General features: G+C 73.2%; 36 protein-coding genes and 3 tRNA genes (1 of these 39 only partly in view). 15 read left to right on the top strand and 24 right to left on the bottom strand.

The window, feature by feature from the left end; translation table 11 throughout:
* Positions 1-39: 39 nt before the first annotated feature.
* Positions 40-588 (bottom strand): GNAT family N-acetyltransferase, encoded by a 549-nt coding sequence (locus FHU40_RS25460; protein WP_183592107.1) that lies wholly within the window; start codon positions 586-588, stop codon positions 40-42.
* Positions 589-630: 42 nt separating this feature from the next.
* Between FHU40_RS25460 and FHU40_RS25455 the strand changes: the two genes are divergently transcribed.
* Positions 631-1,305 (top strand): PaaI family thioesterase, encoded by a 675-nt coding sequence (locus FHU40_RS25455; RefSeq protein ID WP_215525470.1) that lies wholly within the window; start codon positions 631-633, stop codon positions 1,303-1,305.
* A gap of 3 nt (positions 1,306-1,308) precedes the next feature.
* Here FHU40_RS25455 and FHU40_RS25450 read toward each other — a convergent pair whose 3' ends face one another.
* Positions 1,309-2,811, bottom strand: a complete 1,503-nt coding sequence (locus tag FHU40_RS25450) for an NAD(P)/FAD-dependent oxidoreductase (RefSeq protein WP_183592108.1) — start codon at positions 2,809-2,811, stop codon at positions 1,309-1,311.
* A 317-nt stretch (positions 2,812-3,128) separates the two neighbouring features.
* On the opposite strand from FHU40_RS25450, the gene FHU40_RS25445 reads away from it, so the two are divergent.
* Positions 3,129-4,010: an ATP-binding protein gene (locus tag FHU40_RS25445; protein ID WP_252274796.1), complete on the top strand. Its 882-nt coding sequence runs from the start codon at positions 3,129-3,131 to the stop codon at positions 4,008-4,010.
* A gap of 25 nt (positions 4,011-4,035) precedes the next feature.
* On the opposite strand, the gene FHU40_RS25440 is transcribed toward FHU40_RS25445, so the two are convergent.
* The 5 genes from FHU40_RS25440 to FHU40_RS25420 all read right to left on the bottom strand — a co-directional run bounded on the left by FHU40_RS25440 (position 4,036) and on the right by FHU40_RS25420 (position 5,813).
* Positions 4,036-4,392: a metallopeptidase family protein gene (locus FHU40_RS25440; protein ID WP_183592110.1), complete on the bottom strand. Its 357-nt coding sequence runs from the start codon at positions 4,390-4,392 to the stop codon at positions 4,036-4,038.
* A gap of 208 nt (positions 4,393-4,600) precedes the next feature.
* Positions 4,601-5,032: a PIN domain-containing protein gene (locus FHU40_RS25435; RefSeq protein ID WP_183592111.1), complete on the bottom strand. Its 432-nt coding sequence runs from the start codon at positions 5,030-5,032 to the stop codon at positions 4,601-4,603.
* Entirely contained in the window at positions 5,029-5,250 is a 222-nt protein-coding gene (locus FHU40_RS25430) for a hypothetical protein (protein WP_183592112.1), read from the bottom strand. The genes FHU40_RS25435 and FHU40_RS25430 overlap by 4 nt, the downstream gene beginning before the upstream one ends.
* Positions 5,251-5,570: 320 nt before the next feature.
* Positions 5,571-5,647 (bottom strand) — tRNA-Asp (locus FHU40_RS25425).
* A gap of 93 nt (positions 5,648-5,740) precedes the next feature.
* Positions 5,741-5,813 (bottom strand) — tRNA-Glu (locus FHU40_RS25420).
* Between the two features lie 112 nt (positions 5,814-5,925).
* Here FHU40_RS25420 and FHU40_RS25415 point away from each other — a divergent pair.
* Positions 5,926-5,999 (top strand) — tRNA-Phe (locus FHU40_RS25415).
* A gap of 85 nt (positions 6,000-6,084) precedes the next feature.
* Here the strand turns inward: FHU40_RS25415 and FHU40_RS25410 are convergent.
* Positions 6,085-6,468 carry a hypothetical protein gene (locus FHU40_RS25410; protein ID WP_183592113.1) on the bottom strand — a complete coding sequence of 128 codons (384 nt, stop codon included), beginning with the start codon at positions 6,466-6,468 and terminating at the stop codon, positions 6,085-6,087.
* Between the two features lie 213 nt (positions 6,469-6,681).
* Here FHU40_RS25410 and FHU40_RS25405 point away from each other — a divergent pair, with 213 nt between their 5' ends.
* From FHU40_RS25405 to FHU40_RS25380, 6 genes are all read left to right on the top strand, one after another.
* A complete protein-coding gene (locus tag FHU40_RS25405; RefSeq protein ID WP_183595293.1) occupies positions 6,682-8,940 on the top strand; it encodes an eCIS core domain-containing protein in 2,259 nt (752 codons plus the stop codon).
* Between the two features lie 4 nt (positions 8,941-8,944).
* The gene (locus tag FHU40_RS25400; RefSeq protein ID WP_183595292.1) at positions 8,945-10,864 is read left to right on the top strand and encodes an AAA family ATPase; all 1,920 of its coding nucleotides are present in this window, start codon (positions 8,945-8,947) and stop codon (positions 10,862-10,864) included.
* 149 nt (positions 10,865-11,013) lie between these two features.
* A complete protein-coding gene (locus FHU40_RS29790) occupies positions 11,014-13,074 on the top strand; it encodes an ATP-binding protein (protein WP_183595291.1) in 2,061 nt (686 codons plus the stop codon).
* Positions 13,071-16,280 carry a response regulator gene (locus FHU40_RS25390; protein WP_183595290.1) on the top strand — a complete coding sequence of 1,070 codons (3,210 nt, stop codon included), beginning with the start codon at positions 13,071-13,073 and terminating at the stop codon, positions 16,278-16,280. Before FHU40_RS29790 ends, FHU40_RS25390 begins: the two co-directional genes overlap by 4 nt.
* Before the next feature lie 22 nt (positions 16,281-16,302).
* Positions 16,303-17,574 carry a hypothetical protein gene (locus FHU40_RS25385; RefSeq protein WP_183595289.1) on the top strand — a complete coding sequence of 424 codons (1,272 nt, stop codon included), beginning with the start codon at positions 16,303-16,305 and terminating at the stop codon, positions 17,572-17,574.
* A 77-nt stretch (positions 17,575-17,651) separates the two neighbouring features.
* Positions 17,652-18,803 carry a Glu/Leu/Phe/Val family dehydrogenase gene (locus FHU40_RS25380; RefSeq protein WP_183595288.1) on the top strand — a complete coding sequence of 384 codons (1,152 nt, stop codon included), beginning with the start codon at positions 17,652-17,654 and terminating at the stop codon, positions 18,801-18,803.
* A 488-nt stretch (positions 18,804-19,291) separates the two neighbouring features.
* Here the strand turns inward: FHU40_RS25380 and FHU40_RS25375 are convergent, their stop codons facing one another.
* From FHU40_RS25375 to purF, 3 genes are all read right to left on the bottom strand, one after another.
* Entirely contained in the window at positions 19,292-19,480 is a 189-nt protein-coding gene (locus FHU40_RS25375; protein ID WP_183595287.1) for a DUF3073 domain-containing protein, read from the bottom strand.
* A gap of 140 nt (positions 19,481-19,620) precedes the next feature.
* Complete coding sequence (gene purM, locus FHU40_RS25370) at positions 19,621-20,691, bottom strand: phosphoribosylformylglycinamidine cyclo-ligase (protein ID WP_183595286.1); 1,071 nt, start codon at positions 20,689-20,691, stop codon at positions 19,621-19,623.
* A gap of 39 nt (positions 20,692-20,730) precedes the next feature.
* The gene (gene purF / locus FHU40_RS25365; protein ID WP_183595285.1) at positions 20,731-22,275 is read right to left on the bottom strand and encodes an amidophosphoribosyltransferase; all 1,545 of its coding nucleotides are present in this window, start codon (positions 22,273-22,275) and stop codon (positions 20,731-20,733) included.
* A gap of 119 nt (positions 22,276-22,394) precedes the next feature.
* Here purF and FHU40_RS25360 point away from each other — a divergent pair, with 119 nt between their 5' ends.
* Positions 22,395-24,176 carry a sensor histidine kinase gene (locus FHU40_RS25360; protein WP_183595284.1) on the top strand — a complete coding sequence of 594 codons (1,782 nt, stop codon included), beginning with the start codon at positions 22,395-22,397 and terminating at the stop codon, positions 24,174-24,176.
* Positions 24,177-24,208: 32 nt separating this feature from the next.
* Positions 24,209-25,996 carry a GAF domain-containing sensor histidine kinase gene (locus FHU40_RS25355; RefSeq protein WP_183595283.1) on the top strand — a complete coding sequence of 596 codons (1,788 nt, stop codon included), beginning with the start codon at positions 24,209-24,211 and terminating at the stop codon, positions 25,994-25,996.
* On the opposite strand, the gene FHU40_RS25350 is transcribed toward FHU40_RS25355, so the two are convergent.
* The 3 genes from FHU40_RS25350 to FHU40_RS25340 all read right to left on the bottom strand — a co-directional run bounded on the left by FHU40_RS25350 (position 25,977) and on the right by FHU40_RS25340 (position 28,360).
* The gene (locus FHU40_RS25350; RefSeq protein ID WP_183595282.1) at positions 25,977-27,314 is read right to left on the bottom strand and encodes a dipeptidase; all 1,338 of its coding nucleotides are present in this window, start codon (positions 27,312-27,314) and stop codon (positions 25,977-25,979) included. The two genes, FHU40_RS25355 and FHU40_RS25350, sit on opposite strands and share 20 nt — an antisense overlap.
* Before the next feature lie 96 nt (positions 27,315-27,410).
* Positions 27,411-27,770: a sterol carrier family protein gene (locus tag FHU40_RS25345; protein WP_183595281.1), complete on the bottom strand. Its 360-nt coding sequence runs from the start codon at positions 27,768-27,770 to the stop codon at positions 27,411-27,413.
* Entirely contained in the window at positions 27,770-28,360 is a 591-nt protein-coding gene (locus tag FHU40_RS25340) for a helix-turn-helix domain-containing protein (protein ID WP_183595280.1), read from the bottom strand. The genes FHU40_RS25345 and FHU40_RS25340 overlap by 1 nt, the downstream gene beginning before the upstream one ends.
* Positions 28,361-28,429: 69 nt before the next feature.
* Here FHU40_RS25340 and FHU40_RS25335 point away from each other — a divergent pair, with 69 nt between their 5' ends.
* A complete protein-coding gene (locus FHU40_RS25335; RefSeq protein ID WP_183595279.1) occupies positions 28,430-29,743 on the top strand; it encodes an MFS transporter in 1,314 nt (437 codons plus the stop codon).
* Positions 29,744-29,885: 142 nt separating this feature from the next.
* Here the strand turns inward: FHU40_RS25335 and FHU40_RS25330 are convergent, their stop codons facing one another.
* Both FHU40_RS25330 and FHU40_RS25325 read right to left on the bottom strand, forming a co-directional pair.
* Positions 29,886-30,884, bottom strand: coding sequence for a helix-turn-helix transcriptional regulator (locus FHU40_RS25330; RefSeq protein WP_221200278.1), 999 nt, complete (start codon positions 30,882-30,884; stop codon positions 29,886-29,888).
* 118 nt (positions 30,885-31,002) lie between these two features.
* Positions 31,003-31,416 carry a DUF6916 family protein gene (locus FHU40_RS25325; protein ID WP_183595278.1) on the bottom strand — a complete coding sequence of 138 codons (414 nt, stop codon included), beginning with the start codon at positions 31,414-31,416 and terminating at the stop codon, positions 31,003-31,005.
* Positions 31,417-31,455: 39 nt separating this feature from the next.
* On the opposite strand from FHU40_RS25325, the gene FHU40_RS25320 reads away from it, so the two are divergent.
* A complete protein-coding gene (locus tag FHU40_RS25320; protein WP_183595277.1) occupies positions 31,456-31,767 on the top strand; it encodes a DUF6916 family protein in 312 nt (103 codons plus the stop codon).
* Positions 31,768-31,781: 14 nt separating this feature from the next.
* Here FHU40_RS25320 and FHU40_RS25315 read toward each other — a convergent pair whose 3' ends face one another.
* From FHU40_RS25315 to FHU40_RS25290, 6 genes are all read right to left on the bottom strand, one after another.
* A complete protein-coding gene (locus tag FHU40_RS25315; RefSeq protein ID WP_183595276.1) occupies positions 31,782-32,270 on the bottom strand; it encodes a GNAT family N-acetyltransferase in 489 nt (162 codons plus the stop codon).
* Between the two features lie 2 nt (positions 32,271-32,272).
* Complete coding sequence (locus FHU40_RS25310; protein ID WP_183595275.1) at positions 32,273-32,794, bottom strand: phage tail protein; 522 nt, start codon at positions 32,792-32,794, stop codon at positions 32,273-32,275.
* 8 nt (positions 32,795-32,802) lie between these two features.
* Entirely contained in the window at positions 32,803-33,309 is a 507-nt protein-coding gene (locus FHU40_RS25305; protein WP_183595274.1) for a phage tail protein, read from the bottom strand.
* A gap of 9 nt (positions 33,310-33,318) precedes the next feature.
* Positions 33,319-33,819 carry a phage tail protein gene (locus tag FHU40_RS25300; RefSeq protein ID WP_183595273.1) on the bottom strand — a complete coding sequence of 167 codons (501 nt, stop codon included), beginning with the start codon at positions 33,817-33,819 and terminating at the stop codon, positions 33,319-33,321.
* 20 nt (positions 33,820-33,839) lie between these two features.
* The gene (locus tag FHU40_RS25295; protein WP_183595272.1) at positions 33,840-39,836 is read right to left on the bottom strand and encodes an Ig-like domain-containing protein; all 5,997 of its coding nucleotides are present in this window, start codon (positions 39,834-39,836) and stop codon (positions 33,840-33,842) included.
* Positions 39,837-40,029: 193 nt separating this feature from the next.
* Positions 40,030-40,665, bottom strand: coding sequence for an SAM-dependent methyltransferase (locus FHU40_RS25290; RefSeq protein ID WP_183595271.1), 636 nt, complete (start codon positions 40,663-40,665; stop codon positions 40,030-40,032).
* Between the two features lie 43 nt (positions 40,666-40,708).
* Between FHU40_RS25290 and FHU40_RS25285 the strand changes: the two genes are divergently transcribed.
* Complete coding sequence (locus tag FHU40_RS25285) at positions 40,709-41,338, top strand: hypothetical protein (RefSeq protein ID WP_183595270.1); 630 nt, start codon at positions 40,709-40,711, stop codon at positions 41,336-41,338.
* On the opposite strand, the gene FHU40_RS25280 is transcribed toward FHU40_RS25285, so the two are convergent.
* Together FHU40_RS25280 and purL are read right to left on the bottom strand one after the other, a co-directional pair.
* Complete coding sequence (locus tag FHU40_RS25280; protein ID WP_252274799.1) at positions 41,315-41,986, bottom strand: alpha/beta hydrolase family protein; 672 nt, start codon at positions 41,984-41,986, stop codon at positions 41,315-41,317. The genes FHU40_RS25285 and FHU40_RS25280 overlap by 24 nt on opposite strands.
* Positions 41,983-44,223, bottom strand: a complete 2,241-nt coding sequence (gene purL, locus FHU40_RS25275; protein WP_183595269.1) for a phosphoribosylformylglycinamidine synthase subunit PurL — start codon at positions 44,221-44,223, stop codon at positions 41,983-41,985. Before purL ends, FHU40_RS25280 begins: the two co-directional genes overlap by 4 nt.
* 173 nt (positions 44,224-44,396) lie before the next feature.
* On the opposite strand from purL, the gene FHU40_RS25270 reads away from it, so the two are divergent.
* A protein-coding gene (locus FHU40_RS25270) for a N,N-dimethylformamidase beta subunit family domain-containing protein (protein WP_183595268.1) crosses the window boundary here: on the top strand, positions 44,397-46,446 show its 5' portion. It continues 4,556 nt past the right edge of the window; 2,050 of the gene's 6,606 nt are visible here — the first part of the coding sequence; the start codon lies at positions 44,397-44,399; its stop codon lies off the right edge, out of view.

The following is a 46,446-nucleotide window of genomic DNA, read 5'->3' as shown; positions in this document are numbered from 1 at the left end:
GACCCGAGACGCCGGCGGTTCACTCCATTTCGGACCGGATCAGGAGCGGGTCAGCCCGGTGTCGATCCAGTAGCGGCGCTTGCCGTTGCGGGTGTCCTCGTAGACCCCGCCGCCGCGCTCGATCGTGCCCCGCGAGCCCACGTTGTCGTCGTCGCAGGTGACGAGGACGCGGTCGATTCCGAGGTCGGCGGCCCGGTGGACGGCCAGGGCGAGGGCGCGGGACGCGTGGCCCTGCCGACGGCGTGAGGGGCGTACGCCGTACCCGATGTGGCCGCCCTCCTCGAGCAGCCAGGCGTTCAGGGTGTGCCGCAGCGCCAGGAAGCCGACGACCTCACGGTCGGGCCCGTCGCGGTCGGTGATCCAGAAGTAGGTGCAGTGCACCTTGTCGTCGGGCAGCGGCGTGGCCGGGTCGGCCTGCGCGACGAGGTGCTCGACGACGGCGCGACAGCCGTCCTCGGTGACGTCGAGCGTCTCGAACTCCCACAGCCCCGCACCGTGGACGTGCTGCTCGCCCGCCCGATGGAACTCGCCGATCGCCTCCGCCCAGGAGGCGGCGAGGGCGACGTCGGGAAGGTCCAGGGAGGTCATGGCTCCGATTCCATCAAATGGAACGTGTTCTAGGATCGAGCGGTGGGTGGATTCCAGCAGGACGAGATGACCCCGGAGCAGATCGAGCACGAGGTGGGGCTCTACGGGCCGTTCACCGAGGTCGTGCGGGAGCTCGTCGACGCGACGATCCGCACCGAGGTCGACGACGACGAGATCCGGGCGGTGCAGGCCGAGCTCGAGGACATCGTGGCGCGGCTGCGGCGCTCCCAGCTCGACGGCCCGTACGGCGTGCGCTTCAACGCGACCGGCCACGGTCGGCCGTGGGGCAACTCGGTCGTGGGACTGCGCAACGCAATCGCCCCGCCGCTGGCCATCGAGCGCGAGAGCACCGGCCGGGTGCGGTGCGAGTTCCACCTCGGCGCGGCGTACGAGGGCCCGCCGAGCCTGGTGCACGGCGGCGTGTCCGCGCTGATCCTCGACCAGATGCTCGGCGAGGCGGCCGGCGCCGGGGGTCGCCCCGGGATGACCGCGACACTCACCCTGCACTACCGGCGGGCGACGCCCCTGGGCGACCTGCGGGCGGAGGCGTGGATCGAGCGCACCGAGGGCATCAAGACCTGGGCGCACGGCCGGATCGAGGACGCCGAGGGCGTCACCGTCGAGGCGGAGGGCCTGTTCATCCTGCCGCGCTGGGCGCGCGAGCTGGCGTTCCCGACCGGGGACGCCGCGGAGACGCCCCCGTCGTACGCCGAGTAGCGGTCAGCCGACCTGGTGCTCGACGCGGACGCCGCGCACGCCGGAGTCGGTGAGCCGGGCCTCCTCGGCCGCTCGCTCCTCGAGCTCCGCGCGACGCGTGGTCTCGAGAAGCGCCCGGGCCGCGTCGTACGCCCCGGGGTCGGAGACCAGGTCGGCGGCGCCGTGCTTGAGCCGCCCCAGCGCGCTGCGCGCGAAGATCTGCTGCTCGGTGGTGGTGCGCTCGGACCGGCCGCGGCCGATGAACGAGACGAACCAGTGCAGCAGCGCGGTCAGGCGGTTCTTGAAGCCGGTGATGTAGATCAGGTGCAGCGCCAGCCACATCAGCCAGGCGATCAGTCCGGTGAACCGGAACCGGCCGATCAGCGCCACCGCGCGGAACCGGCTGATGATCGCCATTGAGCCCTTGTCGAAGTACGTGAACGGACCCAGCGAGGGCTTGGACCGCAGTCGGCGGTCGATCTCCTTGGCGGCGTACTTGGCGCCCTGGATCGCCACCTGCGCGACGCCCGGCAGGTTGTCGAGCGCGATCATGTCGCCGACCACGAAGACCTCGGGGTGTCCGGGGAGTGTGAGGTCGGGGTTGACGGCGATCCGGCCGGCCCGGTCCAGCGGCGCGCCGGTCTGCTCCGACAGCGTGCGGCCGAGCGGGTTCGCGGCGACGCCCGCGGCCCAGATCTTGGTGACGCTGTCGATGCGCTCGACGCGACCGTCCTTGAACTGCATCGCGATGCCGCGCTCGTCGACGTCGGTCACCATCGCGCCGAGCACGACCTCGACGCCGAGCTTCTCCAGCTCGGACCTGGTCTTCTCGCCGAGCTTCCTGCCGAACGGCGGCAGCACCTGCGGCGCGGCGTCGACCAGGATCACCCGTGCGTGCCGCGAGTTGATCGCTCGGAAGTCCTTCTTGAGGGTGCGGTGCGCGAGCTCGGCGATCTGCCCGGCCATCTCGACGCCGGTCGGTCCGGCGCCGACGACGACGAAGGTCAGCAGGTGGTCAACGTTCTCGCCGCGGCTGGCGCCGATCTCGGCCAGCTCGAAGGCGCCGAAGATCCGCCCGCGCAGCTCGAGCGCGTCGTCGATGCTCTTCATGCCCGGTGCGAACTCGGCGAAGCGGTCGTTGCCGAAGTAGGACTGGCCGGCGCCGGCGGCGACGATCAGCGAGTCGTACGGCGTGATCGTCGAGCGGCCCAGGACTGTCGAGGTCACGGTGTGGGCGGCGAGGTCGATCGCGCTGACCTCGCCGAGCAGCACCTGCGCGTTGCGCTGGCCGGCGAGGATCTCGCGCGTCGGCGGGGCGATCTCGCCCTGGGACAGGATGCCGGTGGCGACCTGGTAGAGCAGCGGCTGGAAGAGGTGGTGGGTGGTCTTCGCGACCATCGTCACCTCGACATCCGCGTGCCGCAGCGCCTTGGTGCCGAACAGCCCACCGAACCCGGAGCCGATGACCACCACCCGGTGCTTGCCGCTCGGCTGCTCGACGACCTCGGTGCTCGGCTGCGTTGCCATCGTGAACCTCTCACTACCGCTGTGGACCGTGCTGTCAGAACACCCTCCGCCGTACCCATTGTTCCGGTCGCGGCCCGGATCGGGCCATTCCCGCCGGGTCTGGTCCGTCACAGCGACGGCCGACGACCAGTTCCGTGCCGACCAGATGTCTGGACCACCGGAATCGGCCCCACGGGCCAGGTTTCGGTGCGGATTCGCGGGGGTAGACGAGCCGTCAGCGGCACTGCCGTGATCAAGCATGCCCTCATGAGCCTCTCGTGGAGACGACCGTGCCTCTGAACAGGCCCGCCCTGTCCTTGGGTCCAGGGCCCCGCAGCGTGCAGGACGCACGCCGCTGGGTGGTCGGCACCTGCCACGAGATCGGCCGCGACGACCTGGCCGAGTGCGCCGAGCTCGGCGTCTCCGAGCTGGTGACCAACGCCCTGCTGCACGCCGAGCCGCAGCTGACCGTGCGGGTCCGGGGCACGCGCGAGCACCCGCGCGTGGAGGTCCAGGACGGGTCGGTGGAGCAGCCGGTCATGCCGACGGACGAGGTACGGGTCGAGGACGACGTGCTGCTCACGTTCGGCCGCGGCCTCGGCATCGTCGCCCGCTGCTCGACCGCGTGGGGGGTCGACCTCGAGGACGACGGGAAGACCGTCTGGTTCGCTCCGGCCACCCGGCCCGGTGGGGTGCCGGTCGCGGGCAGGATCACCGGCCACCAGCCCCCGACCAAGCCCGAGCCATCGCCCGACGAGATGCACATCGACATCGTCGGCGTACCCCTGCGGTCGTTCGTGCAGTTCCAGCGGCACTACCGCGAGCTGCGGCGGGAGGTGCGGCTGCTCGCGCTCGCGCACGAGTCCGACTACCCACTCGCCAAGGACCTCTCCGACCTCTTCGGCTCGCTCGAGCGCGACCTGCGCGAGGGCATCGGCGCCGAGCAGATCGAGCAGGCGCTCGCCTCGGGCGCGGCCGCCGCCGACCTGCATGTCGCGATGCCGCGCGAGACCGCGGCCACGATCGGCCGGTTCATCGAGCTGCTCGACCTCGCCGACGCCTTCTGCCGCGAGGAGCGCCTGCTCTCCCTCGCCCGGACGCCGGGTCAGCAGCGCTTCCAGCGCTGGTTCCTCAGCGAGTTCGTCCGGCAGGAGCGCGGCGAGGCGCCGCTGCCGTGGAAGAACGCGCCCTCGGCGCGCCCGCGCAGCAGCGCCTCGTGACCCGCGGCGTACGACGCGGGCCGGGTCACGCGTAGCCCAGGTCGTGCAGGCGGTCGTCGTCGATGCCGAAGTGATGCGCGACCTCGTGCACGACCGTGATCCGGACCTCGTCCTCGAGCTCCTCGACGCTCCCGCACATGTCGAGCAGCGGGTTGCGGAAGATGAAGATGCGGTCCGGCAGGCTCATCATCGGGTCGCCCCAGCGCTCGGTCAGCGCGATGCCGTCGTAGAGGCCGAGCAGGTCGTCGGGCTCGCCCTCGGGCGGCTCGGCCTCCACGAGCACCACGACGTTACGGACCAGCGCGGCGATCTCGTCCGGGATCCCGTCGAGGGCGCGGTCGACGAGCGCGTCGAAGTCCTCGGGCGACATCTCCACCGGCATGGCGCCATTGTGGCGGGTCGCACGAAGCGGGGCGGCCCCGGCGACGGCGCCCGGAAATGGACGATGCCCCGGACCAGGTGGTCCGGGGCATCCTCTCGCCATCTCGGCTGAGCGACCCCGACGGGACTCGAACCCACGGCCTCCGCCGTGACGGGGCCGGTCCCCGCCGATGGTTGCGCGGGTCAGCACGCATCTCGAGCCTTGGCTCTCAGGGCGAGAGTTCCGGCAGCAGCAGGAATGCCTCCACATGGCGAGGGCGGACGACTCGGAAGTGCCGGCGATCGAGCGTCGCGATCTCGGCGACACCGAACCGCTCGGCGAGCGCGATCACTGACGCATCCGCGGTACCGAGCGGGAGATCGTCGTAGCGAGCCACGAGCTCAGCGATGCGCGCGGTATCCGACCGGGTCAGGTTGACCAATTCGAAGCTCCCATTGGCAACCGAATCGAGGAAGGCGACCTCGGCGAAGGTTCCGACCTTGGCCTCCAACATGTAGCCGACCTCGGCCATGACGGTCTGCGGCAACAGCAGCCGTCGACCAGCCAGGCGAAGTCCGGTGAACAGCTCAACGCAGGCATGGTGGTCGGCGTCCCTGCGGTCGGCTGCGGCGAAGATCGGGCCTGTGTCGCAGATGATCACGACCGGCGGGCGCCGAATCCCTCAGCGAGTACCTCGTCGACACGTCGTGCGTTGTCCGTGCGGCCATCTCGAGATTCGCCGATGCCGAAGAACCTCGGCGGCCACTCTCCGACCGGCGTCGGTGAGACCAGGCGCCGGACGTCCGCGAGCACGAGCTCGACCTGATCGTCGGGCAGACCCTCGATCAGGTGGATGAGCTCGTCGCGGTGCGCGGTCATGGATTGAGTGTAGGCGGCGACGACCGCACCGGACGGAACCCTCCTCGATCGGCGACCAGCTCCGCACAGGCTTCGGCGCGACCTACTGCGCAATCTTCTGCGCGATTCGGCAAGGACGCCGGAGACGTAGGGCGGAGCCGGCAGTCGCCAGCCTGCCAGGGGAGGTGCTCGCAACCGGCGTTCTGCAGGTCGGCGGGCATCCGGGCCCGGCCAACCTCGGCCTCTCGCGCCGCTGCACCGAGATTCTGCACGGCTTCTGCAGGGCTTCTGCAGGCGAAAGGCCCTCTGACTGCGTTTCCGCTGATCAGAGGGCCTTTCAATGGCGACCCCGACGGGACTCGAACCCGCGGCCTCCGCCGTGACAGGGCGGCGCGCTAACCAACTGCGCTACGGGGCCAGGTGTGGTGCTGGTGCTTCATTGCTGGAGCCGTGGAACTCTAACCCACGAACCACCCAGCTTCCCAATCGGCGCCGGTGGCCGTGGCGCTCGCACCCCCAACCGGATTCGAACCGGCGCTACCGCCGTGAAAGGGCGGGGTCCTAGGCCGCTAGACGATGGGGGCCAGACGCACCCAGCAGCATAGGGCGGGACGGCACGTCGCACGAATCCCACCCGACCTTCGGACGCCCGGTTTTCGTCGGTCGGCGGACGCTCCTGTAGGGTGTGCGTCGCTCGGGCAGGTAGCTCAGTTGGTACGAGCGTCCGCCTGAAAAGTGGAAGGTCGGCGGTTCGACCCCGCCCCTGCCCACGAGCACGCAGGGCTCCGAACCTGCAGCGAGGGCCCCGCCGGTCTCCGGCGGGGCCCTCGTCACATTCGGCCCCGCCCCCGAGCGTCAGGCGATGCGCTCCCGAGGTACGGCGAGCCGCGGCACCCCGCCGAGGCCGGGCCGGTAGCGGACCCGCTCGGCGTACTGCTCCAGGGTGCGGTAGAGGGTCTGGTGGGCCGCCCACGGGAGCGGCTCGGCGCCGTCGTACCAGCTGTCGCCGAAGGAGATCCAGACCGGAGTCCAGTCGGCGGCGTGGTCCCAGGCGCCGCGGCGGGCCATCAGCAGCCGCCGCCGCTCCTGGAACGCCCGACGCGGGCCGTCGGCGCAGATCGGGGCGGTGGTGATGGGCCAGACCCGCAGGTCGAGGGTCATCAGGTGCACCTCGAGCTCGTGCAGCACCCCCGGGTCGACCAGCACGGTGGCGACGTTCTCGTGGGGCACGCGCTCCATGCAGGAACGTTCCCCGACGCTGCCGCCCCCGTCAACCACCCGGATCGGGCCGGGGCACCCTGGGGTCGGAGTGGCCCAGACCGACCAGCCCTTTTCACCCATTCGGATGTGAGGAGGGGCGTCCGCTCGCTAGCGTGGTCGCCGCCCCGAGCCCCCTGGAGGATCCCCGTGCGCCGAGCCACCTTCGCTGCGCAGCTGCCGGCAGGTCGAGCGATGTCCGCACTGCTCGACCGGAGCGAGCAGGCGGAGCCCGCTCCCCCGGTGCGTCGGTCGCTCGAGGTCGGGGCGGCCGACGACCGCGCCGAGCTGGAGGCCGACGCGGTCGCCGCCCAGGTGCTCGGCAGGCTCGCGGAGCGCCACGAGCACGCGCCCGGGTGCGGCCACGACGACGGCGTGCGCCGGGCGCCGGCCGCCGGCACGACGGGGACGATCGGGGCGGCGGGCGGAACGCTGGACGAGGGTGCCACCGGCGCGATCGAGTCCGCGCGCGGCGGCGGGTCCGCGCTGGACAGCGGCGTACGCCGCGAGATGGAGGCCGGCTTCGGCCACAGCCTCGGCGACGTGCGCATCCACACCGACGCCCGCGCCGACGAGCTGAGCCGGCAGATGTCCGCCCGCGCCTTCACGACCGGGCGCGACATCTTCTTCGCCCGCGGGGAGTACGACCCGACCTCGGCGGCCGGCCGGCACACGCTCGCGCACGAGCTCGCCCACACGGTGCAGGAGGGCGGCCCGGCCCGCCGCAAGCTGCGCGGCACGGCCGAGGCGTTGGAGCAACAGGGCGGCGGCATGACCTCCGGGAAGTTCCGGAAGGCGATCGGGCTCCTCACCAACTGGGACAAGATCGTCGCCGGCACGAAGGCCTACGAGCTGGAGGAGACCAAGCTCCTCGCCGGCGGCAAGAACCCCGACCCCATGGTCCTCATGAAGGCCAAGCCGGGCATGCTCAAGCTGCTCGCCAAGATCCAGTCGGCGGTCAAGGACTGGCGCAAGTCGAACGACAGCACCAAGGAGGACGCCAAGTTCGAGCGGTCCCGGTTCGGCGGTCTCAACAACGACATCGAGGAGAACCGCACCGAGGACGACCGCACCAAGTCCGGGCGCCGCCAGGCCGTGGCCCTGCTGGATCCGCGCGTCGGCCACGAGGTCTCGCTGCTCAGCGCGAAGGACGGTCAGGGGTGGCTGAGCTCCCTGGGGCTCAGCACGAACCAGGTCACCGGCACGGGTCGCCAGGACGGCGGCCAGGTCAACCAGGTCTCGGAGCTCCACTTCAAGACCGAGTCGGGCGAGATGTCCGGGTTCTTCAAGGAGGACAAGGGCTTCAACGCGAAGTCCGAGGGGCACGAGACCGAGGTCGGGATCCGGCAGGTCGACCCCAACTACGGCGCTCGGTCGATCGCGCTCTACCGCCTCGACCAGCTGTTCAACGCCGGCGTCACGGCACGCGCCGAGTTCGCCGTGCACAAGAACGGGGACGGCAAGAGCGTCCTCGGCACCGTGCTGGAGAGCTCGAAGGGCACGAAGGCCGTCGACGTGAAGTACCACGTCGCGGGCGACGAGAAGGATCCCGGATCGGTCGACCTCTACGACCCCGTGCTCCAGCGCGGCCTCAACAAGCTCCAGCTGCTCGACGCGATCTGCGGACAGCTCGACCGCCACATGGGCAACTACTTCGTCCAGGACGACGGCAAGGGCAATGTCACCGGCGTCACGGGCATCGACCTCGACATGGCGTTCGGCAGCAAGATGACCTCCGTCGACTACAAGGGCGCCCAGAACTACAAGGGGCTCCCCGAGTACATCGACAAGGAGATGGGCCAGAAGATCCTGCAGATCACGCCCGCCGACATCCGCGCCGCCCTGACTGGGCTGCTCTCCAAGCCCGAGATCGACGCGACGGTCAGCCGCTTCACCGAGGTGCAGAAGGCGGTCAAGCAGGCCGAGAAGGACGGCAAGCTGCAGGAGAGCTGGGACGCGAAGTCCGGCCAGCGCGGCCCGACGTACGACAAGAGCCGCCACGGGCAGAAGACCTATCACCAGTCGGCACGCGAGAACCGCCGCATCGCCCTCGACGTCGAGTGCGACGCCGCCTTGAAGCGCGCGCTCCTCGACGAGCTGCCGAACGGGCCGGACAGCTCCGACCGCGAGGTGCACCAGCTGCTGTCCGACGCACTGGAGATCGGCCTCTTCTGGGGCGGCAACTCCAACTCGTTCGCGGTCAAGGTGCTCGGCGCCCACATCTTCGACAACCACCTGCCGAACACCGTGGCCGACCGGCTCGCGCCGCTGCTCGTCCGCGAGCTCCTCGGAGGCATCGACCAGTCGGCGATCATCGTCGAGCTCCAGGAGGCGTTCGACGGCGGCTCCCGGTCGAAGCTCAAGTCCCGGACCACGGACCAGCTCAAGGCGGTGCTCGCCGCGAGGCAGACGCTGATCGCCAAGAAGCTCACCGCCGCCAGCGGACGAGGCTGACCGGGTGGCGCAGGCCTGGGAGCGCCTCGGCCGCCTGCTCGCGGAGCGGACGGCCCTGGTGGGCGGCCTGCAGGGGGAGAGCGACGGCGTGCTGCTGCCGGGCGAGCTCGACCGCCTCGCCGGTCGGCCCGAGCGGCAGGGACCGACCCGCGAGGAGGTGGCGGCGGCGTACGAGCCGCTGATCGCCGACGCGCGCAAGGACCTCCTCGCGGAGCTGGAGCAGGACACCGTGCTCGGGCGCATCGCGCGGTACGCCGGCCTGGCCGAGCCGGACGCCACGGTGCTCGCCCTCGCCGCCGCCGCCGAGCTCGACGAGGCGGTGGGGCAGCTCCTCGGTGGACCGCTCACCGTCGGCATGCTGCGCTCGATGCTCGGCGACGACGCGGTGACCGCGGTCGGTGACGACGCGCCCCTGCGCCGCGCCGCCCTGGTGCGGGTCGTCGGCGGCGGCCCGCTCGGCGGCAGCACCGTGCAGCTGGCCCGGCGGGTGGCATGGGCGCTGGTCGGCGACCTCTCCTTCGACCCCGACCTCCCGGCGGACCTCGAGGTCTCGGTGGCCCCGGCCGACCGGGCCGCGGGGGGCGAGCGGGTGCTGGTCAGCGGTCCCGACCGGGTACGCCGGGTCCAGGCCGCGACCGACCGGACCGCCGGGGTGGCCTTCCTGGTCGCCGTACCCCCGCCCGACGAGCGGGGCTGGGAGGCGTTGGTGGCCCAGGCGACGGTGGTGGGAGCCGGCCTGGTCCTCGACCTGCCGCCGCGCTCCGAGGAGCGCGGCGAGCCGATCGGCCCGCTCGCCCGGCGCTGGATCGACCGGGCCGGACACCTGCCGATCGCCGTCTGCGCGGCCGAGCCGGTGGCCCTGGAGTCACTCCCCCGGCAGCGCTGGACCGAGGTCGTCGCCGCCGGCCCGGAGGTCGACGCCGCCGAGTGGAGCGCGGTCTTCGGCGAGGCGGAGCTGCCGGCGCGGCGTCCGAGCGCCAGCCAGCTGCGGTCCCTCGAGCTGGTCGCCGACGCGGACACCGACCCGGTGCGCGCCCTGCGCCGGCTCGCCTCGGGGTCGCTGCTCCAGCACGCCCGGCGGGTCGAGCCCCGGGCGACGTGGTCGGACCTGGTGCTGCCGCCGCCGCAGGAGCGCCAGCTCCGCGCCCTGGTCGACCGCTACCGGCACCGGGCGCGCGTGCATGACGAGTGGCACCTGCCGCTCTACCCCTCACCGGGCGTCGTGGCGCTCTTCTCCGGCCACTCCGGCACCGGCAAGACCACCAGCGCCGAGGTGATCGCGCACGAGCTCGGCGTCGACCTCTTCCGCGTCGACCTGTCCGCGCTGGTGAGCAAGTACATCGGCGAGACCGAGAAGAACCTCGAGCAGATCTTCTCCGCCGCGCACGCCGGCAACTACCTGCTGCTCTTCGACGAGGCGGACTCGCTCTTCGGCAGCCGCTCGGCCGTCACCGACGCCCGCGACCGCTACGCCAACATGGAGGTCTCCTACCTGCTGCAGCGGCTCGAGACCTACGACGGCTTCGTCGTGCTCACCTCGAACTTCCAAGGCAACATCGACGACGCGTTCCTGCGCCGCATCCACACCACGGTCTCCTTCCCGATGCCGAGCCCCGACGACCGGGTGCGGATCTGGGAGCGCTGCCTGGCCGACGCGCCGCGCGGCGACGTCGACCTCGACCACCTGGCGCGCTCCTTCGAGATCAGTGGCGGCTCGATCCGCAACGCCGCCCTGAGCGCGGCCTTCCTCGCGGCCGGACGGGACCGGCCGATCGGCATGGTCGAGCTGCTCGCCGCGGTGGTCGAGGAGTACGCCAAGCTGCGCCAGCGGGTCTCGCCGGCCCAGCTCGGGCCCTGGGCGACGGAGGTCTCCGAGCTGGTGGGCGGCCTCACCGGCGGAGCATCGGGCGCCACGACGGGCTGACGACACCGGTCGCCGAGCGGGCCGGGAGTCGCACCTCCTGGGACGTCACTGCCCTGCCGGGACGTCATACGGACGGAGGCACCGCTTGCTCGATCCGGATGACGCCCCCGGCCGGGCTGCGGCACGATGAGCCCGCAACGGTCGGTCGCGTGGGTGGGGAGGGTGCCGTGCTGGACGTCGGGGTCGCGCCCGCGACCGGGCGAGGGCAGCGGACGCTCGCCCTGGCGGTGGGCGGGGCGGTCTGTGCGCTCGGCCTGGTCTCGCTGGTGCTGGCGACCGTCAACATCGGCTCGCCCGGGCCGCCGTTCGTGGTGCACCGGCAGTTCTACCCCTCCGACCTGCTGATCGCGGTGGTCTACGCGTCGTTCGGGGCGTTCGTGGTGGTGCGGAGCGGACACCTGATCGGGTGGGCGCTCGAGCTGGTGGGGCTGGGGTTCTGCCTGACGGCGTTCGGGATCCAGTACGCCGTGCTGGGCGTCGAGCACCCGGACGTGCCGGCGTACGCCTGGCTCAGCCAGCTCGTCGTCACCGGCTGGGTGACGGGGGTTCTGGCGTGCGTGCTGCTGGTGCCGTGCCTGATCGGCCCGCGGACCCCGACCGGGCTGCGGCGGGTGCTGGCGCTGCTGGCCGCCGCGGTGGCGATCTCGGCCGGGGTGGTGCGCTACCTGACGCAGACGGCCGACGCTCCCCCGAACCCACTCACCGGCGGCACCTGGGTCGCCGAGGCGGCGCAGGCCTACGACGACTGGGCCGTCCCCGTCTACGTGCTGCTGGGGCTCGTGGCGGTCGCCGACCTCGCGGCGCGCGTGCGGCGCAGCTCCGGGGGCGACCGCCGGGCGCTGCGCTGGGTGCTGGTGAGCGTGCTGACGACGACGGTGGCCTACGTCAGCTTTGAGATCGGGCTGAGCCTGGGCCGGCTGACGCTGACCCTCGGCGCCGCCGGCCTGACCGCGGCGATGCTCGCGCTGTCGGCGGCCATCTTCGTCGTGGTGCGCCGGCCGACCTGGAACCTCGACCTCGCGGTCTCCCGGGCCACCGTCGGCGCGCTGCTCACCCTCTTCGTGATCGCGGCGTACGTCGTGCTCGTGTGGCTGGGCGGCCAGCTGCTGCCCGTGGAGCGCGAGGACGCGGGCCTGTTCGCCGTCGCCCTGCTCGCCCTGGCGGCGATGCCGGTGCGGGGCTGGCTGCAGCAGCGGGTGGAGCGGCTGGTCTACGGATCGGCGTCCGACGCGGGCCAGCTGCTCGAGCGGCTGGGCGCCCAGGCCGGGCCGGGCGACGACCGGAGCGTGCTCGAGGACCTCACCGAGGGGCTGCGCCGCAGCCTGCGCCTCGCCACGGTCGTCGTCGAGGCGATGGACGCCCAGCTGTCGGTGACGGCCGGCACCCCGGCCGACGGGCTGGTCGCCGTGCCGCTCCACAGTCGCGGGCGGCAGGTCGGGACGCTGTGGCTGGGCCCGCCCCCGGGCGAGCGGCTCGACCTGCGCACCCTGCAGCTGGTGCGGCAGATCTCCGGGCTGGTCGCCAGCGCCCTCGACCTCGCCCTGGTCAACGCCGACCTGGAGCGGGCCCGCAGTCGGCTGCTCGACGTACGCCAGGAGGAGCGCCGGTTGCTGCGCCGTGAGCTGCACGACAGCCTCGGTCCGTCCCTCGCCGGCATCTCGCTCGCGCTCGCGGGGATGGTGCGCACGTCGACGCTGACCGCGGCGGACGCGGAGCTGCTCGGACACCTCCAGGAGGAGCTGACCCACCGCGCCCAGGACATCCGGCTGATGTCGCGGTCCCTGCTGCCGCCGGCGCTGGAGGAGGGTCGGCTCGGCGAGGCGCTCGACGCGCTGGCCCGGCGGTTCAGCAGCACCGGCATGGACATCGACGTGGCGGCCGACCGGCCCGACCTAATCGACGGCCGGCGCCAGGTGACGATCTACCACGTGGCCGCCGAGGCGGTGCTCAACGCCCACCGGCACGCCGACGCCGGCCACTGCTCGGTGCGGCTGGAGCGGCTCGACGACGACGCGCTCCGCCTGACCGTCGCCGACGACGGCCGCGGGATCTCCGAGGCCGACGACACCGGGATCGGGCTGCGGTCGATGCGGGAGCGCGCGGCCGAGCTGGGCGGAGCGCTCACGATCACCGCCGCCACCGGTCGCGGTACCAGCGTGCAGATGGTGTTGCCCGCCGGCCCACCCGGGTCGGGTAAGAATGACCCATGACCGGCGGGCGTCAGAAGGGGCCGGGGGCCGACCCCGCCCTGCTGCGACGGCTCTTCGAGGCCAACCCGGACGGGCTGTGGCTCATCGACGACGCGGGCGTGACCAGCTGGGCGAACGACGCGATGGCCGGCATCCTCGGCCGGGCCCCGGAGGAGATGGCGGGGCTCCCGGTCGTCGACACCATGGACGCGCAGGGCCAGCAGGACTTCCTGCGGTCCCTGGCCCGGATGATCGCGACCGGCACGGGGGTCGACAACGTCGACGCCTACTTCCTGCGGCCCGACGGCAGCTCGGTGTGGGGCCTGATCAGCTGCACGCCGGTCGCTGACGACGACGGCACCCGCCTGGGCTGGCTGCACCGGGTCACGGCGCACACCGAGCGCAAGGTGCGGCACGACGCACTCGTCGAGCGCGAGCACCAGCTCGCCACCGCGCAGCGGATCGCGCGCATCGGCAGCTGGGAGTGGGACGTCGCGACCGACCGAGTGCACTGGTCGGACGAGCTGTGCCGGATCTTCGACGTGCCGTCCGGCACCAGCCCGGACTTCGAGGAGTACCTGCGCCTGGTCCACCCCGGCGACCGCGAGCACGCCGCGGCGTCGATCCAGGAGGCCGCCGAGTCCACCGTGGGCGAGTACGAGTTCGACCACCGGGTGGTACGGCGCGACGGCGCGGTGCGGTGGGTCCGCGGCCGCGGCGTCGTGCGGCGCGCCGCCGACGGCACGGTGGTCCGGATGAGCGGAACCGCCCAGGACATCACCGATCTCCACACCGCCGACGAGCAGGCGGCGGAGGCGACGCGGAGGCTCTTCCTGCTCCAGCAGATGGCGATGGCCGCCAACCGCGCGACGAGCCTGCGCGAGGCGCTGGTGATGATGGGCGCCGGCGTCCCCGAGAACACCACCTGGGCGACGATCTGCGCCTATCTGTACGACGGGCCGGGGGACGAGCCGGAGCTGTTCGACATGCGCGGCGACGGCGTCGCCGTCGAGCCGGACCGCTCCCTGGCGGAGGTCGCCCGCGCGGCCCGCGAGGTGGCGGTGGGCATCCCGTCGGCGCTGGCCGCGACGCACCGGCTGGTCGCGATGCCGGTGCTGCTCGGCCACGAGGTCGTCTGCGTCGTGGAGCTGGTCGCCGACGAGATCCCGCCCGACGAGAACTCCCGCGAGCTGATGACCCAGATCGGACACCAGCTCGCGGTGGTCGCCGAGCGCGAGCGCAGCGCCGCCCATCTCGCCGAGGCGCGCGACGACGCGATGGAGGCCTCCCGGCTCAAGTCGGAGTTCCTCGCGACCATGTCGCACGAGATCCGGACCCCGATGAACGGCGTCATCGGCCTGACCGACCTGCTGCTGCGCACCGACCTCGACGAGCACCAGCGCCGGCTGGCCGCCAACCTGCAGAACGCCGGGATGACCCTCCTCGGGATCATCAACGACATCCTCGACCTCTCCAAGATCGAGTCGGGCAAGCTCGAGCTGGAGGTGGCCGACTTCGACGTCCGCGCCGCCTTCGACCAGGTCGCGTCGGTGCTCAGCGGGCCGGCCCACGAGAAGGGACTCGAGCTGGTCGTCGCGTGCCACCCCGACGTCCCCCTCGTGGTGCGCGGCGACGCGGTGCGCTTCGGCCAGGTGGTGAGCAACCTCGGGAGCAACGCGGTGAAGTTCACCGACTGCGGCGAGGTCGTGATCGAGGCCCACGTGGAGCGCCAGACCCCGCGCGACGTGGTGCTCCGCGTCGACGTCACCGACACCGGGGTCGGCATCGCGCCGCACGCCCGCGAGTCGGTCTTCGACGCGTTCACCCAGGCCGACCCGTCGACCACCCGCCGACACGGCGGGACCGGGCTCGGCCTCGCGATCTCCCGCCAGCTCGTCGCCGCGCTGGGCGGCGAACTGTGGGTGAGCAGCGAGCCGGACGTCGGCAGCACCTTCTCGTTCACGGCCCGGCTCGGGCGGGTCGCGAGCGCGGCGGACCGCGACGTGGCCGGGTCCGGTCAGCTGCGCGGGCGCCGGATCCTGGTCGTCGACGACAACGAGACCAACCGGATGATCCTCGAGCACCAGCTGGCCGCCTGGCACATGCGCGCGGTCGCGGTCGCCTCCTCCGAGGCCGCGCTGGACGTACTGCGCGGGGCCGCGCGGCACGGCGATCCGTTCGAGGTGATCGTGCTCGACCAGCGGATGCCCGACATCGACGGGCTCGAGCTCGCCGGGTTGGTGCGGGCCGACCCCGCGGTGCCACCCGCGGAGATGCTGCTGCTCAGCTCCGAGCAGGTGTCGCGGCAGCGGGTGGCCGACGCGGGGATCCGGACCTGCCTGAGCAAGCCCGTGCGGCACCTCGAGCTGCAGGACGCGCTGCTCGCCGTGCTCGCCCCGCGCCCGCACCCCTCCTCCGGGGAGCGCGGCGCGGCAGCCGGTGCCGACCTCGGCCTCCGGGTGCTGGTCGTGGAGGACAACGCCGTCAACCAGTTGGTCGCGACCGGTCTCCTCGAGCACCTGGGCTGCACGGTCGACGTCGCCGACGACGGCGCGGCGGCCGTGGACCGGCTGACCGGGGAGCACGGGTACGCCGCGGTGCTCATGGACTGCCGGATGCCGACGCTCGACGGCTTCGACGCGACCCGCCGGATCCGCGCCCGTGAGCCGGCCGGGCAGCGGGTCCCGATCATCGCGATGACCGCGTCGGCGCTCGAGGGCGAGCGTGAGCGCTGCCTCGAGGCCGGCATGGACGACTACCTCACCAAGCCCGTCGACGTGGCCGAGGTCGAGCGCGCGCTGCGGACCTGGGCCGGCCTGCCGCCCGCGGCCCCGATCGTGCCGTGCCCGTCGTCGGTCGAGGCGGTCGCCCCACCCGGCGTCCTCGACCCCGAGCGGGTGGAGGTGCTGGCGGCGCTGGTCAAGGACGGCACGTCCTTCTTCGAGCGCACCGCGGCGTCCTTCATGGGCCGCGTCGGCGGGCAGGTGCTGGCGATCCGGGGCGCCGTCGAGCGCGCCGACGCCGACGCGCTGCTCACCTCGGCCCACCAGCTCAAGGGCAGCGCACTCAACCTCGGCCTGCCGCGGGTGGCCGCGATCGCCGAGCGGCTCGAGACGCTCGGCCACGCCGGGCGCACCGACGACACGGCGCAGCTGCTCGACGAGCTCACCGCCGAGGTCGACCTGGCCGTGTCGGCCCTCCAGCAGGCCACCGCCCGCGACGGCTGACCGCGACTGGGAGAATCCTGCGGTGCTCCCCCGCTTCGAGGTCGTCGCCCGTCGCCGCCCCGTCGACCTGGTCGTGCCGGGCTCGTCGCTCGACGAGGTCGTGGCACCGTACGCCGCGGTGACCGGCCCGGGGTCGCTCGAGCTGGCGTCCGGCTCCGACCGGCTGGTGGCGCGGTACGACGGCGACTCGGTCTGGCTCGAGGTGACGACCGGCGGGCGCACCACCGAGCACCGCTCCCGTCGTCTCGCCCGGCCCGACGGCCCGGTGCGCGAGGTCGCCCTGGCGCTGACCGGCACCCACGTCACCGCGCTCACCCGGGGCGGCGACGCCTGGACCGCGCGGGCCAAGGTCGACCTGCGGAGCCGGATCGACACCCGCGACGAGGCCTGGCTGGGCGAGCTCGGGAGCGACGCCCCGCGAGCCGGCCGGTTCGGCCAACTGGGCCTGCGCGACGTCCGGCTGGTCAGCCACACCGACGGCGCGCCGTACCGGCTCGGCGACCGGGTGCTGTTGTCGGCCACGAGCGCCGGCCCCGGCTTCTTCGACACCGCCCACACGTCGGTCTGGTCGCTCGACGTCGACAGCCTGGACCTCCAGCACGTGTCGGACCTCTTCTTCCGCCGGCCGGACGCGCCCGGGGCGTACGGCGACCACGCCACCCACGTGGTGCGCGACGGCGACCGATGGCTGGTCGCGACCAGCACGTGGGGCGACTTCGACCGTCGCCGGCCGGGCGCGACCGTGGGCGTCACGCTGGCCGAGACCTCGGCCGACCTGCTCGGCGGACGACACCTGCTCGACACCCGGCCGCTGGTGCTGCCCACGGAGGGGCTGCGCTCGGTCGGGGTGTGGGACCCGCACCTGGTGCGCGACGGCGAGGAGTGGCTGGTCGGCTTCGTGAGCGCCCCGGCGTTCTTCGTCTTCCATCCCGCGCTCGCGAGCGGACCCTCACTCGACGCGCTGACGCTGCGCGCCGCCGCGGCCGACCGGACCGCGACCGAGGGCACCACGCTGGTCCGGCTCGGCGACGGCTGGCGGGTGCTGGCCAGCGACGGGCGGGACAGCCGGCGGCGGCTGCGCGAGCGCTACCCGGTCTTCGACCTGGACCTGCGGGAGACCGGCACGCTGGCCGCGCCGTACCCGACCAACATCCCGTGGCCGACGCTGGTGCCGGTCGGCGACTCCTGGCTGCTGGTGGCCTTCGACGGCACCCGGCACGGTGGCCGGATCGCCGGCTACGGGACCCACGGCGACCTGGTCTTCATGCGGCCGGAGGCCCGGACTACCGTGTGATGCAGGGCACGCGCCACCCCTGCGTGCCGACCACTGCGCCACCCACCCCGTGGCCGATCCAGAAAAGCAGGACCACCATGTCCGACGTCTTCGAACCCGGATCCGAGCACGAGCAGGTCGTCTTCGCCCACGACCCCGGCACCGGCCTCAAGGCCATCATCGCGATCCACTCGACCGCCCTCGGTCCGGCGCTGGGCGGCACTCGCTTCCACCCGTACGCCTCGACCGCCGACGCCCTGCGCGACGTGCTCAACCTCTCGCGCGGCATGTCCTACAAGGCGGCGCTCGCCGGGCTCGACCTCGGCGGCGGCAAGGCGGTCATCATCGGGGACCCGGCCACGACGAAGAGCGAGGCGCTGCTGCGCGCCTACGGCCGGCACGTCCAGTCCCTCGGCGGGCGCTACTACACCGCGTGCGATGTCGGCACCTTCTCCGTGGACATGGACGACATCGCCCGCGAGTGCTCCTTCGTGACCGGCCGGACCGTCGCCCACGGCGGCGCCGGGGACAGCTCGGTGCTCACGTCGTACGGCGTCTTCCAGGGCATGCGCGCGGCCGCGACCGTCGCCTGGGGCGGGCCGTCGCTGGAGGGCCGGGTGGTCGGTGTCGCCGGTGTCGGCAAGGTCGGCAGCCATCTGGTGCGGCACCTGGTCGAGGACGGCGCCTCGGTGGTCGTCACCGACGTGTCGGAGCCGGCGGTCGAGCGGGTGCGGTCGGACTTCCCGACCGTGCGGGTGGTGGCGTCCGAGGCCGCGCTGGTCGCCGCGCAGCTGGACGTCTACGCGCCCTGCGCGATGGGCGACGCGCTCACCGACACCGTCGTCGAGGCACTCTCGGCGCGGATCGTCTGCGGCGCCGCCAACAACCAGCTCGCCCACCCCGGCGTCGAGAAGTCGCTCGAGGAGCGCGGCATCCTCTACGCACCGGACTACTGCGTGAACGCCGGCGGCCTGATCCAGGTCGCCGACGAGCTCGAAGGGCGGTCCCTGAGGAGCTCGCGCGACGAGGATCCGGAAGGGCGGTCCCTGAGGAGCTCGCGCAGCGAGCGTCTCGAAGGGTTCAGCTTCGAGCGCGCCCACCAGCGCACCACCGGCATCTTCGACACCACCCTGCGGGTCCTCGAGCTCGCCGCGTCCGACGGCGTACCTCCCGCCATCGCCGCCGACCGGCTCGCCGAGCGGCGGATGCGCGAGGTCGGTCGGCTGCGCGGGATGTGGCTGCCGCGGTAGTCATCGCGGGGTTTCGGCTGCTGGCAGCCGGAACCCGCACGACCCGCCGGGCCGACACGGCGTGTCGTGCGGGTATCGACTGCCAGGTGGGAGGCGGGGTGCCGGTGTGACACCTGATGCGTCCCCGGGCGCGCCTCCACGCGGCGTGATGGTTCTCGGGGGAAGAGGGCGGCCGCGTCAGCGGCGGCGCGGGCGGAGCCCGTGCCGACAACCGCGCCCGTCGGCCGACCGGCAGGGTCCCGCGCTCAAGGACGGCCGCAGGCCGCCGCGCAGCGGCCGAGCGCCAGCGAGCTCCTTGACGGCGGGAGCCGGTCGGCTACCGCGCGGCCGCCCCGACCAACCACCCGGAGCATGCCCGCATCCAGGTGGTTTCGAGGCTCAGGCGCCAGCGCGCCTTCGCACCTCGACCACCGGACTCACGCAGGAGAGTGAACCCCGCGCCCGTCGGCCCCACCCACCGAGGACCAGCCAGGTGGGCTAGAGAGGTATCAGTCGCGACGCGAGTCGGAGTAGTCCGACCACTCGTCGAGCCCGTCCGGCTCGGGCGGGTCGCTGTCATCTCGCTCGCTCTGCCCGTGCAGTTCACGCGCAAGCGCACCGAAGTCCGTCTCGTGCGTGCGGTACTTCAGGTCGCGAGCGACCTTCGTCTGCTTGGCTTTCGCTCGGCCGCGCCCCATAGGGTCCGACCCCCTCGCACCTCGGCCGGGGCTCTCGGCTCCCGGGCTGTCTCAAGAGTTCTCGTGGGGCCAACGCTACCTGCTGGGTGGCTGTTCCCGCACATCGGTTCGACCGGAAGTCGGACCAGTCACACGGAAACTCACCAGCCGGGGTGCTGTCCGACCAGTTCGACGGTGCCGCCGCGCTCGGCGGCGGCGCTCACCTCGCCCGCGATCCAGGCCCGGACGCCGTGCTCGCCGAGCACCGCGATCGCTGCGTCCGCGTCGGCGGGGTCGGTCAGCGCCACCATGCCGACACCGCAGTTCAGGGTCATCTCGAGGTCCGGCTGGGGTACGTCGCCGACCCGGCGGACCAGGTCGAAGACCGGCTGGGGGGTCCACGTCGCCCGGTCGATGGTCGCGGTCAGCTCGACCGGCAGCACCCGCTCCAGGTTCGCGGCCAGGCCGCCGCCGGTGACGTGGGACATCGCGTGGGTGCGGGTCCGGTCGGCGAGCGCGAGGCAGGCCTTCGCGTAGATCCGGGTGGGCTCGAGGAGCTCCTCCCCCAGGGTCCGGCCGAGCTCGTCGACGTGCCGGTCGAGCGACCAGCCCGCGGTCGCGAGCAGCACGTGCCGCACCAGCGAGTAGCCGTTGGAGTGCAGGCCGGAGGCCTCCATCGCCAGTACGACGTCGCCGGGGCGGACCCGCCCGGGGCCGAGCAGCCGGTCGGCCTCGACCACGCCCGTGGTCGAGCCCGCCACGTCGTACTCGTCGGGGCCGAGCAGCCCGGGGTGCTCGGCCGTCTCGCCGCCCAGCAGGGCGCAGCCGGCCTCGACGCAGGCCTCGGCGATGCCCTTCACGATCGCCGCGATGCGCTCGGGCACCACCCGGCCGGTCGCGATGTAGTCGGTGAGGAAGAGCGGCTCGGCACCGCAGACGACGAGGTCGTCGACGAGCATGCCGACCAGGTCGAAGCCGATCGTGTCGTGCTTGTCGAGTGCCTGGGCGATCGCGACCTTGGTGCCGACGCCGTCGGCGGAGGTCGCGAGCAGCGGCCGCTCGTAGGACTTCAGGGCGGAGGCGTCGAAGAGGCCGGCGAAGCCGCCGATGCCGCCGATCATCTCGGGGCGACGGGCCTTGTCGATCCAGACCTTCATCAGCTCGACGGCCTTGTCGCCGGCCTCGATCGAGACCCCGGCCTCGGCGTACGCGTTGGGCTTGTGGTCGGACACGACGCTCCTACTCACGGCCGGCTCGGTGCCGGCCGTTGGTCACGGGTTGTTGAGGACGGGCAGGGCCTTGCCGACGGTCGGCGAGCTCAGGGTCGCCTCCAGCAGATGCTTGCCGAGCAGGCTCTCGTCGGGCAGCGGCACGGGGTACTCGCCGGTGAAGCACGCCCGGCACAGCCGGTCGGCCGACTGTCCGGTGGCGGCGACCATGCCGGCGAGCGAGATGTAGCCGAGGCTGTCCGCGCCGATGCTCGCGGCGATCTCCTCGGGGGTCAGGCCGTTGGCGATCAGCTCCGCGCGGGTGGCGAAGTCGATGCCGTAGAAGCACGGCCACTTCACGGGCGGGCTGGAGATCCGCACGTGCACCTCGAGCGCCCCGGCCTCGCGGAGCATCCGCACCTGGGCGCGCTGGGTGTTGCCGCGGACGATCGAGTCGTCGACGACCACGACGCGCTTGCCGCGGATCATGTGCTCCAGCGCGTTGAGCTTGAGCCGGATGCCGAGCTGGCGCAGCGTCTGGCTGGGCTGGATGAAGGTGCGTCCGACGTAGGCGTTCTTCACGAAGCCCTGGCCGAACGGGATCCCGGCCTCCTCGGCGTACCCGGCCGCGGCGGGCGTGCCCGACTCGGGCACCGGGATCACCAGGTCGGCCTCGACGGGGTACTCCCGGGCGAGCTGGCGCCCCATCTCGACCCGCGACTCGTGGACCGAGCGGGCGCTGATCGTGGCGTCGGGGCGGGCCAGGTAGACGTACTCGAAGACGCAGCCCTTGGGCGCGGGCTCGGCGAAGGTGTGCGAGCGGAGACCGTTCTCGTCAATGACGATCATCTCGCCGGGCTCGACCTCGCGGACCACGCTGGCGCCGATCGTGGCGAGTGCGGCGTCCTCGCTGGCGACCACCCAGCCGCGCTCGAGGCGACCGAGCACGAGCGGGCGGATCCCCTGCGGGTCGCGCGCGGCGTACAGGGTGTCCTCGTTCATCCAGACGAAGCAGAACGCCCCGCGCAGCAGCGGCAGCACCTCCAGGGCGCGCTGCTCCAGCGAGGTGTCGGGGTGGTGCGCGAGCAGCGCGGTGACCAGGCCGGTGTCGTTGGTCGACGACTCGACCGGCCGGGTGTGCAGCTCGAGCTCGTCGTCGGGGCCCGGCAGGTCCACGACCATCTGCGCGAGCTCGTGGGTGTTGATCAGGTTGCCGTTGTGGCCGAGCGCGATCGAGCCGTCGGCGGTGGGCCGGAAGGTCGGCTGGGCGTTCTCCCAGGTGCTCGCGCCGGTCGTGGAGTATCGGCTGTGGCCGATGGCGAGGTGCCCCTTGAGCGACTCCAGCGTGGTCTCGTCGAAGACCTGGGAGACCAGGCCCATGTCCTTGTAGACCAGGATCTGCCGGCCGTTGCTCACCGCGATGCCCGCGGACTCCTGGCCGCGGTGCTGCAGCGCGTAGAGCCCGAAGTAGGTCAGCTTGGCGACGTCCTCGCCCGGAGCCCAGACGCCGAACACCCCGCAGGCGTCCTGAGGTCCCTGCTCATGAGGGTCGAGAGCCGCGGTCAGCCTGCCGTCGCCGCCCCTGCGGGGGCTGGATTGGAAGGGCACGACCCGAGTCTAGGGCGGACTCGCCGCGCCACCCAGTCGAGGCGACCTCGCCGGTCCGGCCGTCTCGCCGCGAGCCGACCTCTACCATGAGGCGGGAACCCCGGAGAAGACGAGGACCGATGCCTCGGGACACCCCCGCAGCACCCCGCGAACGGCGTCCGCGACTGGCGGACGCCGCGTCGCGCGATGCCCTGCAGCTCATCGCGGAGGGGGTCACCGAGCTGGCGGGATTCGGCATCGCCGCGATCAGCGTGGTCCGCGAGGACGGCATGCTCGAGTCGGTCGCGATCGCCGGCAACGAGCAGGCGCGGGCCGAGCTCGAGGGCACCCGCAGCCCCGTCGCCCGGATGCTGGAGGAGCTCACGAAGGCCGACGACTGGGGGCTGCTCAGGTTCGTGCCCCACGAGCGCCTCGACCCCTCCGCCGGCCAGACCTGGGGCTGGGTGCCCGACATCGAGCCGATCGACCACCCCGACGCCTGGCACCCGCTCGACCTGCTGCTCGCGCCGTTGTACGACGACGCGGGGGTGCTCCGCGGCAGCCTCGCGATGGACCTGCCGGTGACCGGGCGGCGCCCCGACGAGGCGCAGCGCGCGGTGCTCAACAAGTACGCCGAGCAGGCCGGCCGCGCCGTGGTCGTCGCGCTGGAGCGGGAGGAGCTCGCCGAGCAGGTCCGGATGGCGCAGGCCGCGCGCCGGATCGTCCGCCGGGCCACCGCCCAGCTCAGCCTGGAGCGGATCTTCGCCGACAGCCGCGAGGCGCTCGTGGAGGGCTTCCGCGCAGCGGGGATGTGGATCCAGACGTTCAGCCAGCGCGACGACGGGCTGGGCCACATCTACTCCACCGACGGCTCCGAGATCGTCCTCACCCGAGAGCTGCGCGAGATCGCCGAGGCCGCCGCGCACGAGGCCTGGCGGCTGCAGCAGACGTCGATCATCGCGCCCGGGCGCGAGTTCGGCCCACCGCTCGACGAGACCCAGGGCCGGCTCGTCGTCGACTTCATGCGCCGGATCGACGTGGGCTCGCTGCTCTTCGTGCCGCTCGGCGCCGGCCCCGAGTGCGTCGGCAACCTCGTGCTGACCCGCCTCCCCGGCGCCCCCGAGTGGACGGAGTCGGAGGCGACCACCGCGCTCGACATCGGCCACGACCTCGGCCGCGCGATCCTCAACGCCCGCACCTTCGAGCGCGAGCACCGCCTCGTCGAGGAGTTCCGGGCGCTCGACACCTACAAGGGCCAGCTGATCGCGACCGTCGCCCACGAGCTGAAGAACCCGCTCTCGTCGGTGCTCGGCTACCTGGAGATGCTCGAGTCGTCGCCGGACCTCTCCGGTACGGCGAAGGGGTCGCTCGCCGCGATGGAGCGGGGCGCCCAGCGGATGGTCAAGGTCATCGACGACCTGCTGCTGCTCTCGAAGGTCGGCGACCCCGACAACCCCGTCATCGCCCGCCCGGTCGACCTGCGCGACGTCGTCGACGACGTGGTGGACCTGGTCGGCCTCGCCGCCGATCAGAAGCGGATCGACCTGCGCGTCGAGCTGCCGGACCACCCGGTGGTCGCCCTCGGCGACGCCGACGAGCTCGACCGGGTGACCGCCAACCTGCTCAGCAACGCCGTCAAGTACACCCCCGAGGGGGGCAGCGTCACGGTGCGCCTCGAGCACGTCGGGGCGGAGGTCGTGCTGACCTGCGCCGACGAGGGCATCGGCATCTCGGCGGCGGACCGGGAGCGCCTCGGCACCGAGTTCTTCCGCTCCTCCAACCCGCTCGCGATCTCCCAGCCGGGCACCGGCCTCGGTCTCGCCATCGTGCGGCGGATCGTCGACCGCCACGACGGCCGCCTGGAGATCGAGTCGGAGCTCGGCCACGGCAGCACCTTCCGGGTGCACCTGCCGGCGGCCTGACGGGACCGATCGATGACCGACTCGACGGACTCATGACGGACATCGCCGGAGACGAGCGGCCGGTCCGCGGCTCCCGCTGGTCCGACGACCGGTCCAAGGAGGCGCTGCAGTCGATCATCGAGGCGATCGCCGAGGTCGCCGGCTTCGACGTGGTGGGCGTGAGCGCGGTCCGCGACGACGGCTACCTCCAGCTGCTGTGCGTGGTCGGGCCGCAGGAGGCGCGCGACGCCCTGCTCGACACCCTGGCCCCGGTCGAGCCGCTGCTCGAGGCGATGCGCAACGGCGAGGACTGGGGTCGGCTCACGTTCGTGCGCCACGACCGGCACGGGCTCGACATCGACAAGTGGGGCTGGACCTCCGACGGGCCCCGCGACGTACCCGACGACGCGTGGCACCCCGAGGACCTGCTGGTCGCGCCGCTGTACGACGACGGCGGCCGGCTGCTCGCGGTCCTCGGCTTCGACGTGCCCCGCGACGGCCTGATCCCCGACGAGGGGAAGCGCGCGCTGCTCGACGTCTACGCCCGCCAGGCCGGCGGGGCGGTGGCCGCGACGCTGGAGCGCGAGCGGATGGCGGAGCGGGTGCGGCTGGCGGCGGCCGCGGCCGACATCGTGCGCCGCGCCTCGGCGTCGATGTCCGCCGCCCGGGCGCTGACCGAGAGCGCGACCGCGATCGTCGACGGCTTCCGGGTCCAGGCGCTGTGGACCCAGCTGGTCGGCGAGCAGCCGCGGGCCGTCCACGACCACGACCCGGTGATCCCGCCGTCCACGACCGTCGCGCTCCTCGAGCAGTACGCCGAGGCGCTCTGGGACCGCCAGGACGTGGGCGTGTTCGCCCCCGACCGGCAGTCGCCGGAGCCGCTCGGCGCGGGGGCGTACGCCGAGGTGATGGCGTTCCTCTCCACCACCTCGGCGGGCTCCCTGCTGCTGGCCCCGCTCGGCTCCGGCGGGGAGTGCCTCGGCTGGATCGGCATGACTCGCGGCCGGAGCGGCGCGGAGTGGAGCGAGGTCGAGGCCGCGATGGCGCTGGACATCGGCCGCGACCTCGGCCGAGCGCTCGCGAGCGCTCGGATGTTCGAGCGGGAGCACCAGCTGGTCGGGGAGCTCCAGGAGCTCGCCGAGTACAAGAGCCACCTGGTCGCCACGGTCTCCCACGAGCTGCGCACGCCGCTGACCAGCATCGTCGGCTACCTGGAGATCCTCGCGGAGGACCCGAACCTCTCCGACCTCTCGCACACGGCCATCGCCGCGATCCGACGCGGCAGCACCCGCCTCTCACGGGTCGTCGAGGAGCTGCTGGTGCTGCACCGCACCGCGGACGCCACCGGCCTCGACGGAGCCGGGCCGGTCGACCTCACCCCCGTCGTCGCCGACATCGTCGAGCTCAACACCGGGCCGGCCCAGGCCCGGGGCATCACCATGACGACCACGCTGCCGGGCGGCCCCGCCCCGGTGCTCGGGATCGCCCACGAGCTCGAGCACGTCGTCGCCAACCTCGTCGGCAACGCGGTGAAGTACACGCGCGGCGGCGGCCACGTCGACGTACGCCTCGAGGCCGACGACGGCGAGGTCGTGCTCACCTGCACCGACGACGGCATCGGCATCTCCGCCGCCGACCAGCAGCACGTGTTCGAGGAGTTCTACCGGTCCGCGGACCCCGAGGCGGCGCAGCAGTCGGGCACCGGCCTCGGGCTCGCGATCGTGCGCCGGCTCGCCGCGCGGCACGGCGGCCGGGTCGACCTCGAGTCGGCGCTCGGGACGGGCAGCACCTTCCGGGTGCGGCTGCCTGCCGCGGCCGGCGTCAGCGCGCCAGGTTCCTGAGCAGCAGCGCCTCGGCGAGCACCACCCGCTCGAACTCCGCGAGGTGCAGACCCTCGTTGGCGCCGTGGGCACGGGTGTCGGGGTCCTCCACTCCGGTGACGAGCACGCTCGCCTCCGGGAACGCCTCGAGGAACTCCGCGATGAACGGGATCGATCCGCCCACGCCCATGTCGACGGGCGCGGTGCCGTCCCAGGCCTCGGTGAACGCCGCGCGCGCCGCGTCGTACGCCGGGCCGTCGGCCGGCAGCGCGATCGGCTCGCCGGTGTCGACGACGGTCGTGCCCAGCGACGCGCCCCACGGCACGTGCGCGCGCAGGTGCGCCTCGAGCCGCGCGACGGCGTTCTCGGCGGTGTCGCCGGGCGCGATCCGGATCGTCACCCGGGCGCGCGCGACCGGGCTGAGCGTGTTGGAGGCGCCCGCGACCTTCGGGGCGTCGAAGCCGGTGACCGTGATCGCCGGCTGCGTCCAGAGTCGCTCGACCGCCGGTCCCTGGCCGACCCAGGAGAGTCCGTCGATGGCGCCGGACTCGGCGCGCAGCCGGTCCTCCGGGTACTCGACCGGGGCGGCCGGGCCGCTGACGAGCCCGGCGACCGCGGGGGCGCCGTCCTCGGTCCAGAGCGAGTTCAGCAGGCGGATCAGCGCCATGATCGCGTCGGGCGCGAGGCCGCCCCACATGCCGGAGTGGACCGCGTGGGTGAGCGTGCGCAGCTCCACGTCGACCCGGATCAGGCCACGCAGGCTGGTGGTCAGCGCGGGCACGCCGATGTCCCAGTTGCCGGAGTCGGCGATCACGATGACGTCGGCCTTCAGCCGGTCCTGGTACTGCTCGAGCAGCTGCGGGAGCGTCGCGCTCGCGACCTCCTCCTCGCCCTCGATGAAGAGCCGGACCGTCACGGGCAGGTCGTCGCCGAGCGCACGCAGCGCGCCGACGTGCGCCATGATCCCGGCCTTGTCGTCGGCCGCGCCGCGGCCGTAGAGGCGGCCGTCGCGCTCGGTCGGCTCCCAGGGCGCGGAGTCCCAGTCGGCGTGGTCGTTCTCGGGCTGCACGTCGTGGTGGGCGTAGAGCAGCACGGTCGGCGCGCCCTCCGGCCCCTTCTTCTCGCCGACGACGGCGGGCGGCGCGCCCTCGAAGGCGCGCACGATCTCGACGTCGACCCCCTCGGCCGCGAACAGCTCGGCGGTCCGCTGCGCGCTCCGCTCGACCTCCCCGAGCCGCTCCGGGTCCGCGCTGACCGACTGGATCCGCACCAGGTCCTCGAGGTCCGTCCGGACGCTCGGGAGGATGGCCTGGACCTTGCCGCGGATGTCGTCGCTCATGTGCCCGACCCTAGATCGTCGGGATAGTCCGTCACGAAATGGCTGCCGTCACCGCCCTGGGGCAACCAGAACGTGACGGACTATCCGACCGGCGGGCTATCCGAGCGGCAGGTACGGCGTCAGGTCGGCACGCTCGCCCGAGGCGACGACCCGGCCGGCGGACTCGGCGTCCGACCAGGCGAGCTCGCCGGTGGCCAGGGCGATCCAGGTGCCCGCGTCGGTCTCGACCACGGCAGGCGGGGTGCCGCGGGTGTGCCGGACACCGGGGATCACCTGCACCGCGGCGTACGGCGGCACCCGGACCTCGACGGAGTGTCCGGGCGCGCGCTGCTCGAGCACGGCGAGGAAGTGCTTGGTCAGCAGGCGGAGGTCGGCCCGGTCGGGCGCACCGGCCTGGACGCGGGCCAGCGCGGCGGCGACCTCGGCGGGGTCGGCCGGCCGGAGGCGAGGGGGCATCAGGCGTCCCCCTCCGCGTGGACCTGCGGGTGCGGCTGGAGTACCGAGAACCAGAGGTATGTCGCCCGCTCGTCGGCACGACCGCGGTGGCGGTCGGCCCAGCCGGCCACCACCTCGTCGATCTCCTGCGCGAGCTGCTCGGCCTCCTCGCGGGTGAGCCGCAGGGCCTGCTCGTTGACGGTCCGGAAGGCGTCCGGGCTCCGGTTCGCGTCGTCGTACGCCGCGTCGACGACGGCGCGTCCCCACGCGGCGGCGTTCTGCCGGAAGACCGCGGAGGCGGCCCGGCCGCCCGGCTGCTGCTCGAGCTCGTCGATCTTCACCATCAGGCCGTGCTCGGAGGTCAGCCGCCAGACCCGGTCGCGCCGGTCGCGGGCGGCGTCGGGGTCGTCCTCGACGAGGCCGTACTTCGCGAGCTGGCGCAGGTGGAAGCTCGCCTGGTTGGCGGGGATGTCCAGCTCCCGCGCCAGATCGGCCGCCCGCATCGACCCGCTCGCGGACAGCTCGGCCAGGATCCGATTGCGCAGCGGGTGCGCGATCGCGCGCAAGATCTTCGGGTCGTGGACCTGCTGCCCGCGGGACTGGAACGGCATGTCGCCAGTCTAGCCAGAGTTTCGCACGAACTATTGCGCAATATTACTTGCGCAAGTTATGTTGCGGATATGAGCAGCTACCGGACCCTCGCTCGCAACCACGACTTCACCGTGCTCTGGGTCGGCCAGACGATCAGCGAGCTGGGCAGCCGGATCAGCACGTTCGTCTTCCCGCTGATCACCTACGCCCTCACCGGCTCGGCACTCGCGGCGGCCGCCGCCGAGGCGCTCTACCTGCTCGGCCTGGCCGGCACGCTGCTGCCGGCGGGGGTGCTCGCCGACCGGGTCCACCGGCGCCGCGTGATGCGCACGGCGAGCGGCACGGGCGTGCTGCTCTACGCCTCGCTCGTAGCCGCCGGCCTGGCCGGCGCGCTGACCGTGCCCCACGTGCTGGTCGTCGCGCTCCTCACCGGGGCCGCGGCCGGCCTCTTCGGGCCGGCGGAGATCTCGGCCGTGCGCGCGATCGTGGACACCGAGGACCTGCCCACCGCGCTCTCGCAGAACCAGGCCCGCCAGCACATCGCGGCGCTGGTCGGCGCCCCGCTCGGCGGCGTGCTGTACGCCGTGACGCGGTGGCTGCCGTTCGCGGTCAACACCGTCACGTTCGCCGTGTCGTGGGTGCTGCTCGGCCGGATCCGCGCCGACCTGTCCGCCCCTGCGCGGCCCGCCGGCACGCCGGGCCGGCCGACGCTGCGCCGGAACCTCGCCGAGGGCTTCACGTTCATCCGGGCGCGGCCGCTCTTCCGGGTGCTGACGGTGTGGTCGGCGCTGACCAACCTGGCCGTCAACGCGCTCTTCTTCGCCGCGGTGCTGCGCCTGATCGAGGGCGGCGTCCCCGCCTTCCAGATCGGTCTCGTCGAGACCGCCGCCGGCGTCGCCGGCATCCTCGGCGCGATCGTCGCGCCGTGGCTCATCGACCGGCTGCCGACCGGCCGCCTGACCGTCGCGATCGCGTGGAGCTTCGTGCCCCTCGTCGTACCGATGGCGCTCTGGAACAGCCCGGCGGTCGTCGCCGCGGCCCTCGCGCTCGGCCTCTTCCTCAACCCCGCGGGCAATGCCGGCATCGGCTCCTACCGGATCGCCGTGACGCCGGTCGAGCTCCAGGGCCGCGTGCAGTCGACCATGCAGTTCGTGTCGATGTCGGCGATGCCGCTCGCGCCCTTCATCGCGGGCGCACTGCTCACGGGCCTCGGCGGCGGCCCCGCGATCGCCGTGCTCGGCGGCCTCACCGCCCTGGTCGCGCTGATCCCGACGCTGTCGACGAGCGTGCGCGCGGTGCCGCGGCCCGCCGCCTGGGAGCGGTACCTGCCGGTGGCCGCCGGCGACCTGCGGCCCGACCCGAACGCGAGTGCCATCGGCACCCCGAGCAGCACGGTGGCATAGCCGTAGAGCTACGAAGACCGCAGTGGCCGGCACCATCCCGTCGGGGCCGGTCGGGTGCGCCTGGGGTCACAGGTTCACCATGGAATGAGGGCGAAACCGCGCATCCCCGGCTGAGCTCGCCCGGGTGAGCGCGGGTCGGCCTTCATCCCTTGATGGACCCACGCCCCGACCCGCCACCCCGAGGGACCGCCCGGGCAAATCGCTCCCCGACCCGGGCCACCGCGTCCACGAGCTCGGCCGGGCCCTCGACGGTGAACTCGCTGTCGAGATGGGCCAGCACCATCAGCGGCCAGTCCAGGCTGTCGCTGGGCATGTGCATCACGCAGCCGGCCCCGGCCGGCTCGACGGTGGCCCACCGGCCGACGTACGCCGCGACCGTGTCGGCATCGGCGGCGAACCGGACCCGCACGTCGTAGCGCTGCGGCGCCGAGCGGATCCCCGCCTGCACGAACGACGCGGCGTCGGCGGCGGGCAGCTCCCGCGGGCGGAAGCGGTGCCCGGTGGTGGTGGCGTCGCGCATCCGGTCGACCCGGAACGAGCGCCAGTCCTGGCGGTCGCGGTCGTAGCCGACGAGGTACCAGCGGCGGCCGAGCGACACCAGCCGGTGCGGCTCGACCCGCCGCTGCGTCGGCTCGGCCGCGCGCCCGTCGCGGGGACGCGCGGTGTAGACGAAGCCGACCGGCTCGTCGTCGCGGCAGGCCTGGGCGAGCACGCTCAGCACAGTGGCGTCGACCACCGGTCCCCCGCCCCACGGGACCCCGTCGGTCTGGGAGCGCAGCGCCTCCATCCGCCGGCGCAGCCGCGGCGGCATCAACGCGATCACCTTGGCCAGCGCCTGCACGGCGGTCTCCTCCAGCCCGGCGACCGCCCCGGAGGCGGCGGTGTGCAGGCCCACCGCGATCGCGATCGCCTCCTCGTCCTCGAGCAGCAGCGGCGGCAGCGTGCTGCCCGCCCGCAGCTGGTAGCCGCCGCTGACCCCGCGCACGGCGTCGACGTCGTACCCGAGCTCGCGGATCCGGTCGATGTCGCGGCGCAGGGTGCGCGGGCTCACCTCCAGGCGGTCCGCGAGCTCGCCGCCGGGCCAGTACCGGTGGGTCTGGAGGAGCGAGAGCAGCCGCAGCATCCGGGCACTGGTGTTCATGTCGCCAGGCTAGGCCGCGATTGAGGACGGGAACTGGCCTCTTTCGTGGGCCGGCGGCGGTGGGACGTCATCCGGACGGAGCACCCGCTTGCACCGTCCGGATGACGTCCCGCCGCGGTCAGCGCCGGCGCCGCCTCCGCGGGGCGCTGTTGATCACGGCCTCGCAGAGCCGGCCGCTGGCTCCGAGCGGGACGACGAACAGCGCGGTCGGCACGAAGCCCGCGCGCTGCAGGGTGTAGGTGCCACCGTCGGCCGGCAGCCGCCGGGCGGTGCGGAAGAGCAGGCTGAACTGCTCCTGGTCGCCGGCCGTGCCGTCGGGCAGGTTGCGCACCTTGACCAGCTTGGCCCGGTAGGTGACGGCGCCGTCGCTGAGCCGGAAGCGCCGGCCGCGGCGGCGCTTGAACCGGCCCCGGCGGTACAGCCGCTCGCCGGTCCGGCCGGCGGCGAAGGCCTGCACGGGATCGATCAGGGGCTGCACGAGCGCGACCAGGGCGGTCGAGCCGAGCAGGACGCGGCGGGTCAGGGGCGGCACGGGTGCTCCTCTCGTCGGGCGGGGGCATAGCATCGGCGGGTGTCCGGACCGCAGTGGCTCACGCACGATCTCTTCGCTCCGCACGTGGGCGACTCCTTCGATGTCGCGCTCGCCGACCGCGACGCCCGTCTGGAGCTCAGCGAGACGTGGGAGAGCCAGGAGGCCGGCGGACCCGGGCCGGACGGCCGGTCGCGGCAGCAGTTCTCGCTGTTCTTCTCCGGCCCGGCCGACGTTGTGCTCCCGCAGGGCACCTACGCCCTGCGGCACGCCGACCTCGGCGACCTCGATCTCTTCCTGGTGCCGCTCGGGCCCCGGGACGGCGGGCTGCGCTACGAGGCCGCGTTCGCCTAAGCCCAGGTGCGTCATCACGACCGCCACTCCATCCGGCGGTAGACGCCCACCTCGGCCACGGCCGCGAACCCCAGGCGCTCGTAGAGGGTGGCCGCCGGGTTGTGGACCTCGACGTGGATGCTCGCGGTCCGACCGGAGGCCGCCGCCTCGTCGAGCACCTCCCGCACCAGGTGGGTCCCGATGCCGCGGCCGCAGTACTCGGGGAGCAGCGCGATGTCGACGATCCGGATGTCGGTGGCGCGGCGGTCGACGTACAGCCGGCCGGCCGGGCGCTCCTCGACCTCGACCACGTCGAACGTGCCGTGCGGGTTGTGCTGGCGGTACTGCCGGTCCTGGAGGTCGAACTGCATGCGCACGAACGCGTCGCGCTGCCCCGGCGGCCACGCGACCCGGTCGAGCTCCTCGGCCCGCACCGAGCCGTAGAGCCGGACCAGGAACTCGCGGTCTCCCTCGGTGGCGGGCCGCAGTCGGATCCGGCGCGCGGTGGCGACGTCGTCGGTCATCGTCATGTCCGTGGCGGGAAGACGCCCTGCAGGGCGATGTTGAAGTAGCAGGTGAGGTAGGGCTGCATGTTGTTGTGCGGCTGGTCGCCGCCGGCGACCGACAGCGTGTCCGGGTCCAGCTCGGTGTCGGCGTTCTGCTGATAGAGGCGCCCTCCCGACGAGGTCGCATAGGACGCGCTCGGGGTCGGCTCGTTGGTATCGGCGGCATCCGCGGTGCTGGCCCGGAGGGAGTGGGAGTGCGCCGGCATCTCGCTCTCGAGCAGGGTCACCGTCTCGCTGCCGCCGGCCTCGCCGAGCATCCGGTCGCTGAGGCCCGGGCCCTGACCGGGCTGCATCGGCGCCCGGCCCTGCAGGTCGGGGAGCGCGAAGTTGGACTTGCCGTTGCCGCCGTAGGTCGTGCCGAGCAGCGAGAACAGCGCCGTGTTCTGCGACAGCGGCAGCAGCTGACCGTCGCACCATGCCCATCCCTTGGGGGCGAAGTTGAAGGGGAAGATCCGGATCTCGGCGACGAACGGGTCGGCCATGACTCTCCTCAGGTCGGGGACGGGAAGATCCCGTAGAGCGAGATGATGAAGCTGACGCACAGGTAGGGCTGCAGGTTGGTGTGCGGTTGACTGCCGCCGGTGGCCACGGCCGCGGCGCCGGCGAAGGACACGTCCGGAGCCTCGTTGAGGTACGGCGTCACGTTGGCCGACGGCGCCGGCAGGGCTCCGGCCGGGCTGGTCAGGGTGCCGGAGCGGTCGCCGACGGCCAGCCAGGCGTGGCTGTGGTTCGGGATCTGGGTGATCGTCAGGGTCACCTCTTCGGCGCCCCCCGTCTCGGCCAGGTGGTAGCCGTTGCCCTGGTGGATCGGGATCCGTCCCTGGAGATCCGGCAGGGCGAACGTCGACTCGCCGTCGCCGCCGTAGGTCGTGCCGAGGAGCTGGAACAGGGTCTCGTACTCGGAGATCGGCAGCAGCTGGCCCTGGCAGAACTGCCACCCGGCCGGCGCGAAGTTGCCGGCGAACATGCGGATCTCGCCGACGTACGGTTGTGCCACGAGTCCTCCTCAGGTCGGGGACGGGAAGATGCCCTGCAGCGCGATGCAGAAGCTGATGGTCAGGAACGGCTGCAGGTTGAGGTGCGCCTGGCTGCCACCGACCGCGGTCACGGTGTCGGGGCGCAGCGTCGTGCTCGGCGGGCCCGCGGCGTACGCGTTGTTGGCCCGGCCCAGGTAGCGCCCGTCGGGAGCGGTCGCGCCGGGCACCGCGTGGTTCGAGGCCCGGACCCGGTGGGTGTGGGCGGGGAGCTCGCCCATCGAGAGGGTGTGGCCGACCTCGCCGCCCCGCTCACCCAGGGTGTGCCCGGCGCCGACGTGGATCGGGGTGCGTCCCCGGTAGTCGGGCAGCGCGAAGTTCGTCCGCCCGTCGCCCCCGAAGGTCGTGCCGAGCAGCGAGAACAGTGCCTGGTTCTGGTTGATCGGGAGCAACTGGCCGTTGCACAGCGCCCACCCCTTCGGGGCGAACTCGAACGACATCAGCCGGATCTCGGCGAGGAAGGGCTCTGCCATGGAAGTGTGCTGTCCTCTCGTCAGGCCGGTGGCTGCGCGCAGGTCACGCCGCCGACGACGCCGCCACCGGGCGGGCTGCTGATGTCGACCTGGACGGCGTTGCTGCCCATGTTGTTGGCGTTCACGAAGGCCGAGGCCGCGGTCGGGTCGGCCGACGCACCCGCGTAGCCGGGCAGTCGGAGCGTCGTCGAGTAGCGCTGGCGGAGCCGGATGTCCGTGGTCGCGCCGCCGGTGCTCACCGTGTTGCCGGTGATCGCGGCGCAGCCGCTGAAGGTGGCCCCGGCCACGGTGCCCAGGTTGAGGTGGATGCCGTACGCCGACGGGTTGCCCAGGTCGTACTGGGTGATGTTGTTGTCGGCGATGCTCGCGTCGATCGCACCGCCGGTCGCGATGCCGCCACCGCCGGCCAGGATCTCGATGCCGCTCGCGCCGTACTGCCGGATCTGGTTGGAGCGCACCGCCCAGGTGCTCGACCCCTCGCCCAGCGACTGGATCTTGACCCCGCTGCCGGCCAGGGAGCCCGAGCCGACGCCGCCGGCGACACCCACCGTGTTGCTCTGGAAGGTCCCGGTCTGGACGGAGGGACCCAGCCCCTTCACCGCGGTGAAGGCGTTGCCCACGGCGCCCCGGAAGCTGTTGCCGGTGACTGTCGCGCTCATGACGCCGCTGCCGCCGCTCTGGGTCAGGGTGACGCCGCCGCCCGCCTCGGCGATCGCCGGGTGACCGTTGCTGAAGGTGTTGCCGGTGAGCACCAGGTCGGCCGGTCCGGTGCCGCTGTGGTCGAGCTGCAGCAGATCGCCCGCGGCGCTGAAGAAGGAGCTGTTCTTGACGGTGACCTTCATGCCGGCGGTGCCGGAGGTCTGCAGCAGCACCGCGTCGTTGGTCGGCGTGGCACCCGAGAGACCGAGCTCAACCTGGTCGAGTACCAGCCGGTCGAGGGTCCCGGTGCCGTTGCTGACCCGCAGGTTGTTGCCGGCCCCGCCCTGGATGAGCGTCCGGGTGATCGACGCCGACCCCGTCAGTCCGTCGAAGAAGATCGCGGAGTCGTAGTAGGGACCGGCCGGGGTGGTGCCGTTGGCACCGTCGACCACGCTGTCGGCCATCGTGAAGCCGACCACCCCGGTCCCCCGGATCGCGTAGTTGGCGTGGCCGTGGAGCCACATCCTGGTCAGCGACGGGGCGCGGGTCCGGTTGAGCACGATGCCGGTGCCGGTGGGGGTGGCGCCCGTGTCGTCTCCTCCGGCGGCGTCGGCGATCTCGCCGCCCGAGCACGTCGCACGGGTCGAGGTGGTGCAGCTGCCGCCGTCGCCGGTCACGGTGAGCGAGCCGGCGCCGGCCGTGGTGCCGGTGTCGTCGAGCCGGATCCCGACGGGGGCGCCGGTGGCCGAGATGCTCTGGAAGGTCACGCCTGCGGTGGCGATGGCGGTGCCGGACACGTCCAGCGCGGTGCCGGTCGTCGTGGCGATGCGGTTGCCGCTGCCGGTGACGGCGATCGAGCCGCCATCTACGGCGCGCAGCCCCGCACCGCTGGTCGCGCGGATGACGAGCCCGCCACCGGTGAACGAGAGGGTGTGTCCGCTGCTGGCCTGCATCGTGACCGCAGGCTCGGCACCGGTGTCGAGCTGCTTGGCGGCGCCGGAGAACGTCGTCGAGCCGCCGGTGTTGCCGGAGACCGCGATGCCGCCGCCGGCGTCGGCAGCGTCGGTGACGGAGCCGCTGAAGGTCACGGCGCCGCCGCTGCGCCCGGTGATCTCGACCGCTCTGCCGTCGCCGTCGTCGATCGATCCGGCGTACGTGACGTCGCCCGAGCCGCCGTCGAGGTCGAACGCGACCCCGGCCGCTCCGCTGACGGCGCTGGTGGCCGCGGCGCTGAAGACACCGGTGCCGAGTCCGGAGAGGCCGATCCCGGCGGTGGCGCTGCCGGTCGAGCGGACCCGGTCGAAGTGCAGCACCGCGCCGCCGGTGCCGATCACCGCGACCGCGGGCCCACCGGTCGCGTCCACGTCGGCGGTGGCGGCGGCGGGCACCTGCACGGTGCCCGCGTTGCTGAGCGCGAAGGCGGCTGCCGCTCCTCCGGTGGTGGTCAGGTCGAGGCCGGCGAAGGTCGTCGTACCGGTCGCGTTCGTCATCGTGACGGCACCCGAGGATGAGCCGGTGACCGTGATCGCGTCGAAGACCGACCCGCTCCCGAGTGCGGTGCCACTCACCTCCAGGGCCTTGGCGCCCTTCGTGACCAGCCGGATCGTGCCGGCGTCGGCGAACGTCACCGTGCCGGCGTTGACCAGCCGGATCCCGACTGCGGTGGCGGGCGGGCTCGTCGCCGCCGAGGTGTCCACGACCAGGTCCGAGACGGCGTACGTGCCGGTGGTGTCGGTGAGTCCGAGCGCGGGCCCCGTGCCGGCGACGCCGGTGTCGATGATCCGGAGGTCGGCGAGCGTGCCGCCGCCGGTGTCGCCGGCGGCACCGGCGACGCCGCCACCGCCCGCTGGGTCGATCTGGAGGCCGCGCACGACGTTGGCGTCGTCGAGCGCGATGACGTCCGCACCGCTGGCGGTCAGCAGCGGCCGCGCCCCGGGCTCGGGCGCGACGAGCGCGACACCCGAGACGGTCAGGCCGGCGGCCTCGCCGAGCAGCCGCTCTCGCGGGTCCATCCGGAAGCCCGTGCCGAGGCCGCTGCTGGTGCCGTCACCGACGTAGACGAAGACGGTGTCGTCGGCCCCGGAGGCCGTCTCGGCCTCGGCGAGGGTGTCGAACGGCGCCGCGGCGGTGCCGTCCCCACCGGCCGGGGCGGTGTTGTCGACGTACCAGACGCAGTCGGCGACCGCGATCTCGACGGTGGCGGTGGTGGTCGCCGGCGGGCTCGCCGCGTCGGAGACCGTGTAGTCGAACGAGTCCGTGCCGGTGCAGCTCGCCGAGCCGGGCGGGTCGTAACGGAAGGTCCCGTCGGCGCGCAGGTCGACCGTGCCGCCCAGGTCGGTGGTGATCGTCGCGGCCGTGATCGCCAGCGGGCCGGGGCCGTCGATGTCGGTGGCGGCCGCCAGCAGGTCGACGGTGACGGCCTTCGCCGGGCTGCCCACCGCGCTGTACGCCGCGGTCGGGGTGTCGACCACCAGCGTGGTGTTGCCGATCGCGGCGCGTGGCCCCGCCAGCGTGACCGTGGGTACGACGGGAGCGTCGTTGACGCAGGTCACCGTGACCTCGACGACGGCGGTGTCCCCGCCGTTCAGCTTGTAGGTGAACTCGTCGGGGTCGGTGCCGGGCGGGTCGTTGCAGTAGTCGGCCTCGGGCGTGTAGGTCAGACCGCTGCCGCCTCCGGTGATCAGCACGGTGCCGTGCGCCGGGCCGCTGACCACCGCGTCGACCCGCTTCGGGCCGCCGTCGATGTCGGTGTCGTTGGCGAGCACGTCGAGCGCCGACGCGGCAGCGTCCTCCTCCACGGTGACCGCGTCGTCGACGGCGACCGGGGCGTCGTCGACGCAGCCGACCGTCACCTCGACGGTGGCGGTCGAGGTGCCCGGCGACAGGGTGTAGGTGAAGCTGTCGGGGCCGCAGTAGTTCACGGCCGGCTCGTAGGTCAGCCCGGTGCCGCCACCCGTGATCACGACCACGCCGTGGTCGGGCTGGGTCACCGCGCCGACCGACATCGGGCCGCCGTCGGAGTCGGTGTCGTTGGCCAGCACGGCCACCGGCGTGGCGGGGGCGTCCTCGGCGACGAGCAGGGTGTCGTCGACCGCCGTCGGCGGGTCGTCGGAGCAGGTGACCGTCACCGCGACGGTGGCGGTCGCACCACCCGGGACGAGCCGGTAGACGAAGGTGTCCGGGGCGGGGCCCGGCCTGGTGTTGCAGTAGCCCTCGGCCGGGCTGTAGGTGCCGGTGCCGTCGTCGTCGAGCAGGAGCGAGCCGTGCGCCGGGCCGCTGACCACCTCCGCGGCGATGGGGCCGCCGTCCACGTCGGTGTCGTTGGCCAGCACGTCCAGCTCGACCGGCGTGTCGACGGTCGTCGTCACGCTGTCGCTCACCGCGACGGGCGGGTCGTCGACACAGGTCACGGTCACGGTGACCGGGACGGTGGTGTTGCCCGGCCAGAGCGTGTAGGTGAAGCTGTCGGAGCCGCAGTAGTCGGCCGCCGGTCGGTAGGAGATCGTGCCCGCGATGAGGTCGAGCTGGCCGTGGCTCGCGCCGGTGGCGCCGGTCGTCGCCATCGGGCCGTCGTCGACGTCGGTGTCGTTGGCGAGCACGGGCACCACGGTCCAGCCGGAGTCCTCCGCGATCTCGAGGGTGTCGGCCACCCCGACGGGCGCGTCGTCGACGCAGGCCACCTCCACCGCTACGGTCGCGGTCGAGCCGCCGGGGGACAGCGTGTAGGTGAAGCTGTCGGGGCCGCACGCGTCGGCGTCCGGCTCGTACGTCGCGTCCGCGCCACCACCGATGATCGCGACGGTGCCCGCCGCCGGCTGGGTCACCGAGTCGATCGACATCGGCCCGCCGTCGACGTCGGTGTCGTTGGCGAGCGGGTCGGCGGCTGTCGCCGGGTCGTCCTCGGTCAGCTCGAGGGTGTCGGCCACGGCGACCGGGGCGTCGTCGACGCAGTCCACGCTCACCGAGACCGTGGCGGTCGGTCCGTCGACGACCGTGTAGGTGAACGTGTCCACCGGCGGGCTGCAGAAGTTCGCCGCCGGCCGGTAGGTGAGTGCGGAGCCGCCGCCGGTGACGACCACGGTGCCGTGGGCGGGCTGGGTGACCGAGTCGATCTCGACCGGGTCGCCGTCCGGGTCGGTGTCGTTGGCGAGGACGTCGATCGTGGTCGCCGGCGCGTCCTCGTCCACCGTCGCGGAGTCGTCGCGGACGACGGTCGGGTCGGGCAGGCACCGGAGGTCGACGTCGACCCGGGCCGAGTCGCTGCCCCCGCGCCCGTCGGAGACCGTGTAGCGGAAGCCGGCCGAGCCGGTGCCGCAGCGGTCGGGCTCGGGGCGGAACACGATCTCGGCAGCGGCGATCTCGACGGTACCGCCGGACGCCTGGTCGACGGCGACCACGGTGAGCGGGTCGCCGTCGGGGTCGGTGTCGTTGGCGGTGGGACCGCCGGTGCCGGTCGTCGGCAGCCGCAGGTCGACGTCCTCGTCGGTGGCGTAGGCGTCGCCGACCGCCGTGGGCGCCCGGTTCTCCGCGACATCGGTCACCTCGACGGTGAGGGACGCCGCGAGGCTCAGCCCACCGCGGTCGGTCGCCTGCACCCGCACCGACAGACGCGGCGCGGCCTCGAAGTCGAAGGGCCGGGCCGTCAGCAGGCGGTCGCCGTCGAGCACGAACGCCGCGTTGTCGTCGGCGCCGGCCCCCGGGACCAGGGTGAACTCGTGCGCGTCGCCGCTGTCGGGGTCGACGGCCTGCAGGCGGCCGACCTCGGTGCCGGCGGGCTGGTTCTCCGCGACCCGGGCGGGCACCAGCCGCAGCTGCGTCGGGGCCCGGTTGCCAGGGGCCGTCTGGCAGCGTCCCTGCACCTGGGCTCCGGAGTCCGCCACCACGACGTCCTCGCCGCGGCCGCAGGAGATCCGGTCACCGGCGCCGTCGTCGCCGCGCGCGATCAGGCGGTCGCTACCCGGTCCGCCGAACAGGCGGTCGACGCCGGGCCCGCCGTCGAGCCGGTCCCGGCCCCGGTAGCCGCGCAGCTCGTCGTCCCCGGCCTCGCCGTACAGCCGGTCGTCGCCGACGTAGCCGCGCAGCACGTCGTCCCCGGCGCCGCCGTACAGCCGGTCGGCGCCGCGGCCGCCCTGGAGGAGGTCGTCGCCGTCGCCGCCGCGCAGCACGTCGTCACCGCCACCACCGCGCAGCACGTCGTCACCGCCGCCGCCGATCAGCACGTCGTCGCCGCCCCAGCCGCAGATGACGTCGCGGCCGGGGCCGCCACGCAGCACGTCGGGACCCGGCGTGCCGTTGATCGTGCAGGCCGTCCGGCCGGCGGCCGGTGCGGCGGTCGCCGGCACCGGCGGCAGCAGCGCCGTCGTCAGTGCGGCGAGCACGCCGATCAGGAGAGGCGAGAACGCCCGGACTCGACGCGCACTCAATTGCTTCACCGCTTCTAGACGCCCCACACACGGGCGACAGAGCCCGCGATCCCCACTGCGAGCGGCATTCTGCCAGTGGCCGCGACCGCGGGACGGATCGAGCCCGGAAGCGCTCGGGTCCGGTCTAGACCGGACCGTCGGAACGACCTCAGCCGACGCGTCGGGCGACCAGCACGGCGTCGGTGACCGCATGGGTCTCCTCGTGCCGGGCCTCGGTGCGCTCGCGAGCCTCGACCCGGATCTCGAACCGGTCCGGGTCGAGTGCCGGGACGAGCTCGTCGGCGCTGAACAGGACACCGGGCACCGACCACCGCAGCCCCGTGTGGCTGTCGTCGGGGTGGTGGCCGACCACGAGCAGGGTGCCCCCGGGAGCGACGGCGTCGGCCATCCGGCGAGTGGCGTCGACCATGCCCTGGTCGAGCAGGTGCAGGAAGTGCGAGGTCACCAGGTCCCACTGCTCGCCGGCGGGCGTCCAGGTGCGCAGGTCGGCCTGCCGCCAGGTGATGCGGTCGGCGACGCCGCGCTCGGCGGCATGCTCGGCGGCCTTCGCGAGCCCGGCGGCGGAGAAGTCGACACCGGTGACCTGCCAGCCCCGCTCGGCGAGCCAGATCGCGTCACCGCCCTCGCCGCAGCCCAGGTCGACGGCCCGCCCGACCGGCAGCTCGCCCGCCTCGGCCACCAGGACGGCGTTCGGCCGGCCGCTCCACGTGCGCTCGGGCCCGGCGTACCGCTCGTCCCAGGACGGCTGCTCGAAGTGCTCGCGGGTGATCTCCTCGTGGCTCATGCCCCCAGTATGGGTCGCGCCGCCCATAGGGCAGGCTGGTCCGGTGACACCTGCTGACGGCGATCGCCTCGCCACCTGGCTCGAGGACCTCGGCCTCGCCGCGCATCTGGGCGAGGCCGGGCTGCCGACCTTCACCCGCGACCCCTCCGGGCTCGCGGTGTGGACCGAGCCCGACCGGCTCGACGAGCTCGACCGACTCCTGCACAGCGTGGGCTCCGAGCCCGAGCACGCCGTCCCCGTCGGACTGGTCGTGCTCGCCCGCCAGGCCCGGCTGCGCACCGAGCTGCTCGCGAGCCCGTGGTTCACCTACGACACCCTCGCCGAGGTGCGCGGCGCGTCGGTCGACGCGACCCGGTACGCCGTCCACAAGGCCGCCCAAACCCACCGGCTGCTCGTCGTACCGGTGGAGGAGCGCACGATCGTCCCGGCCTTCCAGCTGCTGCCGGACGGCGAGCTGCGACCCGACCTGGCCCCGGTGCTCGAGCCCCTGCTCGCCGCCCGGATGGACCCCTGGCGCGCCTGGGCCTGGCTCACCCAGCCCGCCGCACTCACCCTCGGACAGGCCCCCGAACGCGCCGTCACCGACCCCGACCTCACCGACCTCGTCCTCCACGCCGCCGTCCGCCTCGCCGAAACGTTGAGTCGGGATTCAACCTCGAGGCAGGATCGCTAGCGTACGGGCCCAGGGGTCGGAGTCCGGGTCGATGACGGTGAGGTGATCGCCTTCGACCTCGATCAGGTGGGCGGGGGCGCCGGCGGCGCGGGCGGCCGCGACGTAGGCGCGGGACTGCGAGATCGGCACGATGTCGTCGGCGGTGGCGTGCACGCACCAGAGCGGTACGCCGAGCGGGACGCACCGGATCGGGTCGACGTCGTCGTCCGAGGCCCCGGGCGGGTGGCCGAGGAAGCGCCCGACCGCGCCGTCGCCGAGGCCGTCGTCGTACGCCGCGCGCAGGTCGAGGACGCCCGCCTGGGAGACGACCTGCGTGAGTCCGCCGTGCCCGGCGGCCCAGGTCGCGAGGTGGCCGCCGGCGGAGTGTCCGATCCCGACGACCGGGCCCGGCAGGTCGGGACGCGCCCGGATCGCGGCGCGCACGTCGTGCAGGGTGTCGCCCGCACCGGTGCCGCGGCGGTACTCCACGACCCAGGTCGCCCAGCCGCGCGCGAGCAGCGAGGGCACCAGCGGCAGGGCGTACTCGATGCCGTAGTCGGGCTTCCAGAAGCCACCGTGCACGAGCACGGCCACCCCGACCGGACTCCGGTCGGGCACCGAGAGCATCCCGAACTGCGACGGGTGGTCGCCGTACGGGACGCGCCTCACGAGAGCGCGGCCGGCAGGGTCGCGGTCCAGGCGGCGCGCAGCTCGTCGAGCGGGACGTCGAAGACGCCGTCGACCACGAGCGCGTCGCCGCCGGTGACGCCGAGCGCGGCGATCGGCACGCCGTGCTCCTCGGCCAGCTCGACGAGCCGCTCCGCGGCGCCGTCGGGGACGGTGACGACCGCCCGAGCGGTCGACTCGCTGAAGAGGCCGACGAACGCGTCGCCCGGCACGGTCACCGAGACGCCGACGCCGTGGCGCATTGCCGCCTCGGCGAGCGCCTGGGCGAGGCCGCCGTCGGAGAGGTCGTGAGCCGAGGTCAGCAGTCCGACGCCGGCGTGCAGCAGCCGGGCCAGCGCGCGCTCGGCCTCGAGGTCGACCGCGGGCGGCAGGCCACCGAGGTGGCCGTGCACGACGTGCGCCCACTCCGAGCCGGAGAGCTCCTCGCGGGTCTCGCCGAGCAGGAACACCCGCTCGCCACCGGCCGACCAGGCCGACGGCGTACGCCGCGTGACGTCGTCGACCACGCCGAGCACCGCCACCACGGGCGTGGGCAGGATCGCGGTCTCGCCGGTCTGGTTGTAGAGGCTGACGTTGCCGCCGGTGACCGGGATGCCGAGCTCGGCACAGGCGTCCTTGAGACCGCGGCAGGCCTCGGCGAACTGCCACATCACCGCCGGGTCCTCGGGCGAGCCGAAGTTGAGGCAGTCGGAGATCGCCAGCGGCACCGCGCCGCCGGTCGCGACGTTGCGGTAGCTCTCGGCGAGGGCGAGCTGCGCACCGGCGTACGGGTCGAGCTTGGCGAAGCGGCCGTTGCAGTCGGTGGAGACCGCGACGCCGAGGTTGGTCTCCTCGTCGACGCGGATCATGCCGCTGTCGCTGGGCTGGGCGAGCACGGTGTTGCCGCGGACGTAGCGGTCGTACTGGTCGGTGATCCACGACTTGTCGCAGAGGTTGGGGCTCGCGACCAGCGTCAGCAGCGTCTTGCGCAGGTCGTCGCCCGACGTCGGCCGCGGCAGCGCCTCGGCCGCGTCGGCCTGCAGGTCGTCCTGCCAGTCGGGGCGGGCGAAGGGACGGTGGTACGTCGGGCCGTCGTGCGCGACCGACCGCGGCGGTACGTCGACGACGCGCTCGCCGTGCCAGTCGATCTGCAGCCGGCCGGTCTCGGTGACCTCACCGATCACGACGGCCTCGACGTCCCACTTCGCGCAGATCTCCAGGAACGCGTCGACATCGGCTGGCTCGACGACCGCCATCATCCGCTCCTGCGACTCGCTCATCAGGATCTCCTCCGGAGCGAGCGTCGAGTCGCGCAGCGGCACCCGGTCGAGCTCGACGTGCATGCCGCCGTCGCCGGCGGACGCGAGCTCGGAGGTGGCGCAGGACAGGCCCGCGCCGCCGAGGTCCTGGATGCCGGCGACCAGGCCCGCGGCGAAGATCTCGAGCGTGCACTCGATGAGCAGCTTCTCCATGAAGGGGTCGCCGACCTGCACGCTGGGCCGCTTGGCGGGGCCGTCGGCGTCAAACGTCTCGGAGGCGAGCACCGAGACGCCGCCGATGCCGTCACCGCCGGTGCGCGCGCCGTAGAGGATCACCTGGTTGCCGACGCCGGACGCCTTGGCGAGGTGCAGGTCCTCGTGCCGCAGGACGCCGACGCAGAGTGCGTTGACGAGCGGGTTGCCGAGGTAGCTCTCGTCGAAGACCGCCTCGCCGCCGATGTTGGGCAGGCCCAGGCAGTTGCCGTAGCCGCCGACGCCCGCGACGATCCCGGGCAGCACCCGGTGGGTGTCGTCGGCGTCGAGCGGGCCGAAGCGCAGCGGGTCCATCACCGCGACCGGGCGGGCACCCATCGCGAGGATGTCGCGGACGATGCCGCCCACGCCGGTCGCCGCGCCCTGGTAGGGCTCGACGTACGACGGGTGGTTGTGCGACTCGACCTTGAAGGTCACCGCGTAGCCCTGGCCGATGTCGATGACGCCGGCGTTCTCCCCGATGCCGGCCAGCATCTTGCCGACCGGGGTCTCCTGGCTGAGCTCGGAGAACTGCTTGAGGTGCACCTTGGAGCTCTTGTAGGAGCAGTGCTCGCTCCACATCACGGAGTACATCGCGAGCTCGGAGCTGGTGGGGCGACGACCGAGGATCTCGCGGATCCGCTGGTACTCGTCGGCCTTGAGGCCGAGGTCGGCCCACGGCTGCTCGCGGTGGGGGTCTTCGGTGGCGACGGCGACGGTGTCGAGCACGCGGCCAATCTACCGGCGAGCCGGACGCGCACCGGCACCGCACCGGCCCGGGTGCTCCCCCATGCTTGGTAACTCGTCCGCCGGCGCCGCACCTGGCGGCGGCGCGCGCCTAGCGTGCGAGCAGTCCGGGAGCCCCGGGCACCTGCCCGGGGCCGGAGGAACGGGGCGAGCCCATGGGTGCTGACGGACGACGGACGGCTCGGACGCAGCGGTCGCGAAGTGGGCTGGTCGCGCTGGCCGCGGTGCTGGTGGCCGCCGGGCTGAGCGTGGTGCTGCCGACGCCGGCGGCGGTGGCCGCACCCTGCGACACCCCGGTCGCGAGCCCGGTCGCCTGCGAGAACACCAGGCCGGGCAACCCCGAGAGCGAGTGGGGCATCACCGGGGCCGGCAGCGCCTCCATCCAGGGCTTCGCGACCCAGATGAGCGTCAACGTCGGCGAGACCCAGGGCTTCAAGATCGACACCGCCGCCACGTCGTACCGCCTCGACATCTACCGGATGGGCTACTACGGCGGCCTCGGCGCCCGGTTCATCACCAGCGTGAGCCCGACCAGCATCAACACCAACCAGCCGAACTGCGTCACCGCGCCCGCCACCGGGCTCGTCGACTGCGGCAACTGGACCCAGAACGCGTCGTGGACCGTGCCCGCCACCGCCGTCTCGGGCATCTACTTCGCCAAGCTGGTGCGCACCGACGGCCCGGCCGGCTCCAGCCACGTCTTCTTCGTGGTCCGCGACGACGGCTCCGGGTCCGACCTGCTCGTCCAGACCTCCGACACGACCTGGCAGGCCTACAACGCCTACGGCGGCAACAGCCTCTACACCGGCTCGCCGGCCGGGCGCGCCTACAAGGTCAGCTACAACCGCCCGTTCACGACCCGCGACAACGCCCCGGAGGACTTCGTCTTCAACGCGGAGTACCCGATGGTGCGCTGGCTGGAGTCCAACGGATACGACGTCAGCTACTCCTCCGGGGCCGACACCGACCGCCGCGGCGCGGAGCTGCTCGAGCACGAGGCGTTCCTGTCCGTCGGGCACGACGAGTACTGGTCGGGCCAGCAGCGGGCGAACGTCGAGGCGGCGCGCGCCGCGGGCGTGAACCTGGCCTTCTTCAGTGGCAACGAGATCTTCTGGAAGACGCGCTGGGAGAACAGCATCGACGGCGCCGGCACGCCGTACCGGACGCTGGTCACCTACAAGGAGACCCACGCCGACGCGCGGCTCGACCCGCAGGACCCGCCGACCTGGACCGGCACCTGGCGCGATCCGCGGTTCAGCCCGCCGGCCGACGGCGGCCGCCCCGAGAACGCCCTGAGCGGCACGATCTTCACCTCCAACTGCTGCGCGATCAACATGGTCGTCGGGTCGGCCGACGGGAAGATGCGGTTCTGGCGCAACACCCGCGTCGCCACGCTCGGCACCAACCAGACCACGACGGTCGGCAGCAACGTCATCGGCTACGAGTGGGACGAGGACGCCGACAACGGCGCCCGGCCGGCGGGACTCTTCCGGCTGTCCCAGACGACGGGCAACGCCCAGGTCCTGCAGGACTGGGGCACCAACTACGCCGACGGCACCGCGACCCACGCGATGACCATGTACCGCGCGCCGAGCGGGGCGCTGGTGTTCGGCGCGGGCACGATCCAGTGGTCGTGGGCGCTCGACGCGAACCACGACCGCGGCTCGGCCGCGGCCGACACGGCGGCCCGCCAGGCGACGGTCAACCTGCTCGCCGACATGGGCGTGCAGCCGACCACGCTCCAGGGCGGCCTGACCGCAGCCACGGCGTCCACCGACACGAACGCGCCGACCTCCGCGATCACCGCACCCGCCGACAACGCGACCGTGCCCGTGGGCAGCCCGGTCACGGTCAGCGGCACCGCCGCCGACACCGGGGGCGGCCGGGTCGGCGGCGTCGAGGTGACCACCGACGGCGGCACGACGTGGCACCGCGCCACCGGCCGCGAGACGTGGACCTACACGTTCACGCCGAACAACGACGCGACCCTGCGGATCCGCAGCCGGGCGACGGACGACTCCGGCAACATCGAGACGCCGCAGCCCGGCATCACGGTCACGGCCGGTGCCGGTTCCGGCGGCGGCTCGGGCGGCTGCCCCTGCACGATCTGGCCGTCCTCGGCCGTGCCTCAGAAGACCGACCCGGACACCAGCTCCGTGGAGCTCGGGGTGAAGTTCCAGCCCGCGCAGAACGGCTTCATCACGG

Source organism: Nocardioides soli (assembly GCF_014191495.1).
In the GTDB taxonomy this organism is placed as follows: domain Bacteria; phylum Actinomycetota; class Actinomycetes; order Propionibacteriales; family Nocardioidaceae; genus Nocardioides; species Nocardioides soli.
The sequence above is the reverse complement of the archived record's forward strand: the minus strand, read 5'-3'. Positions and strand labels throughout refer to the sequence as shown.

Bases quoted from the DNA above. Each gene is read 5' to 3' on its own strand.
- FHU40_RS25460 (WP_183592107.1), bottom strand. From the start codon at position 588: ATGACCTCCCTGGACCTTCCCGACGTCGCCCTCGCCGCCTCCTGGGCG.
- FHU40_RS25450 (WP_183592108.1), bottom strand. From the start codon at position 2,811: ATGGCAACGCAGCCGAGCACCGAGGTCGTCGAGCAGCCGAGCGGCAAG.
- FHU40_RS25440 (WP_183592110.1), bottom strand. From the start codon at position 4,392: ATGCCGGTGGAGATGTCGCCCGAGGACTTCGACGCGCTCGTCGACCGC.
- FHU40_RS25430 (WP_183592112.1), bottom strand. From the start codon at position 5,250: ATGACCGCGCACCGCGACGAGCTCATCCACCTGATCGAGGGTCTGCCC.
- FHU40_RS25410 (WP_183592113.1), bottom strand. From the start codon at position 6,468: ATGGAGCGCGTGCCCCACGAGAACGTCGCCACCGTGCTGGTCGACCCG.
- FHU40_RS25405 (WP_183595293.1), top strand. From the start codon at position 6,682: ATGTCCGCACTGCTCGACCGGAGCGAGCAGGCGGAGCCCGCTCCCCCG.
- FHU40_RS25390 (WP_183595290.1), top strand. From the start codon at position 13,071: ATGACCGGCGGGCGTCAGAAGGGGCCGGGGGCCGACCCCGCCCTGCTG.
- FHU40_RS25380 (WP_183595288.1), top strand. From the start codon at position 17,652: ATGTCCGACGTCTTCGAACCCGGATCCGAGCACGAGCAGGTCGTCTTC.
- FHU40_RS25375 (WP_183595287.1), bottom strand. From the start codon at position 19,480: ATGGGGCGCGGCCGAGCGAAAGCCAAGCAGACGAAGGTCGCTCGCGAC.
- FHU40_RS25360 (WP_183595284.1), top strand. From the start codon at position 22,395: ATGCCTCGGGACACCCCCGCAGCACCCCGCGAACGGCGTCCGCGACTG.
- FHU40_RS25355 (WP_183595283.1), top strand. From the start codon at position 24,209: ATGACGGACATCGCCGGAGACGAGCGGCCGGTCCGCGGCTCCCGCTGG.
- FHU40_RS25350 (WP_183595282.1), bottom strand. From the start codon at position 27,314: ATGAGCGACGACATCCGCGGCAAGGTCCAGGCCATCCTCCCGAGCGTC.
- FHU40_RS25345 (WP_183595281.1), bottom strand. From the start codon at position 27,770: ATGCCCCCTCGCCTCCGGCCGGCCGACCCCGCCGAGGTCGCCGCCGCG.
- FHU40_RS25340 (WP_183595280.1), bottom strand. From the start codon at position 28,360: ATGCCGTTCCAGTCCCGCGGGCAGCAGGTCCACGACCCGAAGATCTTG.
- FHU40_RS25335 (WP_183595279.1), top strand. From the start codon at position 28,430: ATGAGCAGCTACCGGACCCTCGCTCGCAACCACGACTTCACCGTGCTC.
- FHU40_RS25330 (WP_221200278.1), bottom strand. From the start codon at position 30,884: ATGAACACCAGTGCCCGGATGCTGCGGCTGCTCTCGCTCCTCCAGACC.
- FHU40_RS25315 (WP_183595276.1), bottom strand. From the start codon at position 32,270: ATGACCGACGACGTCGCCACCGCGCGCCGGATCCGACTGCGGCCCGCC.
- FHU40_RS25310 (WP_183595275.1), bottom strand. From the start codon at position 32,794: ATGGCCGACCCGTTCGTCGCCGAGATCCGGATCTTCCCCTTCAACTTC.
- FHU40_RS25300 (WP_183595273.1), bottom strand. From the start codon at position 33,819: ATGGCAGAGCCCTTCCTCGCCGAGATCCGGCTGATGTCGTTCGAGTTC.
- FHU40_RS25290 (WP_183595271.1), bottom strand. From the start codon at position 40,665: ATGAGCCACGAGGAGATCACCCGCGAGCACTTCGAGCAGCCGTCCTGG.